The organism is Rhodoplanes elegans (genome assembly GCF_016653355.1).
GTDB classification, from domain to species: Bacteria; Pseudomonadota; Alphaproteobacteria; order Rhizobiales; family Xanthobacteraceae; genus Rhodoplanes; species Rhodoplanes elegans.
This window is the reverse complement of record NZ_NHSK01000050.1, coordinates 1-45,071: the sequence shown is the minus strand read 5'-3', so window position 1 is coordinate 45,071 and position 45,071 is coordinate 1. Positions and strand designations below refer to the sequence as shown.

At 70.0% G+C, this 45,071-nt stretch carries 39 protein-coding genes, 1 tRNA gene and 1 pseudogene; 25 read left to right on the top strand and 16 right to left on the bottom strand.

Going from position 1 to position 45,071, the window contains the following annotated elements; genetic code table 11:
* Nucleotides 1–251: 251 nt before the first annotated feature.
* The 4 genes from CCR97_RS04175 to CCR97_RS04160 all read right to left on the bottom strand — a co-directional run bounded on the left by CCR97_RS04175 (nt 252) and on the right by CCR97_RS04160 (nt 5,272).
* Nucleotides 252–1,106 carry an SDR family NAD(P)-dependent oxidoreductase gene (locus CCR97_RS04175; RefSeq protein WP_111358379.1) on the bottom strand — a complete coding sequence of 285 codons (855 nt, stop codon included), beginning with the start codon at nt 1,104–1,106 and terminating at the stop codon, nt 252–254.
* A gap of 151 nt (nt 1,107–1,257) precedes the next feature.
* Nucleotides 1,258–2,208, bottom strand: a complete 951-nt coding sequence (locus CCR97_RS04170) for a carbamate kinase (protein ID WP_111358380.1) — start codon at nt 2,206–2,208, stop codon at nt 1,258–1,260.
* Between the two features lie 237 nt (nt 2,209–2,445).
* Nucleotides 2,446–3,636, bottom strand: coding sequence for a knotted carbamoyltransferase YgeW (gene ygeW / locus CCR97_RS04165; protein WP_111358381.1), 1,191 nt, complete (start codon nt 3,634–3,636; stop codon nt 2,446–2,448).
* Between the two features lie 94 nt (nt 3,637–3,730).
* A complete protein-coding gene (locus tag CCR97_RS04160) occupies nt 3,731–5,272 on the bottom strand; it encodes a peptidase dimerization domain-containing protein (RefSeq protein ID WP_146618806.1) in 1,542 nt (513 codons plus the stop codon).
* A 251-nt stretch (nt 5,273–5,523) separates the two neighbouring features.
* Here CCR97_RS04160 and CCR97_RS04155 point away from each other — a divergent pair, with 251 nt between their 5' ends.
* The 5 genes from CCR97_RS04155 (at nt 5,524) to CCR97_RS04135 (ending at nt 13,658) form a co-directional block, all read left to right on the top strand.
* Entirely contained in the window at nt 5,524–6,348 is an 825-nt protein-coding gene (locus CCR97_RS04155) for a MurR/RpiR family transcriptional regulator (protein WP_170145928.1), read from the top strand.
* A gap of 24 nt (nt 6,349–6,372) precedes the next feature.
* Nucleotides 6,373–9,012, top strand: coding sequence for a selenium-dependent xanthine dehydrogenase (gene xdh, locus CCR97_RS04150; RefSeq protein WP_111358384.1), 2,640 nt, complete (start codon nt 6,373–6,375; stop codon nt 9,010–9,012).
* Between the two features lie 177 nt (nt 9,013–9,189).
* Nucleotides 9,190–10,395, top strand: a complete 1,206-nt coding sequence (locus CCR97_RS04145; protein ID WP_111360126.1) for an amidohydrolase family protein — start codon at nt 9,190–9,192, stop codon at nt 10,393–10,395.
* A gap of 266 nt (nt 10,396–10,661) precedes the next feature.
* Entirely contained in the window at nt 10,662–12,158 is a 1,497-nt protein-coding gene (locus CCR97_RS04140) for a pyridoxal-phosphate dependent enzyme (protein WP_111360125.1), read from the top strand.
* Between the two features lie 207 nt (nt 12,159–12,365).
* On the top strand, nt 12,366–13,658 hold the full coding sequence (locus CCR97_RS04135) for a pyridoxal-phosphate dependent enzyme (RefSeq protein ID WP_201159322.1): 1,293 nt from the start codon (nt 12,366–12,368) through the stop codon (nt 13,656–13,658).
* Nucleotides 13,659–13,673: 15 nt separating this feature from the next.
* On the opposite strand, the gene CCR97_RS04130 is transcribed toward CCR97_RS04135, so the two are convergent.
* Nucleotides 13,674–14,483, bottom strand: a complete 810-nt coding sequence (locus CCR97_RS04130) for a FadR/GntR family transcriptional regulator (protein ID WP_170145790.1) — start codon at nt 14,481–14,483, stop codon at nt 13,674–13,676.
* 246 nt (nt 14,484–14,729) lie between these two features.
* On the opposite strand from CCR97_RS04130, the gene CCR97_RS04125 reads away from it, so the two are divergent.
* From CCR97_RS04125 to CCR97_RS04070, 12 genes are all read left to right on the top strand, one after another.
* Nucleotides 14,730–15,878, top strand: a complete 1,149-nt coding sequence (locus CCR97_RS04125; protein ID WP_201159321.1) for a cupin domain-containing protein — start codon at nt 14,730–14,732, stop codon at nt 15,876–15,878.
* A gap of 77 nt (nt 15,879–15,955) precedes the next feature.
* Nucleotides 15,956–17,083: an LVIVD repeat-containing protein gene (locus CCR97_RS04120; protein WP_111356852.1), complete on the top strand. Its 1,128-nt coding sequence runs from the start codon at nt 15,956–15,958 to the stop codon at nt 17,081–17,083.
* 65 nt (nt 17,084–17,148) lie between these two features.
* Entirely contained in the window at nt 17,149–17,544 is a 396-nt protein-coding gene (locus CCR97_RS04115) for a RidA family protein (protein WP_111356857.1), read from the top strand.
* A 75-nt stretch (nt 17,545–17,619) separates the two neighbouring features.
* Nucleotides 17,620–18,513: an ABC transporter ATP-binding protein gene (locus tag CCR97_RS04110; RefSeq protein WP_245428809.1), complete on the top strand. Its 894-nt coding sequence runs from the start codon at nt 17,620–17,622 to the stop codon at nt 18,511–18,513.
* Entirely contained in the window at nt 18,510–19,349 is an 840-nt protein-coding gene (locus CCR97_RS04105) for an ABC transporter permease (protein WP_244670258.1), read from the top strand. Before CCR97_RS04110 ends, CCR97_RS04105 begins: the two co-directional genes overlap by 4 nt.
* Nucleotides 19,350–19,388: 39 nt before the next feature.
* A complete protein-coding gene (locus CCR97_RS04100) occupies nt 19,389–20,441 on the top strand; it encodes an ABC transporter substrate-binding protein (protein WP_111356851.1) in 1,053 nt (350 codons plus the stop codon).
* 23 nt (nt 20,442–20,464) lie between these two features.
* Nucleotides 20,465–21,094: a glutathione S-transferase family protein gene (locus tag CCR97_RS04095; protein WP_111356850.1), complete on the top strand. Its 630-nt coding sequence runs from the start codon at nt 20,465–20,467 to the stop codon at nt 21,092–21,094.
* A 53-nt stretch (nt 21,095–21,147) separates the two neighbouring features.
* Complete coding sequence (locus CCR97_RS04090) at nt 21,148–21,681, top strand: TRAP transporter small permease (RefSeq protein ID WP_146618719.1); 534 nt, start codon at nt 21,148–21,150, stop codon at nt 21,679–21,681.
* Between the two features lie 13 nt (nt 21,682–21,694).
* Complete coding sequence (locus CCR97_RS04085; RefSeq protein WP_111356848.1) at nt 21,695–22,963, top strand: TRAP transporter large permease; 1,269 nt, start codon at nt 21,695–21,697, stop codon at nt 22,961–22,963.
* A gap of 15 nt (nt 22,964–22,978) precedes the next feature.
* Nucleotides 22,979–24,022: a TRAP transporter substrate-binding protein gene (locus tag CCR97_RS04080; RefSeq protein WP_111356847.1), complete on the top strand. Its 1,044-nt coding sequence runs from the start codon at nt 22,979–22,981 to the stop codon at nt 24,020–24,022.
* A gap of 28 nt (nt 24,023–24,050) precedes the next feature.
* Nucleotides 24,051–25,715 (top strand): GMC family oxidoreductase, encoded by a 1,665-nt coding sequence (locus CCR97_RS04075; RefSeq protein WP_111356846.1) that lies wholly within the window; start codon nt 24,051–24,053, stop codon nt 25,713–25,715.
* A 187-nt stretch (nt 25,716–25,902) separates the two neighbouring features.
* Nucleotides 25,903–27,405 (top strand): aldehyde dehydrogenase family protein, encoded by a 1,503-nt coding sequence (locus CCR97_RS04070; RefSeq protein WP_111356845.1) that lies wholly within the window; start codon nt 25,903–25,905, stop codon nt 27,403–27,405.
* A 258-nt stretch (nt 27,406–27,663) separates the two neighbouring features.
* Here the strand turns inward: CCR97_RS04070 and CCR97_RS04065 are convergent, their stop codons facing one another.
* The 4 genes from CCR97_RS04065 to CCR97_RS04050 all read right to left on the bottom strand — a co-directional run bounded on the left by CCR97_RS04065 (nt 27,664) and on the right by CCR97_RS04050 (nt 29,884).
* A complete protein-coding gene (locus tag CCR97_RS04065) occupies nt 27,664–28,083 on the bottom strand; it encodes a VOC family protein (RefSeq protein ID WP_111356844.1) in 420 nt (139 codons plus the stop codon).
* Nucleotides 28,084–28,202: 119 nt separating this feature from the next.
* Nucleotides 28,203–28,754, bottom strand: a complete 552-nt coding sequence (locus CCR97_RS04060) for an NADPH-dependent FMN reductase (RefSeq protein WP_111356843.1) — start codon at nt 28,752–28,754, stop codon at nt 28,203–28,205.
* 58 nt (nt 28,755–28,812) lie between these two features.
* Complete coding sequence (locus CCR97_RS04055; RefSeq protein ID WP_111356842.1) at nt 28,813–29,373, bottom strand: VOC family protein; 561 nt, start codon at nt 29,371–29,373, stop codon at nt 28,813–28,815.
* 49 nt (nt 29,374–29,422) lie between these two features.
* A complete protein-coding gene (locus CCR97_RS04050; protein WP_111356841.1) occupies nt 29,423–29,884 on the bottom strand; it encodes a DoxX family protein in 462 nt (153 codons plus the stop codon).
* 401 nt (nt 29,885–30,285) lie between these two features.
* Between CCR97_RS04050 and CCR97_RS04045 the strand changes: the two genes are divergently transcribed.
* Both CCR97_RS04045 and CCR97_RS04040 read left to right on the top strand, forming a co-directional pair.
* Entirely contained in the window at nt 30,286–31,212 is a 927-nt protein-coding gene (locus CCR97_RS04045) for a LysR family transcriptional regulator (protein WP_111360462.1), read from the top strand.
* 150 nt (nt 31,213–31,362) lie between these two features.
* Nucleotides 31,363–32,340 carry a Bug family tripartite tricarboxylate transporter substrate binding protein gene (locus CCR97_RS04040; RefSeq protein WP_170146092.1) on the top strand — a complete coding sequence of 326 codons (978 nt, stop codon included), beginning with the start codon at nt 31,363–31,365 and terminating at the stop codon, nt 32,338–32,340.
* Nucleotides 32,341–32,652: 312 nt separating this feature from the next.
* Here the strand turns inward: CCR97_RS04040 and CCR97_RS04035 are convergent, their stop codons facing one another.
* Complete coding sequence (locus tag CCR97_RS04035) at nt 32,653–33,927, bottom strand: DUF763 domain-containing protein (protein ID WP_201159320.1); 1,275 nt, start codon at nt 33,925–33,927, stop codon at nt 32,653–32,655.
* 181 nt (nt 33,928–34,108) lie between these two features.
* Here CCR97_RS04035 and CCR97_RS04030 point away from each other — a divergent pair, with 181 nt between their 5' ends.
* From CCR97_RS04030 to CCR97_RS04020, 3 genes are all read left to right on the top strand, one after another.
* Nucleotides 34,109–34,906: a molybdate ABC transporter substrate-binding protein gene (locus CCR97_RS04030; RefSeq protein ID WP_111358424.1), complete on the top strand. Its 798-nt coding sequence runs from the start codon at nt 34,109–34,111 to the stop codon at nt 34,904–34,906.
* A gap of 113 nt (nt 34,907–35,019) precedes the next feature.
* On the top strand, nt 35,020–35,901 hold the full coding sequence (locus tag CCR97_RS04025; protein ID WP_170145930.1) for an NAD(P)-dependent oxidoreductase: 882 nt from the start codon (nt 35,020–35,022) through the stop codon (nt 35,899–35,901).
* Nucleotides 35,902–36,045: 144 nt separating this feature from the next.
* Nucleotides 36,046–37,026, top strand: a complete 981-nt coding sequence (locus CCR97_RS04020; protein ID WP_170145931.1) for a Bug family tripartite tricarboxylate transporter substrate binding protein — start codon at nt 36,046–36,048, stop codon at nt 37,024–37,026.
* Nucleotides 37,027–37,050: 24 nt separating this feature from the next.
* Here the strand turns inward: CCR97_RS04020 and CCR97_RS04015 are convergent, their stop codons facing one another.
* The 3 genes from CCR97_RS04015 to cpdR all read right to left on the bottom strand — a co-directional run bounded on the left by CCR97_RS04015 (nt 37,051) and on the right by cpdR (nt 38,809).
* A complete protein-coding gene (locus tag CCR97_RS04015; protein ID WP_111358427.1) occupies nt 37,051–38,013 on the bottom strand; it encodes a hypothetical protein in 963 nt (320 codons plus the stop codon).
* A gap of 138 nt (nt 38,014–38,151) precedes the next feature.
* Nucleotides 38,152–38,226 (bottom strand) — tRNA-Val (locus CCR97_RS04010).
* 220 nt (nt 38,227–38,446) lie between these two features.
* Complete coding sequence (gene cpdR / locus CCR97_RS04005; RefSeq protein ID WP_111358428.1) at nt 38,447–38,809, bottom strand: cell cycle two-component system response regulator CpdR; 363 nt, start codon at nt 38,807–38,809, stop codon at nt 38,447–38,449.
* 358 nt (nt 38,810–39,167) lie between these two features.
* On the opposite strand from cpdR, the gene CCR97_RS04000 reads away from it, so the two are divergent.
* On the top strand, nt 39,168–40,055 hold the full coding sequence (locus CCR97_RS04000) for an N-formylglutamate amidohydrolase (protein ID WP_111358429.1): 888 nt from the start codon (nt 39,168–39,170) through the stop codon (nt 40,053–40,055).
* Nucleotides 40,056–40,423: 368 nt separating this feature from the next.
* Here CCR97_RS04000 and CCR97_RS03995 read toward each other — a convergent pair whose 3' ends face one another.
* Complete coding sequence (locus CCR97_RS03995; RefSeq protein WP_111358430.1) at nt 40,424–41,692, bottom strand: MFS transporter; 1,269 nt, start codon at nt 41,690–41,692, stop codon at nt 40,424–40,426.
* 242 nt (nt 41,693–41,934) lie between these two features.
* On the opposite strand from CCR97_RS03995, the gene hisN reads away from it, so the two are divergent.
* Nucleotides 41,935–42,720 (top strand): histidinol-phosphatase, encoded by a 786-nt coding sequence (gene hisN, locus CCR97_RS03990; RefSeq protein WP_201159319.1) that lies wholly within the window; start codon nt 41,935–41,937, stop codon nt 42,718–42,720.
* A 241-nt stretch (nt 42,721–42,961) separates the two neighbouring features.
* Here the strand turns inward: hisN and CCR97_RS03985 are convergent, their stop codons facing one another.
* The gene (locus CCR97_RS03985; RefSeq protein WP_111360551.1) at nt 42,962–43,909 is read right to left on the bottom strand and encodes an alpha/beta fold hydrolase; all 948 of its coding nucleotides are present in this window, start codon (nt 43,907–43,909) and stop codon (nt 42,962–42,964) included.
* Nucleotides 43,910–44,127: 218 nt separating this feature from the next.
* On the opposite strand from CCR97_RS03985, the gene CCR97_RS03980 reads away from it, so the two are divergent.
* Nucleotides 44,128–44,613, top strand: a complete 486-nt coding sequence (locus CCR97_RS03980) for an Hsp20 family protein (RefSeq protein ID WP_111360552.1) — start codon at nt 44,128–44,130, stop codon at nt 44,611–44,613.
* 195 nt (nt 44,614–44,808) lie between these two features.
* Here the strand turns inward: CCR97_RS03980 and CCR97_RS03975 are convergent.
* Nucleotides 44,809–45,071, bottom strand: a pseudogene (locus CCR97_RS03975) (hypothetical protein); the annotation flags it as partial.

The following is a 45,071-nucleotide window of genomic DNA, read 5'->3' as shown; positions in this document are numbered from 1 at the left end:
AAACCCCCCAGCGCCAATGGTACTGAGTCTCAAGGCTCGGAAGAGTAGGTCGCTGCCAGGCCTGCCAAGAACGGATGCCTCTCCACGATATCAACCCACCCAAAACCGCCCGCCAAGGCCAAAAGCCCGGCGGGCGGTTTTGCGTCGTTCCGGAATCGCTTCAAACCGACAACGCATCGAGCGTGCGGGTCGCGCACCGATCGGCCGGCTTGATCAAGGCGAGTTCCGAGCGACGCTGGGCGGAGTGCCGATCAGTCCTTCTCGCCGCCCTTTACGAAGGCGGCGAAGGCCTCGGCATAGTCGGGGTGCCAGCGCGACAGCGCCGGCCGGTTCTCCACAAGATCCCCCGCAGCCCAGAGAATCCGACACTCGTCCAGCGTCCGCGTAACCTCGTGGTCCGGGCAGAGGATGTAGAAGTCGCCGCGGTCGAGATGCGACATCATCGACTCGATGGTCTGCTCGGGCGTCCAGGCGCCGGCCGGCTTCTCGGTGCGACCGCGCGCCGTCAGCGCCGTGAACACGAAGCCGGGAATCAGCAGATGCGCCGTCACGGCGCAGTTGTCCGTGGTACGCAGCTCGTGCGCCAGGAGCTCGGTGAACGTCTTCACGCCGGCCTTCGAGACATTGTAGGCGGGGTCGCCGGGCGGCGTGGTGATGCCCTGCTTCGAGCCGGTGTTGATCACGAGGCCGGGCCGGCCGCGGTTGATCATGTGCGGCACGAAGACGTGGCAGCCGTGGATCACGCCCCACAGATTGACGCCGAGAATGCGCTCCCAGTTCGCCTGCGGGGCGAACATGTGGCTGCCCGGCTGCACGCCGGCATTGTTCATCAGCACGTCGGTGCCGCCGAATCGCTCGCGGACCTCCGCCTCCAGCGCTTCGAGATCCTCCCGCCGGCTCACGTCGATGACGCGAGTCACGATGGTCGCGTCCGGACGTTCGGCGTGCACCGCGGCCTCCGCGGCCGCGAGATGCTCGGGACTCACGTCGGCGATGACCACGGTGAGACCGAGCCTCGCGAACGCCTGGACGGCCGCGAGGCCGATGCCGGCTGCGCCGCCGGTGACGACGGCGACGGCGCCGGGCTGGAAGACGGGGTGCGGCATCGCGCGCTCCTGTTCGCGACAGATCGGCCGGCCGCGCGCGTAACGCGCGGCGGCGGCGCTCCGTTCTACCGGAAACGCCGCCACCGCGCTGTGCGCAGGTCGCATTGGAGCGTAACACCGGACACGGGACTCGGGTCCCGTGCCTGACGGGTCAGGCGACGACGCGCGTCCCGGCCCGGCCCTCGATCGCGGCCGCCATGTGGCCCGGATCTGTGATCACGGCCTCGCGGCCGCCACCCTCCAGGAACGCCACGCAGGCCTCGACCTTCGGCAGCATGCTGCCGGGCTTGAAGTGCCCCTCGGCCATGTAGCGGCGCGCCTCGGCCAGCGTCATGGTGTCGAGCGCGCGCTGGGTCGGCTTGCCGAAATCGAGCGCGACCTTCTCGACGCCCGTGGTGATGACCAGCATCTCGGCGCCGAGCTGGCGGGCGAGCAGGCTCGACGCGAGGTCCTTGTCGACCACGGCGGAGGCACCGGTCAGAGACCCGTTCTCGTCCTCGACCACGGCGATGCCGCCGCCGCCCGCCGCGACGACGACGAAGCCTGCGTCGAGCAGGCGCTGCACCGCTTCGAGATCGAGGATCGCCTTCGGCTGCGGCGAGGCGACGACACGACGCCAGCCGCGGCCGGCATCCTCCACCACGTCCCAGCCGTCCTTCGTGCGATGCTCCTCGGCCTTTTCCTTGGTGAGGAACGAGCCGATCGGCTTGGTCGGGTTCTTGAACGCGGGATCGTCGCGATCGACCGCGACTAGCGTCACGAGCGCGGCCGGCGAGCGGTCGACGCCATGGCGGCGCATCTCGTTGCGCAGCGCCAGCTCGAGCTGATAGCCGAGCGCACCCTGCGTGTCGGCGACGCAGGAATCGAGCGGCACCTGGTGGAGCGCCGGCGCGGCGAGCTCGGAGCGGCGCAGGATGAAGCCGACCTGCGGGCCGTTGCCGTGCGTCACCACGAGCCGCAGCGCGGGATCGCGCAGCAGCTGCACGATCTCGGCGCAGGCCTTCTCGGCGGCGCGGTACTGGTCCGGAACCGATTGATGACTCTCGTCGGCGATGAACGAATTGCCGCCGAGCGCGACGACGACGGTCTTGCTCTTCGACATTGGCAGCCCCCTCCCGGTGGAGACTCGTTGGCCGGTCTGATGCCGGTCCCGAATGAAAATACGAAATCCGCCCTCACCCTGAGGAGCCCGCGCAGCGGGCGTCTCGAAGGGCGAAGGCGGCCCCGACGTCGAGACCATTCGACGTCGGCTCGCCTTGTGCCTTGGCCTCGTGGTTCGAGACGCGGCCTGCGGCCGCCCCTCACCACGAGGGGACGTGCCGTGCGTGGTCGCTCCGCCTCAGAGGCTGAGCGGCTTGGCGCGGCGGATGATCTCCTCCAGCTTCGCGGCCGGATCGCGCAGGCGGGTGAGGAACATCAGGGCGCTGATCACGAACGGCTTGTAGCTCGCTTCGTGATAGGTCGGGATGCGATACTGCTCGAACACCTCGGCCGAGACCTCGCCCTTCTTGCAGCTCACGTCGGTGATGTCGGCCGGCAGGCAGTGCATGTAGAGGGCCGACTTGTCGCGCGTGAGGTTCATCTTGGCGCGGTCGCACTCCCAGTTCTGGAACTTGGCGTTGTTGGCCAGGCACTCCTTCTCCAGCGCCTTGAGGCCGTCCTTGTCGGAGGCCTTCAGGAGCTCGGTGCGGCGCTGCATGACCTGATAGGGCGCCCACGACTTCGGATAGACGATGTCGGCGTTCTCGAAGGCGGCCTCCATGCTGTTGACTACCTCGAACGAGCCGCCGGTCTCGACCGACTGCTTGCGCGCCGTCTCGATCACGTCCGGGATCAGGCCGTAGCCCTCCGGATGGGCGAGGCTGACATTCATGCCGAAGCGGCTCATCAGGCCGATCACGCCCTGCGGCACCGAGAGCGGCTTGCCGTAGCTCGGGCTATAGGCCCAGGTCATGGCGATCTTCTTGCCGCGGAGGTTCTCGAGGCCGCCAAAATGCTTCTTCAGCCAGGCGAGGTCCGCGAGCGCCTGGGTCGGGTGGTCGACGTCGCACTGCAGATTGATGACGCTCGGGCGGCGATGCAGCACGCCCTTCTCGGTGCCCTCGGTCAGCGCGGCGCCGACCTCGCGCATGTAGGTGTTGCCCTCGCCCAGGAACATGTCGTCGCGGATGCCGATCGCCTCGGCCATGAACGAGATCATGTTGGCGGTCTCGCGCACGGTCTCGCCGTGGGCGATCTGGCTCTTCTCCTCGTCGAGCTCGGAGAGCGTGAAGCCTAGCGCGCTCGCGGCCGCGGCGAACGAGAAGCGGGTGCGAGTCGAGTTGTCGCGGAAGATCGAGATCGCGAGGCCGGACTCGAACGCCCGGTAGGACGTGCCCTGCGCGTGCAGCTGCTTGAGCGCCTCGGCGAGCGTCAGGATCGCCTTGATCTCGTCGAGCTTGTGCTCCCACGTGATCAGGAAGTCCTTGTGGAACAGGTCGGTCTTCAGGGCCTTGAAGGCGGCGAGCTCTTTCTCGACGGCGGTCGTCATGGGCGTGATCCTTGCTGAACGAAGTGGAGCAGGGGTCTGCTCGAAAGGCGGGGAGCCGGGCCGTCCGCAAGGGACGACCCGGTCGTCGTCGAAATCAGGCGTTGCCGGCGAACACGCTGGGGAAGCGCGCCAGGAAGGCGATGCAATGCCGCACCTCGCGCACGTCGACGCATTCGGCGATCTTGTGGGTGTTCTGCTCGATGCCGGGGGCGAAGCCGAACATCGCCGGGTGCTTGTAGGCGCCCGAGACGACCCAGTTCTTGCTCTTGCCGACCGGGATCGACGTGTCGTCCTTGGGCACCGGATAACCGACGCCGTCGGTCGAGAAGATCCAGCGATCGACGCGCGGCTCCTTCGGGATGAAGCCGCCGGTGCCGCTGACGCCGTTCACGTGCGGGCTGACGACGCCCTTGTAGGCCGTCACGGCCGCCGAGATCGCCGGATGCTCCTCGGGCGTCACCCAACCCAGATAGATCTGGTCGTTGTTGAGCACGTAGCCCTTCCAGCTCGCGTCCGGATAGACCGGGATCGCGACCGTGACCTCGAGGCCGGCGGCGCGGGCCGCGGCGACCGACGAGAGGCTCTCGACGTCCTTCACCGACTGCTCGGGCGTCTCGCCGATGGTGAGGCGGCGGTCGAACCGGAACGTGAAGCGGGCCGGCACGGCGCAGTCGCTCGGCGTGTCGAGCGTCGCCCACGAGGCGGTGCGGGTGCCGTGGCCGAGGAATTCGTTGTCGAGGAAGCCGTCGCGCTTCTCGTACTTCTCGGCCGCCTCCTTCAGGATCGCGGCGCCGAACTCGAGCGGGTTGAGGCCCATCCACGGCATCGAGCCGTGCGACGAGCGGCCCGTCACGGTCACCTCGATCTGCATGCGGCCGCGCTGGCCGCGATAGATGCCGAGCGCGCCCTTCTTGGCGTCGCCGGTCGAGTCGGTGAGAATGACGACGTCCGGGATCAGCTCGGGCTTGGCGCCCGGCAGGACGTTGCGCATCACGTACATCGGGCCGGCGCCGTCGTTGTCCTCCTCGCAGACGGTCGCATAGGAGCGCACGATCACGCCCTTCAGCGCGCCCTCGGGGGCGAGCTCGAGGAGAATCTTCGAGGCGACGATCTGCGAGATCACGCCGCCGAGCTGGTCGGCCGAGCCACGCCCGAACAGCAGGCTGTCCCACTCGCTCTCCGGCGGCACCCAGCCGAGCTCCTTCTCGAGCATCGGCTTGGTGATCTTGGCGCGGTCGAGCAGGCCGTCATAGACGTCGACGCCGCCGTTGGTCTTGGCGAGCCAGACGTCGCGCAGCGGCTTCACCGTGTCGGTGTGACCGTCGAGATAGATGACCTTCTTCTGGTCGGCCGGAATGGCGTCGTTCGGGTCGGTCACCACCCAGACGAGATTGCCGAAGGCGTCGAAGTCGACGTCCTTCGCGTCGCGCACGGCGCCGATCTCGATGATTCGCTTGCGCAGGTAGTCGAGGCGGGGGAACTCGTGATTCGAGGTGCCGCAGCGCGGGTCGCCGCCCTGCTCGACCGGACGGTCGACATAGTCGGCCGGGATCCGGATGGCCTCCTTGAGGATTTCGATCGCCAGCGGGTGGTATTTTTCGGCGAGTTCGGCCACGCGGCCATCGAGCTTCGACATCGGCATCCATCTCCAATCGAATTGGGCTGCAGTTCGCTGCAGTCCCGGCCGGCCGCCCCCTCGGCGACAGGCCTTCGCCCGCATGGCCTCCTGATCCGCACGACTCCGTACGGAGCGAAAACCTCGTGACGGTCCGGATGCCGTGGCGGGCAGGCGCGGCGTATATCCGGCCGGTTCGCGCATATGAAACACGAATTTCGCGATTGCGTCTAGATGAAATTTGTGTTTCTCTCTCCGACATGGTGCAGCCCTTGGACCAAGCGATCCGCGCCCAGTACGAGCGCCTGCCCGCCGGCGAACGGAAGATCGCCGACGTGCTGCTCGACCTCGGCGACGAGCTGCCGGCCTATTCGGCGACCGAGCTGGCGGAGCGCGCCGGGGTCTCCAAGGCGACCGCCACCCGTCTGGTGCGGCGGCTCGGCTATGCCGACTACCAGGACTTGCGCCAGCAGGCCCGCGCCGGCATGGCGTCGGGCTCGCCGCTCGCCGAGCTGCGCGAGACCGCGATGCCGGGCAATCTCGGCCGCCATCTCGAGCACGATCTTGCCTGCCTGACCCTGACCCTGAAGGGCATCCCGCCCGAGCACGCCGAGCGCGCCGTCGCCGTGCTGGCGAAGGCGCCGCGCCTCTTCGTCGTCGGCTTCCGCAACAGCCACGCGCTCGCGCTCTATGCCCGCGAGCTCCTGGTGCAGGTGAAGCCGGACGTCCGCCTTCTACCGCTGCCCGGCCAGACGCTGGCCGAGGATCTCTCCACCCTGTCGGCCGGCGACGCCGTGCTGATGCTGGGCTTCCGCCGCCGGCCGCCCGTGCTGGCCAAGATCCTGCGCGTCGCCCGCACGGCCGGGGCCGATGTCGTTCTGCTCACCGACCCGTCGCTCGGCGACGTCGCCGACGAGGCGACCGTGACGTTCCGCTGCCTCAGCCGTGGCGCCAGCCTGTTCGATTCCTACGTGGCGCCGCTCAGCCTGCTCAATCACCTGTGCGCCGAGGTCGCGCTCGCGCTCGGCGAGACGGCGCAGGCGAAGCTGCGGCGCAGCGAGCAGCTGCACGACGTCTTCGGCGACTTCGGATTCTGAGACACACCGAGGAGAAGCGCCATAATGACCAAAACAGTCCGCTTCCGCCTGAACGGCGATCTCGTCGCGGTCGACACGCTCGCCGACGAGCCGTTGCTCGACGTGCTGCGCGAGCACTTCAAGATCAAGTCGATCAAGCCCGGCTGCGCGCCCCAGAAGGAATGCGGCTGCTGCCTGGTGCTGATCGAGGGTCAGCCCAAGGTCACCTGCTCGATCAAGGTGGCGCAGATCGAGGGACGCTCGATCCTCACGCTGGAGGGGGTCTCCGACAACGAGCGCAAGCTCTACGCCGACGCCTTCCAGGCGACCGCCGGCCTGCAATGCGGCTACTGCACGCCCGGCCTGGTGCTGCGGATCAAGTATCTCACCGACCAGGATCGCGACTTCACCCGCGACGAGATTGCCAAGGCGCTCGACGGCCATCTGTGCCGCTGCACCGGCTATGTGAAGATTCTCGACGCGGTCGAGCTGATCCACAAGGCCAAGCGCGGCGGCGCGCTGCCGCCCGTGGTCGAGAACGGCGGCGTCGGCGAGCCGCTGCAGCGCTGGCAGGGCTCCGACCTGGTGCTCGGCCGCCGGCCCTTCGTCGCCGACATCGACGCCCCGAACATGCTGCACGGCGTCGTGGTGCTGTCGCCGCATGCGCGCGCCCGCGTCAACAAGATCGACGTCAGCAAGGCGTTGGCGCTGCCCGGCGTGCACGCCGTCGCCACGGCCAAGGACGTGCCCGGCAACCGCTGGGTCGGCCTGATCTATCCGGATTGGCCCGTGATGGTCGCCGAGGGTGAGGAGGTCCGCTATGTCGGCGACGTGGTCGCCGCGATCGCGGCCGACACGGCCCGCATCGCCCGCGAGGCGGCCGCGCTGGTCGAGGTCGACTACGCGCCGCTGCCGCCCGTGCTCGACCCGTTCGAGGCGGTGAAGCCGGGTGCCCCGCAGGTCAATCCGAATCACGCCAACGTCCTGCAGGTGACCCGGATCGTGAAGGGCGACGCCGACGCGGCCCTGAAGGGCTCGACTCACGTCGTCACCGGCACCTGGAAGACGCAACGTATCGAGCATCTGTTCCTGGAGACCGAGGCGACGCTCGCCGTGCCGCTGCCCGACGGGCGGCTGCACATCTACAGCCAGGGCCAGGGCATCTTCGACGATCGCCGCCAGGTGGCGAGCGTGCTGGGCGAGCCGGAAGAGAATCTGTTCGTCGAGCTGATGCCGAACGGCGGCGCCTTCGGCGGCCGCGAGGACATGACCATCCAGGCGCAGACGGCGCTGCTCGCCCGTATGACCGGGCGGCCCGTGCGGGTGACGCTGACCCGCGACGAATCGGTGCGCATGCATCCCAAGCGCCATCCGCTGACCATGACCTACACGGTCGGCTGCGACGCGCAGGGGCATCTCACCGGTGCCAGGATCTCGATCATGGGCGACTCGGGCGCCTACGCTTCGGTCGGTGGCAAGGTGCTGGAGCGCGCCGCCGGCCACGCGGTCGGCCCCTACAAGGTGCCGGCGATCGACATCGAATCGACCGCGGCCTACACCAACAATCCGCCCTGCGGCGCGATGCGCGGCTTCGGCGTCAACCAGACCAGCTTCGCGATCGAGGGCTGCCTCGATCTGCTCGCCGCCAAGGTCGGGCTCGACGGCTTCGAGATGCGCTGGCGCAACGTGCTGCGCACCGGCGACGCCTACACGACCGGCCAGATTCTCGACAAGCCGATCGGCGTCGAGACGACGCTCGCGGCCGTCAAGGACGCCTATTACGCGGCGAAGAACGCCGGTCGCGCGGTCGGCATCGCCTGCGCGCTGAAGAACTCCGGCCTCGGCAACGGCGCGATCGAGCGCGGCCACGCCCGCCTCGTCGTCCAGCCCGACGGCACCATCGACCTGCACACCGGCTTCACCGAGATGGGGCAGGGGCTGCTCACCATCCTGACGCAATGCGCCGTCGAGGTGACTCATCTGCCGGCCGACATCTTCCGCCCGCAGGTCAACACCCGCTTCGAGCTCGGCGCCGGCCAGACGACGGGCTCGCGCGCGACGCTGCTCGCCGGCCGCGCCGTCATCGACGCCGCCGAGAAGCTGAAGCTCGATCTCGCCAAGGGCCTGTCGCTCGACGATCTCGCCGGCCGCATCTACGAGGGCACGACCGCGGTCGACGACACCACGGCGCCGGGCGAGACCAAGAACGGCAAGATCAAGACGCACACGACCTTCGGCTGGGCCACCCAGGTGGTGGTGCTGGACGAGGCCGGCGCCGTCGACACGGTCTACGCCGCGCACGACGTCGGTCGCGCCCTCAACCCGCAGCAGTGCACGGCCCAGATCGAGGGCGCCGTGCACATGGGCCTCGGCTACGCGCTCACCGAGGAGCTTCCGTGCAAGGACGGCATGCCGGTCACCGCGAAGCTGCGCGAGATCGGCGTGCTGCGCGCCCAGCACATGCCGAAGGTCGAGGTGACGCTGGTCGAGGTGCCGGAGCCGGAAGGCCCGTTCGGCGCCAAGGGCGTCGGCGAGATCGGCCTGGTGCCGACCGCCGGTGCGGTCGCCGGCGCGCTCGCGATGTTCGACGGCACCCGCCACATGCGCCTGCCGATGAAGGAGTCGCCGGCCGCCAAGGCGATCAATCTCGGCCGCATCCCGGGCGACCGCAACGAGTGGCACTGAGGATCTTCTGATGTGCTCGCGGCGTCGCACAGCGTCGTCATGGCCGGGCTCGTCCCGGCCATCCACGACCTTGCGCGTGGCCGCGGCACCAGGCGTGGATGCCCGGGACGAGCCCGGGCATGACGGTTCCGAGTTCGACGACCTGCCGTTCTTCGTTCCGACGGCCGGAGCAACCAGATGACTCACTCTCAGGCGCTCATCATCGGCCCCGACCGCCACGGTCGCCGCGTCGCGATCGTCGACGGCGTGGTGGCGCGCGATGCGCCGGCCGACGCGCCGGTGCTGTCCTGCCCGGACGGCGAGATCGCGCCCGGCCATGTCTGCGCCCACACCCACATCTACAGCGCGCTCGCGCCGTACGGCATGCCGAAGCCCGAGCCGGCGCCGGAGAATTTCGTCCAGATTCTCGAGCGCGTGTGGTGGCGGCTCGACCGCGCCATCGATGCCGAGACGCTGCGGGCCGGCGCACGTGATTACGTCGCCAAGGCGCTGCTCGCCGGCACGACGACGCTGATCGATCACCACGAGTCGCCGAACCTGATCGAGGGCTCGCTCGAGGTCCTGAGCGACGTCACGACCGAGCTCGGCATCCGCGCGGTCCTCTGCTTCGGCGCCACCGAGCGCAATTTCGGCCGCGACGAGGCGGTGCGCGGGCTCGCCGAGAACCGCACCGTCGTCGCCTCGCCGCTGCTGCGCGGCATGGTCGGGCTGCATGCGAGCTTCACGGTGTCGGACGAGACGATCGCCGAGGCCGGCGACCTCGCCCGCACGCTCGGCACCGCCGTGCACGTCCACGTCGCCGAAGACATGGCCGACGTCGAGGACGCGAAGCGCCGCGGCTTCGAGGGGCCGCTCGAGCGGCTGATCGCGCTCGGCGCGATCGTGCCCGGCTCGATCATCGCGCACGGCGTGCATCTCGATGCCGCGCAGGTGAGACTCGCGGCCCGCAACGGCGCCTGGTTCGTGCAGAACCCGCGCTCCAACGAAGGCAACAGGGTGGGGTACGCCGGCAACCTGTCGCAGGTGTCGACCGTGGCGCTCGGCGTCGACGGGTGGGACCCGGACATGGCCGTCGAGCAGGCGGCGCTCGCCCGTCTCGCGCAGGAGAACAAGGACGAGGCCGTCGCCGGCCCGCGCGCCGCGACGCGGCTCGCCGCAGGTCACGCCCTGATGGCCGAGCGTTTCGGTCTGCATCCCGAGCCGCTGGCCGTGGGTGCCGCCGGCGACGTGGTGGTGCGGCGCGACGGCGCCGTCGAGCACGTCGTCGTCGCCGGCCGCCCGGTCGTGCTCGACGGACATCTGGTCGCAGGCGACCCGGCTGCCTTCCAGGCGGCGGCGCGCGCCGAGGCGGCGCGGCTGTGGGACCGGCTGAAGAATGTATGATAAGGACGCGCGATCGATCTCACCTCTTTCGCCTCTCCCCGCGCGCGGGGAGAGGTCGACGGCCGCGCGTCGTCGCGCAGTCGTCGGGTGAGGGGGCGTCTCCGCGACGCTCAGCACCCGAAGCCCATCACCCCGACCCTCTCCCCGCAGGCGGGTGAGGGAGACGAGCGAGCGGGCCTGAACAAAAAAGCTCTCCCGCCCGGGAGAGGGCCGAGTCCCGTGCTCGGTCGAATCCCGAACCCTGATCATCACGACGGAAGGACAACATGGCGCGGCTGGGACTCGAGCGGACGGTGGTCGACACCGGTGTCTATGAGCGGACGAACGCCCGCTTCCGCGAGGCGAACGTGGTGCTGCCGACGCTCGCCGAGCTGGCGAACCCGACCACCATCGACCCCGCGATTCGCGGCAAGCTGCGCGACGTCGATCCCGACTCGCCGCATCCGCTGAATCTGTTCCGGGTGCATTGGTGGAACGACGCGGCACGCCGCGACCTCGTCGACGTGCCCGGCTTCGTCGAGCTACCGAGCGAGCTGACCGGCGTGAAGGCCCGCATCGTGCTCGCCGTCGGCGACCGCTTCCCGATGATCGCCGCCCACAAGGTGCTGGCCGCCTATGGCTGCCTGGTGCCGCGCGTCGTCACCGGCCAGTTCGACCCGACGCATCACCGCGCCATCTGGCCGTCGACCGGCAACTACTGCCGCGGCGGCGTCGCGATCTCGCGCATCCTCGGCTGCCGCGGCGTCGCCGTGCTGCCCGAGAACATGAGCAAGGAGCGCTTCGACTGGCTCGATCGCTGGGTCACGGATCCCTCCGACATCATCCGGACGCCGGGCTCGGAGAGCAACGTCAAGGAAATCTACGACGCCTGCGCGGCGCTCGATCGCGATCCCGACAACATCATCTTCAATCAGTTCTGCGAGTTCGGGAACTACGTCGTCCACCGCACCTGCACGGGTGCGGCGCTCGCGAAGGTCTACGAGACCATCACCAAGGGGAAGAAGGGCGCGAAGCTCGCCGCCTATGTCTCGGCGACCGGCTCGGCCGGCACGCTCGCGGCCGGTGATCATCTGAAGGCCACCTACGGCACCAAGATCGTCGCCGTCGAGGCCGAGGAGTGCCCGACGCTGCTCTACAACGGCTTCGGCGAGCACAACATCCAGGGCATCGGCGACAAGCACGTGCCGTTCATCCACAACGTGATGAACACCGACATGGTGGTCGGCGTCTCCGACCACGCGACCGACACGCTGTTCGTGCTGTTCAACACCGACGAGGGCCGCAAGTACCTGGTCGAGCGGCGCGGCCTCGATCCGGCACTGGTCGCGCAGCTCCCGCATTTCGGCCTCTCCGGCCTGTGCAACATGCTGGCCGCCATCAAGGCGGCGAAGTACTGGGATCTCGGCCCCGACGACGTGATCATGACGGTGGCGACCGACGGCTCGGCCATGTACGGCAGCGAGATCGTCAAGGCGATGCCGAAGTATTTCGGCAACCGCTTCGATCAGGTCGCGGCGGGTGAGACCTGGGGCCGGTCGCTCGCCGGCATCGGCACCGATCACCTGATCGAGCTGACCCATGTCGACCGCAAGCGCATCTTCAACCTCGGCTACTTCACCTGGGTGGAGCAGCAGGGCGTCTCGCTCGAGGAGTTCACGGTGCGGGCGAAGCAGTCGTTCTGGGACAGCCTTCTCGACATGGTGCCGGCCTGGGACGAGATGATCCGCGCCTTCAACGCCAAGAGCGGCGCGGGCCGGAGCTGACGCGGCGCCGCATCCCGATCCGCCTCGTCCCGAGGAGCGCCGAAGGCGCGTCTCGAAGGACGGGGCGGCCGAATTCTCCGACCCGTCATGCCCGGGCTCGTCCCGGGCATCCACGCTCCGGGCCGATGCCGCAAGCTCGTGGATGGCCGGGACGAGCCCGGCCATGACGCGGCAGACACCCCGGCCCTCGCTCTGCACCGGTTTGTCATGACCTCCTCCGTTCCTCACTTCGTCTGTCACGGCTGCGGCGCGCGCGTCGCGATCGACGTCGCGCTCCCCTTCGGTTGCCCGAACGCCAAAGACGGCGACGACATCGATCATCTGCTGGTGCCGGAGGAGGGCGACGCCGTCTTCGCGCCGGGCTCCGAGGACGATCCGTTTCTCAGATATCGCGCGATGCTGTCGCCGTACCGGCTGGCGCGCGCGAAAGGCCTCTCCGATGGCGCGTGGGCCGAGATCGTCGGCGCGTTGGACCAGAACTTGATCGCCGTCGACGGTCGCGGCTTTCGCGTGACGCCGATGACGCGCGAGGCGGCGCTCGCGCAGGCGGTCGGACTCGATAGTCCCTTGTTCGTGAAGGACGAGACGCACAACGTCTCGGGCTCGCACAAGGCCCGTCACCTGATGGGCGTGATGCTCTATCTGCGCGTGCTGGACGCGGCGCGGCTCCCTCTCGCGGAGGGACTCCGCACGCGAAAGCTCGCGATCGCGTCGTGCGGCAACGCGGCGCTCGCCGCCGCCGTGGTGGCGCGCGCGGCCGCGTGGCCGCTCGACGTGTTCATCCCACCCGATGCGAGCCCGGCCGTCGTCGCGCGGCTGAAGGACCTCGGCGCCGACATCACGGTGTGCGACCGCAAGGCCGGCGAGACGGGCGATCCGTGCGTGACGGCGTTCCGCGCCGCGGTGCGCGACGGCGCGCTGCCGTTCGGCGTGCAGGGGCCCGACAACGGCCTCGCCATCGAGGGCGGCCGCACGCTCGGCTTCGAGATCGCCGAGACGCTCGCCGCGGCCGGCAGCGAGCCCGGCACTCTGTATGTCCAGGTCGGCGGCGGCGCGCTGGCGAGCGCGCTGGCGCAGGGGCTTTTTCAAGCGCTCGCGGCCGGGCGGCTCGCCCGCATGCCGCGTATCGTCGCGCTTCAAACCGAAGGCTGCGCACCGCTCGCCCGCGCCTTCGGCAAGGCGACCGACATCGCTCTCGATGCGGCCGCGAAGCACCGCACGAACTACATGTGGGCTTGGGAGAGCGTGCCGCACAGCCTCGCGCACGGCATCCTCGACGACGAGACCTACGACTGGCTGGAGATCCTGAAAGGCGTGCGCACGAGCGGCGGCGCCGTCGTCGTCGCGCCGGAGTCGGCGGTCGAACGCGCGTATGATCTCGGCAAGCGCCACACGGCGATCGCGGCCTCCGCCACCGGCACGGCCGGCCTCGCCGGCCTGCTGAGCGGGCCGCTGCCGCCCGGCCCCGTCACGGTGCTGTTCTCCGGGATCGATCGCTGATCTGATCAGCTCCGGTCAGTCGCTCATCTCGGCGCGCGGAAACGCGTACTCGATCAGCCGCTGCTGGATCGCGGTGAGGTGCGCCCGCATGGCGTCCTCGGCGAGGGTCGCGTTGCGGGCCGAGATGGCGGCGGCGATGCGCCGGTGCGCCGCCGCATAGACCGCCTGGTTGTTGATGCAGTGCGCCGTCTCGCGCCCGTGCCGCCAGCTCCCGTCGGCCGCCGTCTCCATCACGGCCTCGAAGATCGCGATCATCAACGGATTGCGGGTCGCCGCCGCGACGCGGCGATGGAATGCCGCGTCGGCCTTCTCGTAGGAGGGCGGATCGGGCGCGACGCGGCTCGCCTCGGCCGCCTCGAACAGCTTGTCGATATCGCCGGGCGTCGCGCGCAGCGCCGCGAGCCGCGCCTGCATGGGCTCGATGGCGAGGCGCGCCTCCAGCGTGTCGACCGGATTGGTGAGCTTGGAGAGCTCGCGCACCAGCTCCGACGCGCTCGGCCGCGCCTCGGCCACGAAGGTGCCGCGGCCCTGCTGACGGATGATGCGGCCCTCCGCCTCCAGCGTGCCGAGCGCCTGGCGCACCACGCGACGGCTGACGCCGAGCTCGTCGGCGAGGTTCCGTTCCGGCGGCAACCGCCCGTCGTGCCCGAAGCGCTCCGACGTGATCAGCTCGCGCAGCCGATGCAGCGCGAGGTCGGACGAGTCGCGGGCGATCTCCAACGCGGCCGCGTCGAGCCGCGCCTCGGCCGTGATCAGGCCGGGCGCCGGGCCGAGCGGGATGGCGTCGGCGTGGCGGCGGGATCTCGGCTGGTCGAGGCTGCTCATATTGTTTGCTCCCTGCACGGTGCGGTGCACTCGTCTGCCGCGACGACGGGCGCCGGTCCGGGCCCCGCCGGGGCGCCGCGCCGGATTCGATCGTGAATTCAGGCGCCGGCCTCGTCGTGTGCAATGCATATCATGTGCGGGCGGACCAATAAAGAAGATTGGTGCCAAATCGGCCCGTTGACGGAGAACCTATTGCTGCTAGCCTTTCGTCATTGGTTCCGCCGACGCACCCCGATGGAGTCCTCCATGTCGACGAACGTGCATCGTCTCCCCAACCGCGACACCGCCCTGAAGGCGCTCTACGACGAGATCGGCGCCAAGAACATGTTTCCGTTCTGGGCGACCTCCGCCGACGTGCAGAACGACGAGATCAAGCAGCTGATGGCCACCTCGCGGGCGGTGCCTTATCTCTGGCGCTGCGCCGAGGACATCGAACCAATTCTGAATCGTGCCGTCGAATTGGTCACGATGGACGACTCGGAGCGCCGCTCGCTGGTGCTGGTCAATCCGGGTCTCGCGCCCAAGCGCGCCACCGTTTCGACCATGTACACGGCCTATCGGCTCAACGACGCCGACGAGATCATGCCGCCCCACAAGCACTCGCCGAGCGCGGTGCGGTTCGGCCTGAAGGGCAAGGGCAACTTCACCGGCGTGGACGGCGAGAACATCGTGTTCGGCCCCGGAGATCTGGTGCTCACCCCGAACGACACCTGGCACAATCACGGCACGGTCGGCGGCGAGCAGGCGCTCAATCTCTCGGTGCTCGACTTCCCGCTGGTCGAGACCCTCAATGCCGTTCACTTCGATCATCACTACGCCGAGGAAGTGAATGGCGTGATGGTGCCGATGAAGCAGCAGTCGGAGCGCTTCCCGTCCGACTACTCGCAGCGCATCTACGGCTATGGCGGCCTGATGCCCCGCTTCGCCAGCAAGGAGAAGCGCGGCGCCGGCTTCTCCTCGCCGATGTTCGTCTATCGCTGGGACATGATGCGCGAGCTGCTCGATCGTCACAAGGACTGGGACGGCGACGCCCACGAGGCGCTGATGGTCGAGTACATCGACCCGACCACCGGCCAGCCGGTGTTCAAGACCATCACGTTCTTCGTGCAGATGCTGCGGCCCGGTGAGCGGACGCTGCCGCTGCGCCAGACCGCGAACCTGCTGGTCGCGCCGTTCGAAGGCAAGGGCCACTCTATCGTCGACGGCAAGCGCTTCGACTGGAACGCGCACGACACGCTCGCGGTGCCGGGCGGCATGTGGTGCGAGCACGTCAACGGCTCCGACACGGACCCGGTGTTCCTGTTCGTCGCCAGCGACGAGCCGACCCAGAAGAAGCTCGACCTCTATCGCAAGTGGGGCAAGACCAAGGACGACAACATCGTCCGCCTCGTCTGATCTCGTCAGGATCTCGGCGCGTCGCCGCGCGTGGCGCGGCGCCGCACCCCCGTGCCGAACCGACGAACGAGGCTGCCTTGCTGTCACACGCCAACACCACACTCGTCTCTCATGTCGATTGCCCCGGTGGCGGGCAGGTCTGGGTCGAAGGCACCACGATGTATGTGGGCCATCAGCGACCGACCAGCGGCACCACCATCTACGACGTCTCCGACCCGGCGTCGCCGCGTCATCTCGCGACCATCGACGTTCCCGACGGCTGGCACTCGCACAAGGTGCGCGTCGCGGGCGACATCATGGTCTGCAACATGGAGAAGTTCGGCAAGGGCGCGCCTGATCAGGTCGGCGGCGGCCTGACCATCTGGGACGTGTCGCAGCCCGCCACGCCGAAGCTGATCTCGCGCTGGGACACGATCGGCGGCGGCGTCCACCGCTTCGACTTCGACGGCCGCTACGCCTACATCTCGCCGACCGTCCAGGGCTATGTCGGCAACATCGTGATGATCCTCGATCTGATCGATCCGACGAAGCCGACCGAGGTCGGGCGTTGGTGGATCCCCGGCCAGTGGACGGCCGGCGGCGAGGCGTATCCGTGGGAGACCTGGGTCCCGCCGCGCTGCCATCATCCACTGCGCTTCGGCGACCGGCTTTACGTCAGCTACTGGCACCACGGCTTCTTCATTCTCGACATCTCCGACATGTCGAAGCCGACGCTGGTCTCGCACGTCAACACCAGCCCCACGTTCCCGCACCCCACCCACACCTGCCTGCGCTTCCCGCAGAAGCTGCAGGGCCGTGACATCATGGTGGTGGCCGACGAGGACGTCGCCAAGCTGTGGCCGTCGCCGCCGAGCTTCGCCTGGGTCTACGACATCACCAACGAGCGGCTGCCGACCTCGATCGCGACGTTCCAGGTGCCGGGCCTCGATCTCGATGGCCGCCCACAGCCGCCGATGACCGGTTGTCATCAGCCGTCCGAGCGTTTCGTCGGCTCGATCGTGCCGTTCGCCTGGTTCGCGCAGGGGCTCCGGCTGGTCGACTTCGCCGATCCGTTCCGGCCGCGCGAGGTCGGGCATTATCTGCCCACGCCCGCACCCGGTGCCGACCGGCCGTCGTCCAACGACGTGACGGTCGACTCGCGCGGGCTGATCTATCTGGTCGATCGCGTCAACGGGGTCGACATCATCGAGACCACGGCGTTCTGAGCCAACATTCCGACGACCTGATGTCGATGACCGCGATCCATCGAACGCGACGCGAGGACCCGAGCATGACCGAGACGCTGGACAAGAAGCCGGACGTCTACGCCATCGGCAAGAAGAACCCGAACCTGCCGTTCCACCCCGCCGTGCGGGCCGGAGATTTCATCTTCGTCTCCGGCCAGGTGGCGAAGGACGAGAACGGCAACATGCTGTCCGGCACCATCGAGGAGGAGACGGCCGGCACCATCGAGTCGATCCGCCGGATCCTCGCCGAGGAGGGCGCGACGCTCGCCGACGTGGTGCGGGTCACGACCTATCTCGAGGACACCCGCGACTTCGGACGTTACAACAAGGTGTTCGGCGAGAAGTTCAAGGATGCCGTGCTGGCCCGCACCACCGTCGAGGCGCGCGCCGTGATCAACACCAAGATCGAGATGGACGCCATCGCCTACAAGCCGCGCTGAGGCGCGCCGCGAGACGGCGCGCGTCCGCCCGGCCGCGCGCCCCGCCTGCCAGCCCCGAACCCGTCGAGCGAGCCCGTGCTGTCCATCGCCCCCGTCAGTTCCGCCGCTGATCCCGCGCCGAAGCCGTCCGCGGCGGCCGAGCCGCACATCGTCGGGCGTGGCATCAGCGTCGATTTCGCCCACGACGGCATCGTCCAGCGGGTGCTCGCCGGAATCGACATCACGGTCGGGCGCGGCAGCTTCGTGTCGCTGATCGGTCCGTCGGGCTGCGGCAAGAGCACGCTCCTGAAGGTGATGGCCGGGCTGCTGACGCCGAGCGAGGGCACCATCACGGTCGGCGGCCTCGCGCCCGGCGAGGCGGCGAAGCGCCACATGATCGGCCTCGTCTTCCAGGAGGCGACGCTGCTTCCGTGGAAGACGGCGCTGGAGAACGCCGCCTTCCTGCTCACTGTCGGCGGTCGTGCGACCCCGAAGGATGTCGCGCTCGACAAGGCGATGGCGATGCTACGCCTCGTCAAGCTGGAAGCCGCCGCCAACAAGCTGCCGTCGCAGCTCTCCGGCGGCATGCGCCAGCGCGTCGCGATCGCCCGGGCGCTCGCGCTCGATCCCGAGGTGCTGCTGATGGACGAGCCGTTCGGCGCGCTCGACGCCATCACGCGCGAGGAGATGAGCCGCGGCCTGCTCGACATCTGGGAGCGCACCGGCAAGACCATCGTGCTGGTGACTCATTCGATCGACGAGGCCGTGTTCCTGTCGCGCGACGTGCACGTGATGGCGACCAACCCGGCCCGCATCATCGAGACGCTGCCGATCGACCTGCCGGCGCATCGCGACGAGGAGACGTTCGATCTCCCGGCCTTCGCGCAGGCGGAATCGCGGCTCCGCCACCTGCTGATCCAGAGCCACGCGGTCCAGCCGATCGGAACGTCGGCGATCGGAGCGCAGCCGCGCGCGGGAGAGCGCCGATGAGCACCCTCGACCAGGCGACCTTCCGGCCGCGCGCCGTCGCGCGTGGCGCCATGCTCCGCCGCGTCCGCCGGGCGGCGTCCGAGATCCTGCCGCCCTTCGCGCTGCTGCTCGGCGTGCTCGCGGCTTGGGAGCTCGCGATCCGGCTCCTGAACGTCTCCTCCTTCGTGCTCCCGGCGCCGTCCGCCATCGCCGTGTCGCTGGTCGAGAACTGGCCGATGCTGCTGGTCGCCTCGCGCGTCACGGCGATCGAGATCGCTGCCGGCTTCGTGCTGTCGGCGCTCGTCGGCATCGCGGTGGCGCTCGCCATCGTCCGGTTCGAGCGCTTCGGCCGCGCGCTGTATCCGCTCGTGGTGCTGTTCCAGACCGTGCCGAAGATCGCGCTCGCGCCGATCTTCATCCTGTGGTTCGGCTACGATCTCGCGCCCAAGGTGGTGCTGATCGTCGTCATCGCCTTCTTCCCCGTCGCCATCGACATGATGCACGGGTTGCAGTCCGTCGAGCCCGGCTTCATCGCGCTGATGCGCTCGGTCGGCGCGAGCCGCGGCGAGATCCTGCGCCGCGTCCAGATCCCGTACTCGCTGCCCTCCCTGATGGCGGGCCTCAAGGTCGCGGTCACGCTGAGCGTCATCGGCGCCATCGTTGGCGAGTTCGCCGGCGCCTCGGCCGGGCTCGGCTACGTGATTCAACTCTCGTCGACCCAGCTCGACACGGCGCTGGTGTTCGCCGCCCTCGTCGTCGTCTCGGTGCTCGGCCTCGCCTTCTACTACGCGCTCGAGCTCGCCGAGCAGCTCCTGGTGCCATGGGCCGCGAAATACGACCCGCTGCACCGCTCCTGATCGCCCGACGCCGACACCCCGATGCGGAGGACAGACACGATGACCACCCCGTCCCGCAGATCCGTTCTCGCCCGGCTCGGCGCTGTCGTCGGGGGCGCAGCGCTCGTCGCCGGCGGACTCGCCGGCACGACGGCGCCCGCGGCCGCGGCCGATCAGGTCGGCGTGCAGCTCGACTACGTGGTGCGCGGCAATCATGCGATGTTCTTCGTCGGCCAGGAGAAGGGCTTGTTCGCGAAGCACGGCATCGAGGTGACGGCGATCCGGCGCGGCACCGGCTCGGCCAACACGATGCGGATGATCGGCGCCGGCAACGCCGAGTTCGGCTTCGGCGACCTGCCGACGCTCGCCATCGCGCGCTCGCAGAACGTGCCCGTGGTGGCGCTCGCCGCCGTCAACCAGAAGAGCCCGATGGCGATGATCACGATCGCCGCCAAGCACAAGCTGACGAAGCCGCAGGATCTGAAAGGCCTGAACTTCGCCGTGCAACCGAGCGGCTCGACCTACATCTTCACCAAGGCGTTCTTCGCGGCCAACGGCATGACCGAGGAGGACGTGAAGCGCGCCACCGTATCGCCGCCCTACGAGAACTACCTGCTGCTCGGCCGCGTCGACGCGGTGCCCGGCTACATCGACGCCGAGGTGCCGGAGCTCGAGGCGAAGGCGGGCGGCCCCGGCTCGCTGTCGATCCTGCTCGGCTCCGACTGGGGCTACAAGGCCTACGGCTCCGGCCTGATCACGTCCGAGAAGATGATCGCCGACAAGCCCGACCTCGTGCAGCGCTTCGTCACCGCCTATCTCGAGGCGTTCAAGTTTGTGATCGAGAATCCGCCCGAGGCGGTCGACATCGTGATCAAGGCCAATCCCGAATACGCGCCGAAGCGCGACGTTTTGCTGAAGCAGATCGAGGCCGACATCGCCGCGTCCTTCTTCAGCGAGGACACCAAGGCGAACGGCATCGGCGCGATGAGCAAGGAGGCCTGGGAGTCGACGACGAAGACGTTGCTCGACCAGGGCGCCATGAAGCAACCGATCGACGTCTCGGCGGCTTTCGCCGGGCAATTCGTCAAGGCGGCGAACGCGCTGCGGCGCTGAAGCCCCGAACAGGAGGACAAGCAATGCTGAGACTGCTCGGACGCAGCACGTCGGGGAACGTGCAGAAGGTGATCTTCTTCCTCGAGGAGGTTGGCCTCTCCTATGTGCGGGAAGACTACGGACGCCAGTTCGGCAACACGACGACCGACGCGTACCGCAAGCTCAACCCGAACAGCAAGGTTCCGACTCTGATCGACGGCGACGTGGTGATCTGGGAGTCGAACACCATCCTGCGCTATCTCGCCGCCCTGCACGCGCCGACGCTGACCGGTGCGACCCCGGCCGAGAAGACCGAGGTGGAGCGTTGGATGGACTGGCTACTCGCCAGCGTCAACACGGCCTATGTGGCGGTGTTCAAGGACGCCAAGAAGCCGGCCGAGGAGCGCAGCGCCGATTTCGCAACGCAGGCCGCTGACCTCGTCGCCGCGATGAAGATCCTCGACGGCCATCTCGCCGGCCGCGACTTCGTCGCGCTCGGCCGCTTCACGCTGGCCGAGGTCGCGCTCGCCCCGATCATGAAGCGCTGCCTCGGATTTCCAATCGAGCGGCCGGACTTCCCGGCGCTGACCAAGTGGCAGGCCGCGATCGACGCGCGGCCGGCCTTCGCGGTGGCGACCGGCACCAAGCCGAGCACGCTCGTCAGCGCCGCCTGACGGTCTGACGGTCGCACGGTCCGAGGGAGAGCACGGTGGTGGACGAGAGCGTGATGACGATCGAACGCGAGCCGCCGACTGCCGTGCCGCTCGCCGCTTGGCTCGCCCGCGCGGTCGCGCGGGCCGGCCGCGCGATCCTCGGGCTGGTGCTGATCGGCATGGTGGTGCTGAACGTCGTCAACGCGCTCGGCCGCTACCTGTTCGGCAGCGTGTTCATCGGCGCCGACGAGCTGCTCGTCTTCGCCATGGTGTGGCTGGTGATGATCGGTGCGCTGTTCGTCACCGCCGACCGCTCCCACATCGCGCTCGACTTCCTGCCGCTGCGCGCCTCGGTGCGCACGCGCCTCGCGCTGGCGATTGTCCATCACGTCGCGATCGCGCTCGGCGCCGGGTACGCTGCGATGCAGTCCTACGGCTTCGTCGGCCGCGTCATGATGACGGGCCAGACCAGCATGGCGCTCGGCCTGCCGATGACGATCCCGCACACCGCGCTGCTGGTCGGCTTCGGCGGCTGCGCCCTGATCGCGGCCGCGCTGGTGGTCGCCGACGGGGTGGAGCTCGCGCGGCGCTCGGGCATCGACGCATGATCTGGATGCACGCATGATCTGGACATTGGGCGCCGTCCCGCTCTTCCTCCTGGCGATCGGCACGCCGATCTTCGCGTTGTTCCTGATCGGGGCGGCGCTTTCCTTCGCCACCGTGATGACGGTGCCGCCGATCGCCGTCCATCAGGTGATCTATGGCGGCCTGGAGAACTACGCGCTGCTCGCGGTGCCGTTCTTCATCTTCGGCGGCGAGCTGATGGGCCGCGCCGGCATCGCCGACCGGCTGATCGCCTGGGTGCTGGCGCTGGTCGGCCGCACGCCGGGCGGGCTCGGGGTCGCGACCGTCGGGGCCTGCACGTTGATCGGCGCCATCTCGGGCGCCTCGACCGCGACCGTCGCGGTGATCGGCCGCGCGCTCTATCCCGGCCTCGTGCGCGATTACGGTCCGCGCTTCGCCTCCGGGCTCGTCAGCACCTCGGGCTCGATCGACATCGTGATCCCGCCGAGCATCGCGATGATCCTCTACGGCGCCGCGGCCGAGGAGTCGATCCCGCGCCTGTTCGCCGGCGGCGTGCTGCCCGGCCTGCTGATCGCCGGCATGATGTGCGCCTATGTGATCGCGCAAGGCGCGCGCGCGCCAGGCAGCACGCGGGTCGGCTTCTCGCTACGACGGTTCGTGGCGACGACGCGCGACGCGTTCCCGGCTCTGATGATGCCGGTCGTGATTCTCGCCGGTATCTATCTCGGCTGGTCGTCGCCGACCGAGGCGGGTGGCTTCGCCTGCCTCTACGGCGTGATCGTCGGCCGCTTCGTCTACCGCGAGATGAGCTGGGCCGACGTGCTCGACTGCGCCACCCGCTCGGCGATCCTCACGGCGCAGATCCTGATCGTGGTCGCGGCCGCCGCCGTGTTCGCTTGGCTGCTCACCGTCAACGGCATCCCGCGCGCGCTCACCGAGGGCATCGCGGCGCTCGATCTGCCCCCCTGGGGCTTCCTGATGGTCGTCAACGTGATGCTGCTGATCGTCGGCTGCTTCCTCGATCCGACCTCGGCGATCGTCGTGCTGACGCCGCTGCTCATTCCGCTGGTGAAGCATCTCGGCATCGACCCGGTTCATTTCGGAATCGTCATGACCGTCAATGTCGCGATCGGCATGTTCACGCCGCCGTTCGGGCTGAACCTGTTCGTCGCCCGCTCGGTGCTCGGCGTGCCGCTGGAGACGCTCTATCGCGGCGTCGTGCCGTTCGCGCTGGTGCAGATCGCCGCGCTTCTGATCATCACTTACTGGCCGGCCCTCACGCTGGTTCTTGCTCGCGCCATCTAGCCCTCGGAGACCGCCATGTCGTCGCAACGCCCCGTCCTGTCCCGACGCTCGCTCGCGGCGCTCGCCGCAACGCTCCTCGCCGCCGTGGCGACCGTCTCCCCGGCGTCGGTGACGCCGGCGGCGGCCCAGACCGTGATGAAGCTCGCCAACGCGACCATCAACGACGTCCAGCACGAGTGGCAGAAGCTGTTCGCGGCGGCGCTGCAGAAGCGGGTCGGCGACAAGGTGAAGGTGGAGATCTATCCGGCGAGCCAGCTCGGCGCCATCCCGCGCATGGCCGAGGGCGTGTCGCTCGGCACCATCGAGTCCTTCATCACGCCGACCTCGTTCGTCACCACGCTCGATCCGCGCTTCCAGATCTTCGACGTGCCCGGCCTGTTCGTCTCGCCCGAGCACGTCAAGGCGGTGATCCACGATCCGGCCTATCGCGACCACCTCGAGACCATGTTCGTCAATCGCGGCCTGCGGGTCATCGGCGCCATCTACAACAGCCCGACCCTGGTGCTGTTCAAGAAGCCGGCGCCGACCCTCGAGGCGATGAAGGGCATGAAGGTGCGCACCTTCGCGTCGCCCCTGCAGATCGAGCCGATGAAGTCGATCGGCACGATCCCGGTGCCGCTGGCGCTCTCCGAGGTGATCCCGCAGCTCCAGTCGGGCGGCATCGACGGGGTGCTGGCCGGCATGCCGATCCTCACCGCGTTCAAGTACTACGACGTCGCCAAGCACGTGACCGACCTCAACTTCGCGCACATCGTCTCGGTCAATCTGGTCAACGAGGCGTGGTTCCAGGCGCAGCCCAAGGACGTCCAGGAGGCGATTCGGGCCGCCGGGCGCGAGGCCGAGCAGCAGGCGTTCGGCTGGGGCGTCGACAACGTCAAGAAGGCGAACGCCGTGTGGCTGGAGAACAAGGGCGAGATCCTGAAGCTCCCCGAGGCCGAGCAGACCAAGATGATGCAGGGCTTCGTCGCGCTCGGCACCAAGATCGTCGAGCAGAACCCGGCCGCAAAGGCCGAGTTCGTCAAGCTCAAGGCCGTGGTCGACGCCAAGGCGCCGAAGTGATCAGGACAGCGGGTGCGGAGCGCCGCGCATGACCGTCAGCGAGTACGACTACGTGATCGTCGGCGCCGGCTCGGCGGGCTGCACGCTCGCCGCCCGGCTCTCCGAGGATCCGGACGTGAAGGTCTTGTTGCTCGAGGCCGGCGGCTCCGATCGCGACCCGCTGATCCAGCTGCCGCTCGGCTGGGGCCGCATTCTTCAGAAGCGCCTCTACGACTGGGGCTACGAGACCGAGCCGGATCCGGCGACCGGCAACCGCGCCATGGAATGCATGCGCGGCAAGGTCTTGGGCGGCTCCTCCTCGGTCAACGCGATGGCCTATGTGCGCGGCCACCGCAGCGATTACGAGCGGTGGGCCGCGGGCGGCGCGGCCGGCTGGTCGTGGGGCGACGTGCTGCCCTACTTCCGCAAGCAGGAGAGCTGGGAGGAGGGCGCCAGCGCCTACCGGGGCGGCGCCGGCCCGCTGGCGACGCAGCGCTCGCGCTACGCCGACCCGCTGATCGACGCCTATGTGGCGGCGGCCGGCCAGGTCGGGCTTCCCTACAATCCGGACTACAACGCGGCCGAGCAGTTCGGCATCGCACGCATGCAGAAGACCGTGCGCAAGGGCCGTCGCGCCAGCGCGTCGGCGGCCTATCTGCGCCCGGTGCTGTCGCGGCCGAACCTGACATTGCGCCTCAACGTGCTCGTGCATCGCGTCGTGATCGAGAAGGGGCGCGCCGTCGGCGTCGAACTTTCGGCGGCCGGTGCGGTCGAGACCGTGCGGGCGGGGCGCGAGGTGATCCTGTGCGGCGGCGCCATCGCGTCGCCGCAGATCCTGATGCTGTCCGGCGTCGGCGATCCGGCGGCGCTCGCGCGTCATGGCATCTCCGTCACGGCGGCGCGCCCGTCGGTCGGCAAGAACCTGCAGGATCACGTCGCCGCGCTGATGATGTACGGCCGGCGCGAGCCCGGGCCGGTTCATTACAACATGCGGATCGACCGGCTCGCCGTGTCGATCGCGCGCGGCTATGTGCTCGGCACCGGCTTCGCGTCCGATCTGCCGGGCGGGCTCACGGCCTTCGCCAAGACCGATCCGACGCTCGCCGTGCCGGACACCCAGATGCTGTTCATCGCCGGGCCGCTCGGCGCCGCACCCTACTGGCCGGGTCAGACAGGTTTCGCCGACAGTTTCTCGGCCCGCATCGTGCTGCTGCGGCCAGAGAGCCGCGGCGAGATCGCGCTGCGCTCCGCCGATCCGACCGCGCATCCGCTGATCCGCCAGCGGCTGCTGGCGACCGACAAGGACTGGGCGACGATGCGGCGGGCCGTCGCGCTGTTCCGCGACATCGGCCGGCAGTCGGCCCTGAAGGCGTTCACGGACGGCGAGATCGGGCCGCTCGCGCGGGCGAGCGGCGAGGCCGAAATCGAGCAGGCGGTGCGCGGCACCGCCGTCACGGCGCACCATCCCTGCGGCTCGTGCCGCATGGGCGCCGCGGAGGATCCGGCCTCGGTGGTCGAGCCCGAGCTGAAGGTGATCGGGGTCGAGGCCCTGCGCGTCGTCGACGCCTCGGTGTTTCCGGATCTGGTCGGCGGCAACATCAACGCACCCGTGATCATGATCGCCGAGCGCGCCGCCGATCTGATCCGCGGCCGGGTCGCGGTGGCGCCCGCCATCCCCGCCGCCGTGCCGGAGCCGATCGCCGTCGCGTCGTGATGAGGCTCGTCATTCCGGGGCGCGGGCCGCAGGCCCGCGAGCCCGGAATCCATAATCCCGGCGCCGATGGCTCACGAGAGACAGGGCGTATGGGTCCCGGGCTCGGCGCGTTGCGCCGCCCTGGGACGACTGACGATAGCGAGCCCCCTCTCCGCCTGATCAGCCGAAGCGCAGCTTGGAGACTGCCATGAACACACCCGTCGCACCCAAGTCCCTCGCCGCGATCGCGCTGAAGCTTCCGGAGGCGCGCGGCGCGTATTACGGCGGTGCCTGGCATGCGCCGACGACCGGCCGGCATCTCGATCAGGTCAGCCCCGGCACGGGCGAGTCGCTCGGCGCCGTCGCGGATTGCGGGGCCGAGGACGTCGACGCGGCCGTCGCGGCGGCGAAGCAGGCGTTCAAGACGTGGCGCCGTGTCCCGCCTCTCGAGCGCGCGAAGGTGTTGCGCGAGATCGCGCGGGTGCTGCGCGACAATGCCGGCGAGCTGGCGATGCTCGACGCGGCCGACTGCGGAAACCCGGTGTCCGAGATGATCGCTGACGCCACCATCGCGGCCGCGCAGCTCGACTTCTTCGCCGGGCTCGTCACCGAGATGAAGGGCCACTCGATTCCGATGGGGCCGGACCGGGTGAACTTCTCGGTGCGCGAGCCGCTCGGCGTCGTCGGCCGCATCGTGCCGTTCAACCATCCCTTCATGTTCGTCGCCGGCAAGGCGGCCGCGCCCCTCGCCGCCGGTAACACGGTCGTGATGAAGCCGCCCGAGCAGGCGCCGCTGTCCTCGCTGCGGCTCGCCGAGCTGATCGACGGGCTGTTGCCGCCCGGCGTGTTCAACGTGGTGCCGGGCGGGCGCGACGCCGGCGCGCGGCTCGCCAGCCACCCGGACGTCGCCAAGATCGCCCTGGTCGGCAGCGCCGCCACGGGCCGCGCCGTGATGAAGGCCGCGGCCGACACGCTGAAGGGCGTGCTGCTCGAGCTCGGCGGCAAGAACGCGCTGATCGCTTGGCCCGACGCCGATCCGGATGCGGTCGCGGCCGGGCTCGTTGGCGGCATGAATTTTACATGGTGCGGCCAGTCCTGTGGCTCGACGAGTCGGGCTTTCATCCACGCCGACATCTATGACGCCGTGCTGGAGCGCGTGAAGATCCGCATCCGCCACTGGAAGCCCGGCGTGCCGACCGATCCGTCCACCACCATGGGCGCCATCATCTCGAAGGTGCAGTACGATCGCGTGCTCGACTACATCGCCTCGGCCAAGCAGGAGGGCGCGCGCCTCCTGGCCGGCGGCGGCCGGCCGGACGACCCGGCGCTGGCGAAGGGCTTCTATATCGAGCCGACCGTGTTCGCCGACGTGACGCCGGCGATGCGCATCTTCAAGGAGGAGATCTTCGGGCCCGTCGTCGGCGTGATCCGGTGGACCGACGAGGCCGCGATGCTCGATCAGGTCAACGCGGTCGAGTACGGCCTCACAGCGTCGATCTGGACCAACGATCTCACGACGGCGCATCGCGCCGCGGCCGCCGTCGAGGCCGGCTACATCTGGGTCAACGACACCAGCAAGCATTTCTTGGGCGCGCCGTTCGGCGGCTACAAGCAGTCCGGCATCGGCCGCGAGGAGTGCCTGGAGGAGCTCCTGTCGTTCACCCAGGAGAAGAACATCAACATCAATCTGGCGGTTGCGAAGGCGAGTTGAGAGCTTTCTCCGCTATCACAAACGCCGCTGGCGCTTCCTGCGTGGCTCACCCCCCTCCCTGTCCCTCCCCCACAAGGGGGGAGGGAACGCTGGAGCCGCAGCGTCACGACCAAAGGTGAGATATCGCTGTAGAGCAATGTGCCGAGGCTCGCCGCAGCCCGCTCCCTCCCCCCTTGTGGGGGAGGGGTGGGGAGGGGGGTGAGCCCCGGACGCGGAGCTGCGGATCAGTCTGCCCGACACGGACTGGACGCGCAGGCCTCACCCCGCCGGCGGCGAGATGATCAGCCAGGTCACGCCGAAGCGGTCGGCGACCATGCCGAAGCGCGAGGCGAAGAAGGTCTTGCCGATCGGCATCTGCACCGTGCCGCCGTCGGCGAGCGAGGCGAACAAGCGATCGGCGTGATCGTCGCCGTCGGCGGTCAGCGACAGCGAGATCCCCTGGAAGTCCGGCTGGCCGGCGCACCGGCCGTCGGAGAGCATCACCACGGTGTCGCCGATCCGCAGTTCGGAGTGCATCACCTTGTCGGACCAGTCCGCCGGGAGCACGCCGGGCGGCGGCTGGTCCGGGGCGTCCTCGAATCGCATCAGGAAGGTCGACTCGGCGCCGAGCACGGCCTTGTAGTACGCGATCGCCTCGTCGCAGCGGCCGTCGAAGAACAGATAGGGCTGCACCTTCATGGTCGTCTCCGGTCCGGCCCCGCCCCCATCGACGGCGCCTCTCCCGCAAGACGAACGGGCCGGGATCGTTCCGACACCGGCCCGCGCTTTATTTCGCTCCGGCTGCGCCGGAGAGCGGATCAGCCCGCGTGGGTCTTCACGAAGGCGAGGTAGCGGTCGAGCCAGCCCTTCACGAAGTCGCGGCTGGCCGCGCCGATCGACCCGTCGGCGTCGAACAGGCCCTCCTTCATCTGGATGAAGGCCTCGGGCTGGCCGAGCGTCGGCATGTCGAGATAGGCCAGGATGTTGCGCAGGTGCTGCTGCGCCATCGCCGTCCCGATGGCGCCGACCGAGACGCCGATGACGCCGGCCGGCTTGCCGGCCCAGGCGCTCTGGCCATACGGGCGCGAGGCGTGGTCGATGGCGTTCTTCAGCACGCCCGGCACCGAGCGATTGTACTCCGGCGTGACGAAGATCACGCCCTGCGCGGCGGCGATCTCGGCCTTCAGGCGCTTCACGCTCGGCGCCTGGTTGCCGTCGTCGTCCTGGTTGTAGAGCGGCAGGTCGCCGATCTCGACCGGCACGAGGGTCACGTCGGCCGGGGCGAGCTTGGCGAGCGCCGCGGCGAGCGTCTTGTTGAACGAGTCGCGGCGCAGGCTGCCGACGACGACGGCGATCTTGGTCTGGCTCACGGGGGGCTCCTTTTCGTTTAAGCGTGTCGAGGTCAGGGTCGGTCGAGGCGGTCCGGCGTCAACGCGCGGGCTCGCCGGGAGGGACCTCGCGCGAGGGGGCGTCGCGCAAGAGATCGTCGAGATCGAGCGGCCGGGTCACCATGGCGAGCCGGCCGTCGGGGGTGCGCGGCCAGTCGGCCGCGTCGCGGTCGCGGTAGAGCTCGACCCCGTTGCCGTCGGGGTCGCGCAGATAGAGGGCTTCGCTGACGCCGTGGTCGCTGGCGCCGTCGAGCGGGATGCCGGCGGCGATCAGGCGGCGCAGCGCGTCGGCGAGCGTCGCCCGGTTCGGGTAGAGCAGGGCGACGTGGTAGAGGCCGGTGCTGCCGCGCGGCGGCGGCGACCCGCCCCGGCTCTCCCAGGTGTTGAGGCCGATGTGGTGGTGGTAGCCGCCGGCCGAGCCGAAGGCCGCCTGATGGCCGTAGCGCTGGACCAGCTCGAAGCCGAGCACGCCGCACCAGAAGGCGAGCGCCCGGTCGAGATCGGCCACCTTGAGGTGGACGTGGCCGATCCGGACCGCCGGGTCGATCGGAGCCGGCGTCAGGGCCGGCTCGATGCGGGTCAGGGTATCAGGCTGGGCCATGGCGGCCTCCCGAGGTTTCAGGCGGGTGTGTGCCGGGGGTGAACGCCGGTCAGCGCGTCTGGGTCACCGGGCCGCCGATGCGGGCGGTGCGGCCGAAGAGGGCGGACAGACGCAGCGCATAGGCGCCGTCGCCGAGCAGGGCCTGGACGACGAGCGTCACGGTCCAGAACACCGGGAACTCCCAGCCGCCGCCCTTGGCCGTGAACAGCCAGCCGTTGCCGGCGTGCTGCAGGGTCGCGCCGATCAGGATCGGCAGCAGCAGCAGGGCGATCCAGCGGGTCCACAGGCCGAGGATCAGGGCGAGACCGCCGCCGATTTCGCCGAGGATCACGAGGTAGGCGAAGAAGGCCGGGTAGCCCAGGCTCTGGAAGTAACCGGCCGTGCCGGCGAGCCCGAAGGTCGCGACCTTCAGCAGGAGCCCGTGGGCGATCAGCAGGGCGCCGAGGCTGACGCGCAGCAGCAGGGCGGCATAGGGGGCGGTGCGGGTGTCGATGCTCGGGGTGGCGGACATGGAAGCCTCGGTGGGGGTGAGTGGTTTCGCTGGAGGCAATGTGCCATCCCGGTGCTGGTTTGATTATTCCCCTCATTCGGATATGATTTCACAACATAGGTGTGAGGCGTATAAGGCCCGGATCCCGATCACTGGGTCATACTATCGGCCTCCGCCCCGACTCTCACCGTCACCCTGAGGTGCTCGGGCGAAGCCCGAGCCTCGAAGGGCGACGGCCGGGCCGCATCCTTCGAGGCCCGGCTTCGCCGGGCACCTCAGGATGACGGGTCGGGGTTTATGGCAGCTGGTATCATTCCGGGGCGCGCCGAACGGCGCGAACCCGGAATCCAGCAGCAGACTCAGCGGTCTTGGCTGGATCCCGGGTCCGGTGCTGTGCACCGGCCCGGAATGACGGAGACGACATGCTCGATCGGGTCACCGGCATGCAGGTGTTCGCCCGGGTGGCCGGGCTCGGCAGCCTGTCGGCGGCCGGGCGGGCGCTCGGCATGTCGCAGACCATGGCGACCAAGCACCTGGCGGCGCTCGAGGCGCGGCTCGGCACCAAGCTCCTGCACCGCACGACCCGCCGGCTCACCCTCACCGAGGCGGGGCGGCGCTACCTCGAATCGGTCGAGCGCATCCTTGCCGAGCTGGAGGAGGCGGACGCCACCGCCTCGGCCGAAACCGTCGAGGTTCGCGGCACGCTGCGCCTCAACGCGCCATTCTCGTTCGGCATCCGTGAGATCGCGCCCCTGCTGCCGGAGTTTTCGCGCCGCCATCCCGACCTCGTCGTCGATCTCGGCCTCAACGACCGCGTCGTCGACCTGATCGAGGAGGGCTGGGACATGGTGGTGCGCATCGGGCGGATGCAGAGCTCGACCCTGGTGGCCCGCAAGCTCGCCCCGTCGCGGCTCATGGTGTGCGCCGCGCCGTCCTATCTGGAGCGCCGCGGCACGCCCCGCACGATCGCCGACCTCGCCGGCTACGACTGCCTCGGCTACACGCTGTCGCAGACGGTCGGCGCCGGCCGCTGGGCGTTCGGGCGTGACGCCCGTCACGTCGTCGAGGTGAGAGGTAGCCTCGCGGCCAACAACGGCGACGCCCTGGTGGTCGCGGCGGTCGGCGGGCAAGGCCTCGTCTACATGCCGAGCTTCCTGGTCGCCCGCGAGATCCGCGCCGGGCTCCTGGTGCCGCTCGTGCTCGACGAGCCGACCCCGGAGCTCTCCGGCGTCTACGCGGCCTATCCGTCCAACCGCCGCCCGCCCGCCAAGGTGCGGGCCTTCATCGATCTCTTGGCCGAGCGCTTCGCCCCGGTGCCGCCCTGGGATCGCGACGCCGCCCCCGCGTGATCGTGTACGACAATCGATTCTGATCACTTCGGACGTGACACGATGGCCGCGATCCGATGTTTATCTGATGTGAAACACTGCGTATGTCACGCGCCAAAGTAGAGGGCTAGCATGCCGGCCCGGATCGCATCGATCCGGGAGGATTTCGGGATGCTCACCCGTCGTCGAAGCCTGCAGCTCGCCGGTGCCGCGCTCGCCGCCCCGGCCCTGTCGCTCCGCGCCCAGGCCGACACCTGGCCGTCGAAGCCGATCAAGGCCATCGTCACGCTGTCGGCCGGCAGCACCATCGACATCGTCGCCCGCATGACGCTCGACCCGCTGTCGCGGCTGCTCGGGCAGTCGATCATCGTCGAGAACCGGCCCGGCGCCGGCGGCACCATCGCCGGCACGGCGGTCGCGCGCGCCGATCCGGACGGCTACACGCTGCTGATCAACTCGTCGATGCACTCGGCGACGCCGGTGGTCTATCCGAAGCTCGGCTACGACGTCGCTCGCGATCTCTCGGCCGTCGCCTCGCTCGGCTCCTCGCCCAATGTGGTGGTGGTGCGGCCGGCGTCCGGCATCAAGACCCTCCAGGAGCTGGTCGCCGCCGCCAAGGCCAAACCGGGCGGCTTCACGTTCGGCACGGCGGGCGTCGGCTCGGCCACCCATGTAAGCACCGAGCGGCTGCGCTTCGCGGCCGGTTTCCCCGGCATCCACGTGCCGTTCCGCGGCATGCCCGAGGCGCTGGTCGAGGTGATGACCGGGCGGGTCGACTTCTCCTGCTCCAGCATCGCCTCGGCTCTCACCTTCGTGCGCGACCGCTCGCTGATCGCGCTCGCCGTCACCACGCCGCAGCGCTGCTCGGCCCTGCCGGATGTGCCGACCACGACCGAGCTCGGCTATGCCGACTCCGACTACACGTTCTGGACCGGCATGTTCGTGCCGGCGAAGACGCCGCGTCCCATCGTCGAGGCCCTCCATGCCGCGACCCGCAAGGCGCAGGCGACGCCCGGGCTCGCCGAGCGGCTCGCCCAGGAGGGCGTCGACCCGATGCCGATCGCGCCGGCCGAGTTCGACGCGCTCATCCGCAAGGAGATCGACGCCACCTTCGCGCTGGTGAAGGCGACCAACATCAACTTCCTCTGAACGTGCGCCGTCGACAGGGCATTTGTGCATCTTGGCCGAGCTGGCCCATCGGGCTGACTATTGAGTGAAGGCACAGCCTCGCAGTGGTAGTCGTACGCGCAGGCGAGGGCTTTACAGAATTCGTCATCCCGGGGCGCGGACCGCAGGTCCGCGAGCCCGGGATCCATAACCCCGGTGTCGGTGGCTCATGAAAGACAGGGCGTATGGGTCCCGGGCTCGGCGCTGACGCGCCGCCCCGGGACGACGATGGTCGAAAGGCCTCGCTCCACTCCCATCAGCACACGGGCTGCGACCCCGTCGTGATCACGTCCGTCAGTCGGACGGCCCGGGCCGGGTCGCGTCTTTCTCCCAACCGAACACGCTGCGGCCGCCGTAGTCCGGCGAGCGGCGGCGCTCCTCGGCGATCAGCGTGTCGACCTCGGGGCCGGTCGCGTCGCGTTCCAGCGCGCGGGCCTGCGCGTCGAGCCGTTGCAGCGTCGAGAGCTCCTCGTCGCGGCCGAGCTTCGCCTGCGTCACGGCCGACTTCAGCACCCGGATGGTCTCGTCGTAGACCTTCAGCGGCACCGGATAGGGGTGACGGTCCTTGCCGCCATGGGCGAGCGAGAAGCGCGCCGGATCGCTGAACCGGCAGGGCGCGCCGTGCACCACCTCGGCGACCATCGCCAACGCCCGCACCGTGCGGGCGCCGACGCCGGGCGTGAGCAGGAGATCGGGAAAATCCTGCGGCCCGCGCTCGGCCGCGGCGGCGAGCGCGCCGTGCAGACGGCGCGTGACGATGTCCTCGGGGCGCACCTCGTGACGGGTCGGCATGATCAGATGCGGCAGCAGGGGCTGCGCCTCGGGCTGCGGCGCCGCTGCCGCCGAGGCCTCCGGCTGCGGATCGATGCGGGCGAGCGCGCGGGCGATGCCGTCCGGCCCGAGGCCCGCGAGGAGGTCGAGCTGGGCGCGTCGCGAGGCGGCGGCGCGGCGGTCGGCGAGATTGACGATGGCGCCCTGCGGCCGCCCGTCGATCGCCGTGTGCGGGGCGTCGACGAAGTCGCTCAGTCCTTCGGACAGCCAGTGATAGCGCCGCGCCTGGCGGCGGGCGTCGTTCATGCCCTGCTGGACCACGGCCCAGCGGCCGTCGTCGGTGACCACGAAGGCGTGCAGATAGAGGTCGAAGCCGTCCTGCACGGCGGCGCTGTCGACCTTGGCGACCAGCCGGCTCGCGGTCGCGAGCGCCGCGCCATCGATCCCGGTGCGCTCGCCGATCGCCAGGAGCTCGCCCGGCGTCTTTCGCGAGTGCCGGCCGCGGCCGCCGCAGACCGTGAGGCCGAGCTCGTCGCGCATCGGCGCGAGGCCGCGCTTGAGGGCGCCGATCACGCTCGTGGTGATGCCGGAGGAGTGCCAGTCCATCCCCATCACGGCGCCGAACGACTGGAACCAGAACGGATGTGCGAGCCGCCGCAGGAACTCGTCGCGGCCGTAGTGATGGACGATCGCCTGGGTGATCACGGCGCCGAGCCGCGCCATGCGGGTCGCGAGCCAGGGCGGCACGTGGCCGCCGTGGAGCGGAAGGTCGGCGCTGCCCGCCCGTCGGGCCGTCATGCGGGTCTCCTTGCTCGGCGGCGCGGCCGCCGAGGCGCGCCGACAGGGCATGCGCCGCCTGTCACACGGCAGGCGCGCGGCGTCAATTCGCGGTCGCGTGACGCCGATCCCGGCTGGACAGCGGCCGTGCCGTCGCGGACGATGCGGCCGCCGGTTCCCCCGCCTCACCCCCGAGGACTTCATGTTGATCGTCTCGCGCCTCTTCGCAACTCGCGTGGCCGCAACCGTCGTCGCCGCACCCCTCCTCGCCGCGCTGGCCGCCACGTCACCCTCCACCGCCGCGGATGTAAAAGTGCTCACCACCGGCGCCTTCAAGCCGATCGTGGTGGAGACGGTGGCACCGTTCGAGAAGGCGACCGGCCACAAGGTCGAGGTGGTCAACGACACGGCGGGTGCGCTGGTCCGCCGGGTCGAGGGCGGCGAGAGCTTCGACGTGATCGTGCTCACGCCGGGCGGTCTGAAGGGGCTCGCCGAGAAGGGGCGGGTCGCGGCCGGTCCGCCGGTGCCGCTCGCCCGCGTCGGCATCGGCGTCGCGGTGGCGTCGGGTGCGCCGAAGCCGGACATCGCCACCGTCGAGTCGTTCAAGACGGCGCTGCTCGGCGCCAGGAGGGTCGCCATGATCGACCCGGCCTCGGGCGGGTCGAGCGGCATCTACCTGACGAAGCTGTTCGAGCAGTGGGGCATCGCCGACGCCGTCAAGGCCAAGGCCGTGCTGGTGCCGGGCGGGCTCGTCGCCACCAAGGTGGTGTCCGGCGAGGCCGATCTCGCCCTCCACCAGGTCAGCGAGATCCTCGCCGTCAAGGACGCCGTGCTGGTCGGCGCGCTGCCCCCCGAGATCCAGAACTACACGGTGTATGCGGGCGGCCTGTCGCCGAGCCCGCGCGACCCGGTCGCGGCGAAGGCGTTCCTGTCGGTGCTGGCGAGCCCGGAGGCCGCGAAGCGTCTCGAACAGAAAGGCATGCTGCCGCCGGGCCCGTGATCGACCCGGGCCTGCGCGTGGCCGAGCGCGTTGCTTCGGCCACCTTGCATGTCAGGTGCGGCCGGGCTTGAATGGCGCCCCCGCCTCGCGTCCCCTCCGCATCGGACCTGCACATGACTCTGAGCGTCGGTGTCGTCGGCCTCGGCCAGATGGGCCGGGGCGTCGCGGCCAATCTGGCCCGCGCCGGCTTCTTGAAGGCCGCCTTCGATCCGGCGCCCGGCGCCCGCGATCTTCCGTTCTGCCACGACATCCTGTTCACCGCCGGCCGCGCGATGGCGGCGGCGTGCGACGTGATCGTCTTCGTGGTGCCGACCGTGACGGAGATCGCCGCGTCTCTGCGCGGCCCCGACGGAATCCTCTCGGTCGCGCGGCCCGATCAGGTGCTGGTCGATCTCACCACCTCGGATCCGGTCGCGACGCGGGCGCTCGCCGCCGAGGCGGCGGCCGCGGGCCGCGCCTATCTCGACTGCGGCATGACGGGCGGCGCCGCCGGCGCCGATGCCGGCACACTGACCCTGATGTGCGGCGGCGACGCCGCCGTGCTGGAGCACGTCCGCCCGGTGCTGGCGGCGTTCACCCGCAAGGTCGCGCTGGTCGGGCCGTCGGGCGCCGGCCACACGCTGAAGCTCCTCCACAACATGGTGGTGCACACCAACTTCCTGGTGCTGAGCGAAGCCTGCCGGCTCGCCGAGACGTCCGGGCTCGACCTCGCCGCCGTGATCGACGTGTTCAACGCCGGCAACGCGCGCAGCTTCATCAGCGAGATGCGGTTCCCGAACCACATCCTGTCCGGCCGGTTCGACGGCCGCTCGACCGTCTCCAACCTCGCCAAGGATCTCGCCATGGCGGCGGAGTTCGCCGACCGGCGCGGCGAGCCGGCGCCCTACACGCATCTGACCGCCGATCTGCTGCGCCGCGCCATCGCGCTCGGCTGGGCCAAGGACGACTTCACGACACTGTATCCGCGCCTCGCCGATCTGCTCGAGCCGGAGTGACGGCGCCTCCGTCCTGCGCCGGTGGCACGCACGCGCCCCGAGCTATGCATACAAAGTAGGGGCGGCGCCGTTGCCATGCGCGGCCCCCTCGGTCAAGATCGCAACAACGACAAGAAGCGGCAGGAAACGAGCGAGGAGACGACCGTGGGAGTCACGCGCCGAAGCGCCGTGGCGGCGATGGCGGCTGCGACCGTGCTGAGCCCGAGAGTGGTTCTCGGCCAGAGCTGGCCGGAGCGGCCGATCACCTTGGTGGTGCCGTTCGCTCCGGGCGGCGGCACCGACGTGCTGGCCCGCATTCTCGCACCGGCCTTGTCCGAGTCGATCGGCGGCACCGTGGTGATCGAGACGGTGAGCGGCGCCGCCGGCAACATGGGCTCGGCCCGCACGGCGCGCGCCGCGCCGGACGGCTACACGCTGCTCCTGCACAATGTCGGCTTCGCCATCAACGCGGCGCTGTACCGGAACCTGCCGTTCGACTCCGAGACGGATCTGGTGCCGATCGCCTTCGTCAGCGACTCGCCGCTGGTGATCCTTGGCCGCAAGACGATTCCGGCGACGACGCTCCCCGAGCTGATCACCTGGATGAAGACGTCGCCGATGCCGGCCAAGCTCGCCCACGCGGGCGTCGGCAGCGCCAGCCATTTCGGCATCGTGCCGCTGGCGCGCGCCGCCGGCCGTGGCGACATGATCCCGTACCGGGGCGGCGGTCCGGCCGTGCAGGACGTCATCGCCGGGCATGCGGACCTCACCGCCTCGCCCCTGCAGGCGGCGGTCGGCCCAGCCCAGGAGGGGCTCGCCAAGGCGTTCGCCGTCACCTCGGCCGAGCGCGCCGCGATGCTGCCGTCGGTCGCGAGCCTCGGCGAGGTGCTGGGGCCGAAGGCGCTGACCAACTTCTGGAGCGTGCTGATGACGCGGGCCGGAACGCCGGCCGCCGTCACCGACAAGGTGCGCGTCGCATTGGAGGCGGCGCTGGTCCAGCCGGCGTTGCTCGCCGCCTTCGACAAGGCCGGCGTCACGGTGGCGGCGAAGCAGTATCGCGACGAGGCGGGCGCCCGCGCGCTGCTGCGCAAGGAGATCGCCCACTGGGCCGAGATCGTCCGCGACAATGGCATAGAGGCGCCCTGAGGCGCGCCGTCCGTCGTCCGCCGTTCAGCGCGCATCCGCGCCCACCGGCGGGCGCGGATGGGCGTGCAGCATCATCAGCCGGCCGGCGCCGGCCGCCAGCGCGTCGGCGAGAATCGCGGCGAGCCGCAGCGCCAGGGCGATCGCGGCGGCGCCGCCGCCGACGACGGGCGCGAGCAGCACGGTCAGCACCACCTCGCGCACTCCGAGCCCGGCCGGTGCACCCGGCATCACGAAGCCGGCGAGCCAGGCGGCGGCGCAGATCGCCGACAGCGAGACGAGGTCGCGCGTCACGTCCGGGGCGGCGAGGCCGATCAGGGCGTCGAGCGCCAGCCCCATGGCCGCGAAGGTCGCAATGTCGAGACCGACCGCGAACAGCATGCGGGCGACGGCGCGGCGCGAGGCGAACACGCGGGCGACGACCGAGCGCTGCAGCACCACCATGACCAGGAGCGCGACCCCGGCCATGCCCGTGACGGCGAGCGAGAACTCGCCGGCGATGCGGAACGGCAGGCTCCAGTCGAAGCGGCCGAGGGCGGCCGCGATGCCGACCAGGATGCCCGTGGCGGTGAGCAGGCACAGCGCCTCGGCCATCGCGACGGTGAGCGATTCGCCGATCGTCACGCCGAACGGCGCCAGCGCCGCGTGCCGGTGCGCGAATTGCAGCACGTTGCCGGGCCGGTAGCGGTCGAGCTGGGTGTAGAGAAAGATGCCGAACAGGCAGCTCTTGCGCATCGTCGGCCGCACCAGGAGACGCAGCAGCACCACCCAGCCGATGCCGGTAAGCACGGCGCCGAGCGCCTGCAGGCCGGTGGCGCCGAGCAGCACCGCGAGGCTCTCGCCGGGCGCGGTGGCGAGCGCCACCGGCAGCCCGTGGGTCACGGCCTGCCAGACGACGAAGGCCATCCCGGCGGCGCTGGCGAGCGGGCCGAGATGGTCGGCGAAGCGGCGGGTCGCGGCCGGGGCCGCGGTGGATTTCAGGTCGGTCATGGGGCGCCCGGGCAGGAGCAGGGCCTAGCCGCCAGCTATGTCACCGCGCCTCGTCGGTCACAAGCACCGCCGCATACGTGCTCTCCCGATGGGAGGCGAACGGCACGCGACATGTCGGGGAGGGCTGGTCGGAGAAGATGGTGGGCGCGACAGGGATCGAACCTGTGACCCCTACCATGTCAAGGTAGTGCTCTTCCGCTGAGCTACGCGCCCGCCGTCGGTGACGGCTTCGGGAGACTGGCCGAGGGCCGGTTCCCGGCCGGGACCGAGGTCCCGGGCCTCGGCGTGGTCGGGGCCGAGGTGACGGTTCCTATATCGGCTCGCTCGGGCCGGGGCAAGGGCGGAGACGAAGGCCGTGTGACGAAACGCTGCGCGATGGTCGAGGCCGGCGATTCGAGGCGCCTCGCCGGGCGGCGGATGCGGGCCGGCGGCCTCAGGCCGCGGTCAGCATCTTCTGGACCTCGGTGACCAGCTCGCGCAAGTGGAACGGCTTCGACAGCACCTTGGCGTGCTTGGGGGCGGCCGAATCGGGGTTGAGCGCGACGGCCGCGAAGCCGGTGATGAACATGATCTTGATGTCGGGGTCGAGCTCCGAGGCCCTGCGGGCGAGCTCGATGCCGTCCATCTCGGGCATCACGATGTCGGTCAGGAGGAGCTGGAACGGCTCCTCGCGCAGCCGGTGATACGCCGACAGGCCGTTGTCGTAGGAGGTGACCTCGTAGCCTGCGGTCTGCAGCGCCTTCACCAGAAAGCGGCGCATGTCGTTGTCGTCTTCGGCCAGCAGAATCCTGGACATCCCCGCACCCGGCTGTTCCATCGCGTGTCCCTGGCCGAATCCTCGGCCAGCCCCGTGCCTAGTCCCTTGTTCAACATTCCATAAGCGCGAGTCCCGGTAAACACGAAGTGAAGCGGCCGCCGATCGACCATCGATCTTGCGCGCATCGACCTTGGTCGCGATCGATCTTGGTCGCGGATCTTGGCAGCGCGTGTCACATCATGGACAATGACGCCGCCGGACGACGCGACCGCCGCGCCGACCGGGCGAACGGGGCCGTGCCCCGACCTCCTTACCGGACCACCGTGCTGCGACGCCTGTTGCCGCGACCGGCCGTCCGGGCCCCGTCCCGAAAAGCGTCCAGGTCCGCCGCAGCCGCATGTCCGATTCGCCAGACGAGCTCGATCCCCCGTTCGACGTTCAAGAGCCGGCCGAGCTCGCCGGACCGCTGGTGTTCAACTCGCCGCACAGCGGCTGCGTGTATCCGCGGATCTTCCTGGAGACGACCCGGCTCGACCTCGCCACCCTGCGGCGCTCCGAGGACACCTTCGTCGACGAGCTGTTCGCCGACGTGGTGGCGCGTGGCTACCCGCTGATGCGGGCGTTCTTCCCGCGCTGCTATGTCGACGTGAACCGCGAGCCCTACGAGCTCGACCCCCGCATGTTCGACGGCCGCCTGCCGTCCTATGCCAACACCCGCTCGATGCGGGTGGCGGGCGGGCTCGGCACCATCGCCCGGGTGGTCGGCGACGCACAGGAGATCTACGGCCGGAGGCTGCCGGTCGATGACGCGCTCGGTCGCATCGAGACGCTCTACAAGCCGTATCACCGCACCCTGCGGCGGCTCATCGGCCGCACCCAGCGCGATTTCGGCGTGGCGGTGCTGATCGACTGCCATTCGATGCCGTCGGCCGGCGGCCCGCGCGACGAGCGGCCCCGCGCCGACGTGATCCTCGGCGACCGCTACGGCACGAGCTGCTCGCCGATCGTCTCCGCCGCGGTCGAGACGGTGCTGCGGGATCTCGGCTACGTGGTCGGCCGCAACAAGCCCTATGCGGGCGGCTTCATCACTGAGCACTACGGCAGCCCGGCGACCGGCATCCATGTCCTGCAGTTCGAGATCAACCGCGGTCTCTACATGGACGAGCGGCGCCAGACCCGGACCAGCAGCTTCGAGCGGGTGATCGCCGACATGGGCGTGGTGGTCGACCGGCTCGCCGAGCTGTCGGCGGACGAGCTCAAGCCCTGCCGCGCGGCCGCCGAATAACCACTTCGACGCTAGTCTTTCGTGCTGGCGTATAAACGCGAGCGTGGGCTGTCATAATTGTTCGTTTCGGTGCGAGCAGCCAAAGTTAATCAATCATAACGCGCAAGACGTCTACGCACGGTCGTGCTGATCACGTCCAAGTCATAAAGGCGCGCTGCCCAAGTGTAGCCACAAAAAAAAGGCCGCCAGCGGGTGCCGGCGGCCCAAGTCTAGGGAGGAAACGCCCAAGGAGGGCGGCGGTAACACGAGCGATCGCGCTACCGCACCGCAGAAATATGTCATCGCATCGCACCAATTGCAAGCCGAGCCCGACATAGCGGCTCCGCGCTTCTCGGGTTCCTCGGCGGCCGTTGCGTCCACGCCATAGACTACCGGTGGGGGTCGCGGACTTTCACGTAGGCCAGCACACCGATTAGGCAGAACACAAATTGTGCAAGGAAAACCGCGCGGTATGCGTCGAGCGGATAGCGTCCGGCGAGCGGGGCGAACTGGTGGATCAATAGTCCTCCGAGGAGCTGCGACAGAAAGCCGCCCCCCATTGTCCCCATGTTCATAAGTGTCATGCCGCGGCCGACCAAACGGTCGGGGAAGCAGGCGCGCCCGTGGGCGATCACCACGGGCAGAAAGGCCGAGCAGAAGCCGAAGGCGGCGAGCCAGGCCCACAGAGCCGGCGCCGGCAGGGTGCCGACGATGGCCAGGAGCAGGAGCAGCAGCGCCGTCGCCAGCGCGCCGATCAGGGTCGGCACCTTGTAGCCGCCGAACACCCGGTCGGCGGCGCCCCAGACGATCATCCCGGCCGCCTGGGTCAGGGCCGGCACGAACAGGAGGGCGCCCCGGGCGGTGAGGTCGTGACCGTAGGCGTCGGTGAGATAGGGGCCGCCCCACAGGCCGACCACCAGGGCGAAGCTCGAATAGGCGGTCAGGTTCATGACGAACAGGCGCGACGCGTCGGGCAGGCGCCACACCGCGAGGACGCCCCGCAGCCCGTCGGCGACCGTCTCGCGGCGTGCTTCGGCGACCGCCTTCGGCTCGCGCATCAGCACGGCGACCAGGAGCGCGATCACGCCCATCAGCCCGGCCGTCGCCGCGAAGGTGGCGCGCCAGCCGACCGCCGCGGTGGCGAGCGCCAGCGGCGCGGTGGCGAAGAGCGAGCCGAGCGTGCCGACGCCGAGCTGCAGGCCCGCCAGCGTCGCGAACCTTTCCGGCGGAAACGCCCGCGCGTAGTAGGCGAGCGGGGCCATCAGGTAGCAGGCGGTGCCGACGCCCATCAGGGCGCGGGCGACCAGGAGCTCGCCGGCGTTCGCGGCGGCCGCGAACAGGAGCGTGCTGCCGATCACCAGGCCGGCGAAGGCGAGCATGACGCGCTTCGGGCCGAAGCGGTCGATCGCCACGCCGAGCGGGATCTGCACGGCGACGAAGACGAAGAAGAAGACGCTCGACACCAGCGCCAGGTCCTTCGCCGACAGGCCGAGATCGGCCGTCAGGGTCGGCGCCAGCACGGCGATGCCGTTGCGCAGGAACTGGCTGACGAGATAGCCGGCGCCCAGCGTGGCGACGAGCGCCACCACGAGGGTCGTCGAGCGGACAGGGCGGCGGCCGCCGGCCGGGTCGGTCGGCGGGGACGAGGGGTCGGTCATGGCGAGGTCCCGGCGGGCCGTCGCGGCCCGGGGGCCGTCGTCGCATGCGGGCGGCCGCCCCCGCAAGGCCGGGCGCCGGGTCGCGGCCGATCGCGGCGAGACCAACGGCCGGGTTGCCCGCCGCCACGACCTCTTATACGCCATCCCGGTGTGGGTCGGCCGTCGGCGGGCCCGCGCCGGATCGGCACGGATCATTTTCATCGCAGGCCGCGGGATTGCCCCGCCGGGGCGAGGGGCCATCAATGACGGCAATCGATTTTTCGGCGTTCATCGACCGCCTGGCGACCGTGTCGGGAGAGGCGATCCTGCCGTTCTTCCGCACCTCGCTCACCGTCGACGACAAGAACGCGGGCGGCGCCTTCGACCCCGTCACGGCGGCCGACCGGGCGGCCGAGCTCGCCATGCGGGCGATGATCCGCGACACCTTCCCGAGCCACGGCATCGTCGGCGAGGAGTTCGGCGCCGACCGGCCGGACGCCGAATATGTCTGGGTGCTCGACCCGATCGACGGCACCAAGTCGTTCATCTCCGGCATGCCGGCCTGGGGCACGCTGATCGCGCTGACCCGCCGCGGCACCCCGGTGTTCGGCATGATGCACCAGCCCTATTACGGCGAGCGCTTCTCCGGCGACGGCAAGGCGGCGCGCTATCGCGGGCCGCGCAGCGAGCGGGCCATGCTGGTGCGCCCCTGCGAGAGCCTGGAGCGGGCCGTGCTGTTCACCACCAGCCCGCGGCTGATGAACGGCGCCGACCGCGCCGCCTTCGTCAAGGTCGAGGAGCAGGTGCGGCTCTCCCGCTACGGCGGCGACTGCTACGCCTACTGCATGCTGGCGGCCGGCCACATCGATCTGGTCATCGAGACCGAGCTCAAGCCGCACGACGTCGCCGCCCTGATCCCGATCATCGCCGGCGCCGGCGGCATCGTCACCACCTGGGAAGGCGCGCCGGCCGAGCGCGGCGGCCGCATCGTCGCGGCCGGCGACAAGCGCGTCCACGCCGCCGCCCTGATGGCGCTGCGGGCGGGGTGACGCCGGTCGAGGTCTCGTGTCCCGGGCGCGGCGCAACGCGCCGCGAACCGGGACCCAGGGGAGATGGAGCGAAGTGGTTGCCGTGCAGCCGTCATCCCGCCCGTCGTGGCGCCGCCGGTCGTGGCGTCCCTGGGCCCCGGCTCTGCGGCGCATCAGGCCTGCAGCCTGACGCGCCTTGTCCGGGGCACGCAGCCGCCGCCGGAGGCGCTGCTTCGATCCTTCCGGCACCCCGGACGGGCATCTACCCGTACAGCGGCGTGCCCGGGACGAAGGCGTCGAAGGCGGCCCAGAACAGCTTTCGCAGCTGCTCCTGCTCCATCATCAAGTCGTGCAGGGCGCCCGGGATGACCAGGTGCGAGCCGGCCCGCAGGTTGAACCCGAAGCGCTCGATCGCCGCGGTCGAGATCATCGTATCGTGGCCGCCGGCGATCAGCAGCATGGGCTGGCGCAGCCGGGCCGGATATTGCGGCCGCTGCATCGCCGTCATGGTGCGGAAGGCGGCGTCCGTCCAGGCGACCGTCGGGGCGCCGACCGTGAGCGCCGGCTCCGCCTCGATCACGGCGGCCGTGCGGGCATAGCGGATCGGGTCGGAGGTCAGCGGATTGTCGGCGAACGGCTCGGCCGCGGCGGCGTGCCGGCTGCCGCCGGGCACGGCGAGGCGGCCGAAGCCGAGCAGGCGCAGCGAGCGGGCGAAGGTCGGGCCGGCACCGAACAGTGGCCGCTGCGCGAGGCCGATCATCGGCGAGGCCAGCACCATGCGGTCGAACCAGCGATGGCCCCGCGCCGCCGACTCGATCAACACGGTCGCCCCCATGCCCTGGCCGAGCGCGAAGAAGGGCGGCGGGCAGTCGGGCAGCACCACCTGCTTCACGAAGGTCTCAAGGTCGATCAGATAGTCCGAGAAGCGGCGCGCGTGGCCCTTGCGGCTGTCGCGCACGGCGCGCTGCGACAGGCCCTGGCCGCGAAAGTCGATGGTCGCCACCGCGAAGCCGCGGCTGCGCAGGTCGTGCACCACCTCGAAATACTTCTCGATGAACTCGGCGCGGCCCTGGAACAGGCAGACCGTGCCCTTGCGGCCCGGCGGCGGGGCGAAGCGGGCGTAGCGCAGCGTCACCCCGTCCGGGGTCTCGATGGCGCCGACGGCCGCGCCGGAGGGGGCCGGATTGGCCGGTATGGACACGAGCTTCACGGCGGGGACTTTCGTCGCGAGGGGCCGGGCGGACGGCCGCTTATAGCAGGCCGGGCCGGCCGCTCAACCGGCCCGCGCCGGCGTTTCGAGGGGGACTTGAAGCCGGTTTGGGGCGTCCCATATCACCAATGGCGCCGGCCATCAGGCGGCGCTCGAACGGGTCCGGCCAGCAGGCGGACCGTTTCGCGACAGCTCATCGCTCTTAGGAGGATATGCTTATGCGCACGACTTTCGATCTCACGCCGCTCTACCGCTCGACCGTCGGCTTCGACCGGCTGTTCTCGATGCTCGACCAGGTCGCCGGCTACGACGGCCAGGGCTCGGGCCAGGGCTCGAGCTATCCGCCCTACAACATCGAGCGGACCGGCGAGAACGCCTATCGCATCACGCTCGCCGTGGCCGGGTTCGCGGCCGGGGATCTCGCCATCGAGGCGAAGGAGAACACCCTGACGGTGCGGGGCGACAAGCAGGCGCCGAAGCAGGAGGAGAAGAAGGGCGAGGTCCTCTACCAGGGCATCGCGGCCCGCGCGTTCGAGCGCGCCTTCCAGCTCGCCGACTTCGTCGAGGTGCATGGCGCCTCGCTGGAGAACGGGCTCCTGCATATCGACTTGGTCCGGGAGATTCCGGAGAAGATGAAGCCGCGCCAGATCGCCATCGGCGCCACCCAGGCGACCGGCAAGGTGATCGACGCCAAGGCCGCGTGACGATGCCGGCGTGACGATCCGGCGGGACTTCGGCCCGTGCGGCCGAAGCCCCGCGTCCCGACCGAAAAGACCCGCGAGGAGCGCGCCCGAGAGTGCGCCTTATCGCGAAACTGGAAGCGCCCCGCCCGGGGCGCTTTCTTTTTTGTCGGGAGGCGATCCGGTGCGGTCCGGGTCGGTCCGGTGCCCGCCGCGCGATCAATCGAGCGGCGCGACCGGGACGTCGATGGCGCCGGGGGCGCGCGGCGGCATCTTGGGCTTCGGCCCGCCCGCGGCCGGGGCGGAAGGTCGGGTCGAGGCCGTGGTGGCGGGATCGCTGCCGGCGCCGGTGGCGCTCCCCCGCGCGGGGGTGCGGTCCGCCGTGTCGGTCGGGCGGGGCGTCGGGTTCGCCGGGCGGGTCGCCCGCCCGGTCGGGATGCTGCGCGGCGGCACCAGGCGCGGCTCGGCGCCGCCGCGCAGCA

Bases quoted from the DNA above. Each gene is read 5' to 3' on its own strand.
- CCR97_RS04170 (WP_111358380.1), bottom strand. From the start codon at position 2,208: ATGTCGAAGAGCAAGACCGTCGTCGTCGCGCTCGGCGGCAATTCGTTC.
- CCR97_RS04115 (WP_111356857.1), top strand. From the start codon at position 17,149: ATGACCGAGACGCTGGACAAGAAGCCGGACGTCTACGCCATCGGCAAG.
- CCR97_RS04035 (WP_201159320.1), bottom strand. From the start codon at position 33,927: ATGACGGCCCGACGGGCGGGCAGCGCCGACCTTCCGCTCCACGGCGGC.
- CCR97_RS04045 (WP_111360462.1), top strand. From the start codon at position 30,286: ATGCTCGATCGGGTCACCGGCATGCAGGTGTTCGCCCGGGTGGCCGGG.
- CCR97_RS04125 (WP_201159321.1), top strand. From the start codon at position 14,730: ATGTCGACGAACGTGCATCGTCTCCCCAACCGCGACACCGCCCTGAAG.
- CCR97_RS04175 (WP_111358379.1), bottom strand. From the start codon at position 1,106: ATGCCGCACCCCGTCTTCCAGCCCGGCGCCGTCGCCGTCGTCACCGGC.
- CCR97_RS04090 (WP_146618719.1), top strand. From the start codon at position 21,148: ATGACGATCGAACGCGAGCCGCCGACTGCCGTGCCGCTCGCCGCTTGG.
- CCR97_RS04065 (WP_111356844.1), bottom strand. From the start codon at position 28,083: ATGAAGGTGCAGCCCTATCTGTTCTTCGACGGCCGCTGCGACGAGGCG.
- CCR97_RS04015 (WP_111358427.1), bottom strand. From the start codon at position 38,013: ATGACCGACCTGAAATCCACCGCGGCCCCGGCCGCGACCCGCCGCTTC.
- ygeW (WP_111358381.1), bottom strand. From the start codon at position 3,636: ATGACGACCGCCGTCGAGAAAGAGCTCGCCGCCTTCAAGGCCCTGAAG.
- CCR97_RS04130 (WP_170145790.1), bottom strand. From the start codon at position 14,483: ATGAGCAGCCTCGACCAGCCGAGATCCCGCCGCCACGCCGACGCCATC.
- CCR97_RS04160 (WP_146618806.1), bottom strand. From the start codon at position 5,272: ATGTCGAAGCTCGATGGCCGCGTGGCCGAACTCGCCGAAAAATACCAC.
- CCR97_RS03995 (WP_111358430.1), bottom strand. From the start codon at position 41,692: ATGACCGACCCCTCGTCCCCGCCGACCGACCCGGCCGGCGGCCGCCGC.
- CCR97_RS04025 (WP_170145930.1), top strand. From the start codon at position 35,020: ATGACTCTGAGCGTCGGTGTCGTCGGCCTCGGCCAGATGGGCCGGGGC.
- CCR97_RS04080 (WP_111356847.1), top strand. From the start codon at position 22,979: ATGTCGTCGCAACGCCCCGTCCTGTCCCGACGCTCGCTCGCGGCGCTC.
- CCR97_RS04145 (WP_111360126.1), top strand. From the start codon at position 9,190: ATGACTCACTCTCAGGCGCTCATCATCGGCCCCGACCGCCACGGTCGC.
- CCR97_RS04055 (WP_111356842.1), bottom strand. From the start codon at position 29,373: ATGGCCCAGCCTGATACCCTGACCCGCATCGAGCCGGCCCTGACGCCG.
- CCR97_RS04050 (WP_111356841.1), bottom strand. From the start codon at position 29,884: ATGTCCGCCACCCCGAGCATCGACACCCGCACCGCCCCCTATGCCGCC.
- CCR97_RS04085 (WP_111356848.1), top strand. From the start codon at position 21,695: ATGATCTGGACATTGGGCGCCGTCCCGCTCTTCCTCCTGGCGATCGGC.
- xdh (WP_111358384.1), top strand. From the start codon at position 6,373: ATGACCAAAACAGTCCGCTTCCGCCTGAACGGCGATCTCGTCGCGGTC.
- CCR97_RS04000 (WP_111358429.1), top strand. From the start codon at position 39,168: ATGTCCGATTCGCCAGACGAGCTCGATCCCCCGTTCGACGTTCAAGAG.
- CCR97_RS04070 (WP_111356845.1), top strand. From the start codon at position 25,903: ATGAACACACCCGTCGCACCCAAGTCCCTCGCCGCGATCGCGCTGAAG.
- CCR97_RS04135 (WP_201159322.1), top strand. From the start codon at position 12,366: ATGACCTCCTCCGTTCCTCACTTCGTCTGTCACGGCTGCGGCGCGCGC.
- CCR97_RS04100 (WP_111356851.1), top strand. From the start codon at position 19,389: ATGACCACCCCGTCCCGCAGATCCGTTCTCGCCCGGCTCGGCGCTGTC.
- CCR97_RS04105 (WP_244670258.1), top strand. From the start codon at position 18,510: ATGAGCACCCTCGACCAGGCGACCTTCCGGCCGCGCGCCGTCGCGCGT.
- CCR97_RS04095 (WP_111356850.1), top strand. From the start codon at position 20,465: ATGCTGAGACTGCTCGGACGCAGCACGTCGGGGAACGTGCAGAAGGTG.
- CCR97_RS04140 (WP_111360125.1), top strand. From the start codon at position 10,662: ATGGCGCGGCTGGGACTCGAGCGGACGGTGGTCGACACCGGTGTCTAT.
- CCR97_RS03980 (WP_111360552.1), top strand. From the start codon at position 44,128: ATGCGCACGACTTTCGATCTCACGCCGCTCTACCGCTCGACCGTCGGC.
- CCR97_RS04075 (WP_111356846.1), top strand. From the start codon at position 24,051: ATGACCGTCAGCGAGTACGACTACGTGATCGTCGGCGCCGGCTCGGCG.
- hisN (WP_201159319.1), top strand. From the start codon at position 41,935: ATGACGGCAATCGATTTTTCGGCGTTCATCGACCGCCTGGCGACCGTG.
- CCR97_RS04040 (WP_170146092.1), top strand. From the start codon at position 31,363: ATGCTCACCCGTCGTCGAAGCCTGCAGCTCGCCGGTGCCGCGCTCGCC.
- CCR97_RS04030 (WP_111358424.1), top strand. From the start codon at position 34,109: ATGTTGATCGTCTCGCGCCTCTTCGCAACTCGCGTGGCCGCAACCGTC.
- cpdR (WP_111358428.1), bottom strand. From the start codon at position 38,809: ATGTCCAGGATTCTGCTGGCCGAAGACGACAACGACATGCGCCGCTTT.